The sequence below is a fragment of the Mesorhizobium sp. WSM4807 genome (assembly GCF_055811615.1).
In genome coordinates this window covers 53,684-109,286 of record NZ_JBVVQY010000009.1, presented here as the reverse complement: position 1 = coordinate 109,286, position 55,603 = coordinate 53,684, and the positions used below count along the sequence as shown (strand labels likewise).

General features: G+C 63.6%; 54 protein-coding genes and 1 pseudogene (2 of these 55 cut by a window edge). 36 read left to right on the top strand and 19 right to left on the bottom strand.

Features of this window, described 5'->3' with window-relative positions; all coding sequences use genetic code 11:
• From AC0L3N_RS14335 to AC0L3N_RS14320, 4 genes are all read left to right on the top strand, one after another.
• Positions 1-738: the 3' portion of an urease accessory protein UreD gene (locus AC0L3N_RS14335; RefSeq protein WP_473548305.1), read on the top strand. The gene continues 105 nt to the left of window position 1, outside the view; 738 of the gene's 843 nt are visible here — the last part of the coding sequence; the start codon falls outside the window, past its left edge; the stop codon is at positions 736-738.
• 43 nt (positions 739-781) lie between these two features.
• Positions 782-1,084, top strand: coding sequence for an urease subunit gamma (locus tag AC0L3N_RS14330; protein ID WP_473548189.1), 303 nt, complete (start codon positions 782-784; stop codon positions 1,082-1,084).
• Positions 1,085-1,094: 10 nt separating this feature from the next.
• Complete coding sequence (locus AC0L3N_RS14325) at positions 1,095-1,352, top strand: DUF1272 domain-containing protein (RefSeq protein ID WP_473548188.1); 258 nt, start codon at positions 1,095-1,097, stop codon at positions 1,350-1,352.
• Between the two features lie 120 nt (positions 1,353-1,472).
• A complete protein-coding gene (locus AC0L3N_RS14320) occupies positions 1,473-1,778 on the top strand; it encodes an urease subunit beta (RefSeq protein WP_473548187.1) in 306 nt (101 codons plus the stop codon).
• A gap of 26 nt (positions 1,779-1,804) precedes the next feature.
• Here AC0L3N_RS14320 and AC0L3N_RS14315 read toward each other — a convergent pair whose 3' ends face one another.
• On the bottom strand, positions 1,805-2,299 hold the full coding sequence (locus tag AC0L3N_RS14315) for a hypothetical protein (protein WP_473548186.1): 495 nt from the start codon (positions 2,297-2,299) through the stop codon (positions 1,805-1,807).
• Between the two features lie 126 nt (positions 2,300-2,425).
• Positions 2,426-2,809, bottom strand: coding sequence for a hypothetical protein (locus AC0L3N_RS14310; protein ID WP_473548184.1), 384 nt, complete (start codon positions 2,807-2,809; stop codon positions 2,426-2,428).
• A 178-nt stretch (positions 2,810-2,987) separates the two neighbouring features.
• On the opposite strand from AC0L3N_RS14310, the gene ureC reads away from it, so the two are divergent.
• From ureC to AC0L3N_RS14280, 6 genes are all read left to right on the top strand, one after another.
• The gene (ureC, locus tag AC0L3N_RS14305) at positions 2,988-4,700 is read left to right on the top strand and encodes an urease subunit alpha (RefSeq protein ID WP_473548183.1); all 1,713 of its coding nucleotides are present in this window, start codon (positions 2,988-2,990) and stop codon (positions 4,698-4,700) included.
• A gap of 532 nt (positions 4,701-5,232) precedes the next feature.
• The gene (ureE, locus tag AC0L3N_RS14300) at positions 5,233-5,808 is read left to right on the top strand and encodes an urease accessory protein UreE (protein ID WP_473548182.1); all 576 of its coding nucleotides are present in this window, start codon (positions 5,233-5,235) and stop codon (positions 5,806-5,808) included.
• A complete protein-coding gene (locus tag AC0L3N_RS14295; protein ID WP_473548181.1) occupies positions 5,801-6,472 on the top strand; it encodes an urease accessory protein UreF in 672 nt (223 codons plus the stop codon). Before ureE ends, AC0L3N_RS14295 begins: the two co-directional genes overlap by 8 nt.
• Positions 6,469-6,909 (top strand): DUF3995 domain-containing protein, encoded by a 441-nt coding sequence (locus AC0L3N_RS14290; protein WP_473548180.1) that lies wholly within the window; start codon positions 6,469-6,471, stop codon positions 6,907-6,909. The genes AC0L3N_RS14295 and AC0L3N_RS14290 overlap by 4 nt, the downstream gene beginning before the upstream one ends.
• A complete protein-coding gene (ureG, locus tag AC0L3N_RS14285; RefSeq protein WP_473548178.1) occupies positions 6,906-7,547 on the top strand; it encodes an urease accessory protein UreG in 642 nt (213 codons plus the stop codon). Before AC0L3N_RS14290 ends, ureG begins: the two co-directional genes overlap by 4 nt.
• An 85-nt stretch (positions 7,548-7,632) precedes the next feature.
• Positions 7,633-8,400: a class II aldolase and adducin N-terminal domain-containing protein gene (locus tag AC0L3N_RS14280; RefSeq protein WP_473548177.1), complete on the top strand. Its 768-nt coding sequence runs from the start codon at positions 7,633-7,635 to the stop codon at positions 8,398-8,400.
• A gap of 283 nt (positions 8,401-8,683) precedes the next feature.
• On the opposite strand, the gene AC0L3N_RS14275 is transcribed toward AC0L3N_RS14280, so the two are convergent.
• Entirely contained in the window at positions 8,684-9,316 is a 633-nt protein-coding gene (locus AC0L3N_RS14275) for an HAD family hydrolase (RefSeq protein ID WP_473548176.1), read from the bottom strand.
• A gap of 249 nt (positions 9,317-9,565) precedes the next feature.
• On the opposite strand from AC0L3N_RS14275, the gene AC0L3N_RS14270 reads away from it, so the two are divergent.
• On the top strand, positions 9,566-10,522 hold the full coding sequence (locus tag AC0L3N_RS14270; protein WP_473548175.1) for a sugar-binding transcriptional regulator: 957 nt from the start codon (positions 9,566-9,568) through the stop codon (positions 10,520-10,522).
• Positions 10,523-10,543: 21 nt separating this feature from the next.
• Here AC0L3N_RS14270 and AC0L3N_RS14265 read toward each other — a convergent pair whose 3' ends face one another.
• A complete protein-coding gene (locus tag AC0L3N_RS14265) occupies positions 10,544-10,729 on the bottom strand; it encodes a hypothetical protein (protein ID WP_473548174.1) in 186 nt (61 codons plus the stop codon).
• A 215-nt stretch (positions 10,730-10,944) separates the two neighbouring features.
• Between AC0L3N_RS14265 and gcvA (AC0L3N_RS14260) the strand changes: the two genes are divergently transcribed.
• The 9 genes from gcvA (AC0L3N_RS14260) to AC0L3N_RS14220 all read left to right on the top strand — a co-directional run bounded on the left by gcvA (AC0L3N_RS14260) (position 10,945) and on the right by AC0L3N_RS14220 (position 21,067).
• Positions 10,945-11,853: a transcriptional regulator GcvA gene (gene gcvA, locus AC0L3N_RS14260; protein WP_473548173.1), complete on the top strand. Its 909-nt coding sequence runs from the start codon at positions 10,945-10,947 to the stop codon at positions 11,851-11,853.
• Between the two features lie 224 nt (positions 11,854-12,077).
• The gene (locus AC0L3N_RS14255) at positions 12,078-13,388 is read left to right on the top strand and encodes an ABC transporter substrate-binding protein (RefSeq protein ID WP_473548172.1); all 1,311 of its coding nucleotides are present in this window, start codon (positions 12,078-12,080) and stop codon (positions 13,386-13,388) included.
• 137 nt (positions 13,389-13,525) lie between these two features.
• Positions 13,526-14,398 (top strand): carbohydrate ABC transporter permease, encoded by an 873-nt coding sequence (locus AC0L3N_RS14250; protein WP_473548171.1) that lies wholly within the window; start codon positions 13,526-13,528, stop codon positions 14,396-14,398.
• 208 nt (positions 14,399-14,606) lie between these two features.
• Positions 14,607-15,431, top strand: a complete 825-nt coding sequence (locus AC0L3N_RS14245) for a carbohydrate ABC transporter permease (RefSeq protein WP_254022207.1) — start codon at positions 14,607-14,609, stop codon at positions 15,429-15,431.
• 48 nt (positions 15,432-15,479) lie between these two features.
• Positions 15,480-16,484 (top strand): ABC transporter ATP-binding protein, encoded by a 1,005-nt coding sequence (locus tag AC0L3N_RS14240; protein WP_473548169.1) that lies wholly within the window; start codon positions 15,480-15,482, stop codon positions 16,482-16,484.
• A complete protein-coding gene (locus AC0L3N_RS14235; RefSeq protein ID WP_473548168.1) occupies positions 16,481-17,251 on the top strand; it encodes an L-iditol 2-dehydrogenase in 771 nt (256 codons plus the stop codon). The genes AC0L3N_RS14240 and AC0L3N_RS14235 overlap by 4 nt, the downstream gene beginning before the upstream one ends.
• 70 nt (positions 17,252-17,321) lie before the next feature.
• Positions 17,322-18,800: a mannitol dehydrogenase family protein gene (locus tag AC0L3N_RS14230; RefSeq protein ID WP_473548167.1), complete on the top strand. Its 1,479-nt coding sequence runs from the start codon at positions 17,322-17,324 to the stop codon at positions 18,798-18,800.
• A complete protein-coding gene (locus tag AC0L3N_RS14225) occupies positions 18,801-19,484 on the top strand; it encodes an HAD-IA family hydrolase (RefSeq protein ID WP_473548166.1) in 684 nt (227 codons plus the stop codon).
• Positions 19,481-21,067 (top strand): FGGY-family carbohydrate kinase, encoded by a 1,587-nt coding sequence (locus AC0L3N_RS14220; protein ID WP_473548164.1) that lies wholly within the window; start codon positions 19,481-19,483, stop codon positions 21,065-21,067. The genes AC0L3N_RS14225 and AC0L3N_RS14220 overlap by 4 nt, the downstream gene beginning before the upstream one ends.
• A gap of 19 nt (positions 21,068-21,086) precedes the next feature.
• Here AC0L3N_RS14220 and AC0L3N_RS14215 read toward each other — a convergent pair whose 3' ends face one another.
• Positions 21,087-21,665: a histidine phosphatase family protein gene (locus AC0L3N_RS14215; protein ID WP_473548163.1), complete on the bottom strand. Its 579-nt coding sequence runs from the start codon at positions 21,663-21,665 to the stop codon at positions 21,087-21,089.
• A gap of 304 nt (positions 21,666-21,969) precedes the next feature.
• On the opposite strand from AC0L3N_RS14215, the gene AC0L3N_RS14210 reads away from it, so the two are divergent.
• Positions 21,970-23,373 (top strand): MATE family efflux transporter, encoded by a 1,404-nt coding sequence (locus tag AC0L3N_RS14210; RefSeq protein ID WP_473548162.1) that lies wholly within the window; start codon positions 21,970-21,972, stop codon positions 23,371-23,373.
• Between the two features lie 34 nt (positions 23,374-23,407).
• Here AC0L3N_RS14210 and AC0L3N_RS14205 read toward each other — a convergent pair whose 3' ends face one another.
• The 5 genes from AC0L3N_RS14205 to speB form a co-directional block, all read right to left on the bottom strand.
• Complete coding sequence (locus AC0L3N_RS14205; RefSeq protein ID WP_473488456.1) at positions 23,408-23,773, bottom strand: hypothetical protein; 366 nt, start codon at positions 23,771-23,773, stop codon at positions 23,408-23,410.
• A gap of 695 nt (positions 23,774-24,468) precedes the next feature.
• Complete coding sequence (locus AC0L3N_RS14200) at positions 24,469-25,116, bottom strand: amino acid ABC transporter permease (protein ID WP_123146134.1); 648 nt, start codon at positions 25,114-25,116, stop codon at positions 24,469-24,471.
• On the bottom strand, positions 25,113-25,781 hold the full coding sequence (locus tag AC0L3N_RS14195; protein ID WP_123146135.1) for an amino acid ABC transporter permease: 669 nt from the start codon (positions 25,779-25,781) through the stop codon (positions 25,113-25,115). The genes AC0L3N_RS14200 and AC0L3N_RS14195 overlap by 4 nt, the downstream gene beginning before the upstream one ends.
• A gap of 21 nt (positions 25,782-25,802) precedes the next feature.
• A complete protein-coding gene (locus tag AC0L3N_RS14190; RefSeq protein ID WP_473548161.1) occupies positions 25,803-26,612 on the bottom strand; it encodes a transporter substrate-binding domain-containing protein in 810 nt (269 codons plus the stop codon).
• A 137-nt stretch (positions 26,613-26,749) separates the two neighbouring features.
• A complete protein-coding gene (gene speB / locus AC0L3N_RS14185; protein WP_473548160.1) occupies positions 26,750-27,811 on the bottom strand; it encodes an agmatinase in 1,062 nt (353 codons plus the stop codon).
• A gap of 234 nt (positions 27,812-28,045) precedes the next feature.
• Between speB and gcvA (AC0L3N_RS14180) the strand changes: the two genes are divergently transcribed.
• From gcvA (AC0L3N_RS14180) to AC0L3N_RS14145, 8 genes are all read left to right on the top strand, one after another.
• Positions 28,046-29,020, top strand: coding sequence for a transcriptional regulator GcvA (gcvA, locus tag AC0L3N_RS14180; RefSeq protein WP_473548159.1), 975 nt, complete (start codon positions 28,046-28,048; stop codon positions 29,018-29,020).
• Positions 29,021-29,158: 138 nt separating this feature from the next.
• A complete protein-coding gene (pncB, locus tag AC0L3N_RS14175) occupies positions 29,159-30,463 on the top strand; it encodes a nicotinate phosphoribosyltransferase (protein WP_473548158.1) in 1,305 nt (434 codons plus the stop codon).
• Between the two features lie 171 nt (positions 30,464-30,634).
• On the top strand, positions 30,635-32,098 hold the full coding sequence (locus AC0L3N_RS14170; protein WP_473548157.1) for a hypothetical protein: 1,464 nt from the start codon (positions 30,635-30,637) through the stop codon (positions 32,096-32,098).
• A 167-nt stretch (positions 32,099-32,265) separates the two neighbouring features.
• Positions 32,266-33,570: an ABC transporter substrate-binding protein gene (locus tag AC0L3N_RS14165; RefSeq protein ID WP_095491193.1), complete on the top strand. Its 1,305-nt coding sequence runs from the start codon at positions 32,266-32,268 to the stop codon at positions 33,568-33,570.
• Positions 33,571-33,604: 34 nt separating this feature from the next.
• Positions 33,605-34,486 (top strand): branched-chain amino acid ABC transporter permease, encoded by an 882-nt coding sequence (locus AC0L3N_RS14160; RefSeq protein ID WP_473548156.1) that lies wholly within the window; start codon positions 33,605-33,607, stop codon positions 34,484-34,486.
• On the top strand, positions 34,483-35,445 hold the full coding sequence (locus AC0L3N_RS14155) for a branched-chain amino acid ABC transporter permease (protein WP_473548155.1): 963 nt from the start codon (positions 34,483-34,485) through the stop codon (positions 35,443-35,445). Before AC0L3N_RS14160 ends, AC0L3N_RS14155 begins: the two co-directional genes overlap by 4 nt.
• Positions 35,442-36,167 (top strand): ABC transporter ATP-binding protein, encoded by a 726-nt coding sequence (locus AC0L3N_RS14150; protein WP_123147324.1) that lies wholly within the window; start codon positions 35,442-35,444, stop codon positions 36,165-36,167. Before AC0L3N_RS14155 ends, AC0L3N_RS14150 begins: the two co-directional genes overlap by 4 nt.
• Positions 36,164-36,883 carry an ABC transporter ATP-binding protein gene (locus AC0L3N_RS14145; protein ID WP_473548154.1) on the top strand — a complete coding sequence of 240 codons (720 nt, stop codon included), beginning with the start codon at positions 36,164-36,166 and terminating at the stop codon, positions 36,881-36,883. Before AC0L3N_RS14150 ends, AC0L3N_RS14145 begins: the two co-directional genes overlap by 4 nt.
• Here AC0L3N_RS14145 and AC0L3N_RS14140 read toward each other — a convergent pair whose 3' ends face one another.
• Positions 36,884-38,278: a sodium:proton antiporter gene (locus tag AC0L3N_RS14140; RefSeq protein WP_473548153.1), complete on the bottom strand. Its 1,395-nt coding sequence runs from the start codon at positions 38,276-38,278 to the stop codon at positions 36,884-36,886.
• Positions 38,279-38,355: 77 nt separating this feature from the next.
• Entirely contained in the window at positions 38,356-38,955 is a 600-nt protein-coding gene (gene pncA, locus AC0L3N_RS14135; protein WP_473548152.1) for a bifunctional nicotinamidase/pyrazinamidase, read from the bottom strand.
• Between the two features lie 332 nt (positions 38,956-39,287).
• Here pncA and AC0L3N_RS14130 point away from each other — a divergent pair, with 332 nt between their 5' ends.
• The 6 genes from AC0L3N_RS14130 (at position 39,288) to AC0L3N_RS14105 (ending at position 46,481) form a co-directional block, all read left to right on the top strand.
• Entirely contained in the window at positions 39,288-40,151 is an 864-nt protein-coding gene (locus tag AC0L3N_RS14130) for an FAD binding domain-containing protein (RefSeq protein WP_473548151.1), read from the top strand.
• Between the two features lie 101 nt (positions 40,152-40,252).
• Positions 40,253-43,027: a molybdopterin-dependent oxidoreductase gene (locus tag AC0L3N_RS14125; protein ID WP_473548150.1), complete on the top strand. Its 2,775-nt coding sequence runs from the start codon at positions 40,253-40,255 to the stop codon at positions 43,025-43,027.
• Positions 43,024-44,565 carry a 6-hydroxynicotinate reductase gene (locus tag AC0L3N_RS14120; protein ID WP_473548149.1) on the top strand — a complete coding sequence of 514 codons (1,542 nt, stop codon included), beginning with the start codon at positions 43,024-43,026 and terminating at the stop codon, positions 44,563-44,565. Before AC0L3N_RS14125 ends, AC0L3N_RS14120 begins: the two co-directional genes overlap by 4 nt.
• Positions 44,565-45,446 (top strand): UPF0280 family protein, encoded by an 882-nt coding sequence (locus AC0L3N_RS14115; RefSeq protein WP_473548147.1) that lies wholly within the window; start codon positions 44,565-44,567, stop codon positions 45,444-45,446. Before AC0L3N_RS14120 ends, AC0L3N_RS14115 begins: the two co-directional genes overlap by 1 nt.
• The gene (locus tag AC0L3N_RS14110) at positions 45,439-46,023 is read left to right on the top strand and encodes an amino acid synthesis family protein (protein WP_192358270.1); all 585 of its coding nucleotides are present in this window, start codon (positions 45,439-45,441) and stop codon (positions 46,021-46,023) included. The genes AC0L3N_RS14115 and AC0L3N_RS14110 overlap by 8 nt, the downstream gene beginning before the upstream one ends.
• Entirely contained in the window at positions 46,020-46,481 is a 462-nt protein-coding gene (locus AC0L3N_RS14105; RefSeq protein WP_473548146.1) for a MarR family winged helix-turn-helix transcriptional regulator, read from the top strand. The genes AC0L3N_RS14110 and AC0L3N_RS14105 overlap by 4 nt, the downstream gene beginning before the upstream one ends.
• Before the next feature lie 92 nt (positions 46,482-46,573).
• Here the strand turns inward: AC0L3N_RS14105 and AC0L3N_RS14100 are convergent, their stop codons facing one another.
• From AC0L3N_RS14100 to AC0L3N_RS14090, 3 genes are read right to left on the bottom strand one after another with little or no spacing between them, the layout of a single operon-like run.
• Positions 46,574-47,542 (bottom strand): substrate-binding domain-containing protein, encoded by a 969-nt coding sequence (locus AC0L3N_RS14100; protein ID WP_473548145.1) that lies wholly within the window; start codon positions 47,540-47,542, stop codon positions 46,574-46,576.
• Positions 47,539-48,867, bottom strand: a complete 1,329-nt coding sequence (locus AC0L3N_RS14095; RefSeq protein WP_473548144.1) for an ABC transporter permease — start codon at positions 48,865-48,867, stop codon at positions 47,539-47,541. Before AC0L3N_RS14095 ends, AC0L3N_RS14100 begins: the two co-directional genes overlap by 4 nt.
• Positions 48,864-50,450 (bottom strand): sugar ABC transporter ATP-binding protein, encoded by a 1,587-nt coding sequence (locus AC0L3N_RS14090; protein ID WP_473548143.1) that lies wholly within the window; start codon positions 50,448-50,450, stop codon positions 48,864-48,866. Before AC0L3N_RS14090 ends, AC0L3N_RS14095 begins: the two co-directional genes overlap by 4 nt.
• 219 nt (positions 50,451-50,669) lie before the next feature.
• Between AC0L3N_RS14090 and AC0L3N_RS14085 the strand changes: the two genes are divergently transcribed.
• Complete coding sequence (locus AC0L3N_RS14085; RefSeq protein ID WP_473488413.1) at positions 50,670-51,689, top strand: LacI family DNA-binding transcriptional regulator; 1,020 nt, start codon at positions 50,670-50,672, stop codon at positions 51,687-51,689.
• A gap of 89 nt (positions 51,690-51,778) precedes the next feature.
• On the opposite strand, the gene AC0L3N_RS14080 is transcribed toward AC0L3N_RS14085, so the two are convergent.
• From AC0L3N_RS14080 to AC0L3N_RS14065, 4 genes and pseudogenes are all read right to left on the bottom strand, one after another.
• Positions 51,779-52,780, bottom strand: coding sequence for an LLM class flavin-dependent oxidoreductase (locus tag AC0L3N_RS14080; RefSeq protein WP_473548142.1), 1,002 nt, complete (start codon positions 52,778-52,780; stop codon positions 51,779-51,781).
• Between the two features lie 6 nt (positions 52,781-52,786).
• Positions 52,787-53,614 (bottom strand): arylamine N-acetyltransferase family protein, encoded by an 828-nt coding sequence (locus AC0L3N_RS14075; protein WP_473548140.1) that lies wholly within the window; start codon positions 53,612-53,614, stop codon positions 52,787-52,789.
• Between the two features lie 38 nt (positions 53,615-53,652).
• Positions 53,653-54,849: an AI-2E family transporter gene (locus tag AC0L3N_RS14070; protein ID WP_473548139.1), complete on the bottom strand. Its 1,197-nt coding sequence runs from the start codon at positions 54,847-54,849 to the stop codon at positions 53,653-53,655.
• Positions 54,850-55,064: 215 nt separating this feature from the next.
• Positions 55,065-55,603 (bottom strand): annotated as a pseudogene (locus AC0L3N_RS14065) (LLM class flavin-dependent oxidoreductase) (it continues 522 nt past the right edge of the window).

Sequence of the window (55,603 nt, the reverse complement as noted above, 5' to 3'; positions counted from 1 at the left end):
CGGCTTTATCAGGATGGTTCCGCCAAGATCCGCATGCCGGCCGTCTCGGCCGATCCGCTCGAAGCCGTCCTGATCAACACCGCCGGCGGGCTGACTGGCGGCGACCGCCTCGGCTGGGAGGTCGATGTCGGCGCCGGCGCCTCCGCCACCATAACCACCCAGGCCTGCGAGAAAATCTACCGCGCCGCGTCCGATCGCGCCGAGGTGCGGGTGAAGCTGACGGTCGGCGCTGGCGGCCGCATCGCCTGGCTGCCGCAGGAAACCATCGTCTTTGATCGATCGGCCTTTGCCCGCAGGCTCGACCTAGAGCTTGCCGCCGATGCCGAGGCACTGGTGCTCGAGGCGACCGTCTTTGGCCGCCTCGCCATGGGCGAACGCGCGGCGCACGGCAATTTCCATGACCGCTGGCGCGTCAGCCAGGACGGAGCGCTCGTTCATGCCGAGGATTTCCGCATCGGGCCCGGCATTGCCGCCATTCTCAGCCGTTCCGCCGTGGCCGACGGCGCCGTCGCCATGGCGACGGTGCTGATGATCTCGCCGCGGGTGGAGGCTTTGCTCGATCCGGCCCGGGAGATTATCGGCGGCCAGGGCGATGCCAGCGTCTGGAGCGTGAAGAAATCTGGCAAGCTTCTTGCGAGGCTGTTTGCCGAGGACGGCTACCAGCTCCGCAAGCGGCTGGTTCCGCTCGTCGAATTGCTCAACGGACGGGCGGGTCTGCCCAAATTATGGTCACTCTGATTCCGATTACGTCATTGCAATTTACGCCATCCTAGGGAAACGCATGAACCTGACGCCAAAGGAAAAGGACAAGCTGCTCATCGCCATGGCGGCGATTGTGGCGCGCAAGCGGCTCGAACGCGGCGTCAAGCTCAATCACCCGGAGGCGATCGCGCTGATCACCGACTTCGTCGTCGAGGGCGCCCGCGACGGCCGCCAGGTCGCCGAGCTGATGGAGGCCGGCGCCCATGTCGTCACCCGCGCGCAGGTGATGGAGGGCATCGCCGAGATGATCCACGACGTCCAGGTCGAGGCGACTTTTCCCGACGGCACCAAGCTGGTGACCGTGCATGAACCGATAAGGTGAGGAGAAGAAAATGCTTGAACTGCGCCCCAACTGCGAATGCTGCGACAAGGACCTGCCGCCTGAGGCGACGGATGCGCTGATCTGCACCTTCGAGTGTACCTTCTGCGCCGATTGCGCGGCAAACGTGCTGGGCGGCGTCTGCCCGAATTGCGGCGGCAATTTTTCAGTGCGCCCGATCCGCCCGGCAGCGATGCTGATCAAACATCCCGCCTCGACAAAGCGCGTCCTCAAGGCCGAAGGCTGCGGCCCGGCCCGCAAGGCCGCGTGACGGCACGATCCTGACAACGGAAGGCATATCGATGGTCCCCGCAACGATCAAACGCACATCGCTCTCGGCGATCCTGCTTCTCGCCGCCGGCCTCGTCTTCGGCGTCTTGTGAGGCTGGCGATGATCCCGGGTGAAATCATCACGGCAGGCGGCGAGATCGAACTCAACAAGGGCCAGCCGACCGTCACCATGAAAGTGGCCAACAGCGGCGACCGGCCGATCCAGGTCGGCAGCCACTACCACTTCTTCGAGACCAATGAGGGGCTGAAATTCAATCGCGACATGGCGCGGGGCATGCGCCTCGACATCGCTGCCGGCACGGCGATGCGCTTCGAGCCCGGCCAGGAGCGCGACGTCACCTTGGTGCCGCTCGGCGGCAAGCGCGAGGTCTACGGGTTCCAGCAGAAGATCATGGGCGCGCTGTGAGATCCAAGGCGTCGAGCAATTTCGGCTCAGCTGGGCGGCTTGGCCGCCGCGTAGATGACGACCTTTCCAGGATCATCGAATTCCACGGCGAGAACGTCTTCGGTCTGCACGCGTCGAGAGTCGATGGCGTTGAACAGCAATGCGTTCGCCTCGATCTCCTCGCGCAGTTCCGCAATGTCGTCCTGATGCTGCTCGACCTTGCTTTCTATCGCCGGCGGCAGACCGCCTTCCGTGCGCGCGGCGTCGGTAAGGAACACGATATCGACTTTGTCGAGCTTGGATGTCTTGCGCACCGTACCGATGTTTTCACGCGTCCGGTCGATCGCCGTGGCGACTTTGCCGGCTTCCACAGCCGTGTTGGTCTCTTCCTGGCCGACCTCCGAGCCGATGATCTTGTTGACCGTATCCGGGCCTTCGAGGCCCTGCGCATTCAGCGCGGCCTGGGGAACGCTCGCCGCGAGAAACGCAGTGGCGGCAATCATATGCAGCCATCTGGTGTCGGGGAAGGTGGTGATCGTCATCGCTCGCTTTCAGAGCCTCTTTCGAGACTCGTTACTAGGCCAAAAAGTCGAAACGTATTCTGCCCTGCGAAGGTTCCCTCCCGGATGCGGCAGGCCGGCCTTGTGCCGGCCCGCCACAGCGCATCGTCAGCTCGCTTTCTTGGTGATCAAGGTCAGCGAGCCATTGGCATCCATGCTGGCGGCAATCACTTGCGCCGAGGTGAGACCTTTGGCTTCGAGCGCGGATTTGACCTGGGGGGTCGCGTCAATCGAGCTGCGCAATTTCTGCAGGCCGTCCTCGCCGCGCTTGGCGATCACTTCGTTGACCTTCGTCTGCGTTTCCTCCGGCAGTTCCTCGATGTCGACGACGTTGACGGTCTGGATCGCCGGCGCAGCCGGCTGAGCGCCAGGCGCCGCGGGAGCGGGCGAAGCCGGCGGCTCGCCGGGTTGCGGCGCAGGCTGTTGCTGGGCGCTGGCAGCGGTCGCGAGCAGGAGGGTGGCGGCGGCTGCGAGAGATATCGTTTTGCGCATGGATCTTCCTTTCCATCGATTGGCAAACGGTCGTTTTGGGGTGACCTTGCCACCTCAAACGTTAAATGGGATCGGAAGGTGTCGCCCAGCGGGTCATTGCGTGACCATAGGATGGCGACAATGTGGAGCCGGGCTTCGCCAAGCCGTGTCTTGGGCCGTATTTCGGGAGCAATTGCTGATGGCTAGAATCACCCGCGCCGCCTATGCGCAGATGTACGGCCCGACCGTCGGCGACAAGGTCAGGCTTGCCGACACCGAGCTGTTCATCGAGGTCGAGAAGGATTTCACCCTTCATGGCGAAGAGGTGAAATTCGGCGGCGGCAAGGTCATCCGCGACGGCATGGGCCAGAGCCAGGTTTCCCGCGCCCAAGGCGCGGTCGACACCGTCATCACCAATGCGCTCGTCGTCGATGCGTCAGACGGCATCTTCAAGGCCGATATCGGCCTCAAGGACGGACGCATCGCCGCGATCGGCAAGGCCGGCAATCCGGACATGCAAAACGGCGTCACCATCATCATCGGCCCCGGCACCGAGATCATCGCCGGCGAGGGCAAGATCCTCACCGCCGGCGGCTTTGACGCGCATATCCATTTCATCTGCCCGCAGCAGATCGAGGAGGCGCTGATGTCAGGCATCACCACCATGCTCGGCGGCGGCACCGGGCCGGCGCATGGCACGCTGGCGACGACCTGCACGCCTGGGCCGTGGCATCTGGCGCGCATGATCCAGTCCTTCGACGCCTTCCCGATGAACATCGGCCTGTCGGGCAAGGGCAACGCGTCCTTGCCGGCCGCGCTTGAAGAGATGGTGCTGGGCGGTGCCTGCTCGCTAAAGTTGCACGAGGACTGGGGCACGACGCCAGCGGCAATCGACTGCTGCCTGTCGGTCGCCGACAACTATGACGTGCAGGTGATGATCCACACCGACACGCTGAACGAATCCGGCTTTGTCGAAAACACGGTGGCGGCGATCAAGGGCCGCACCATCCACGCCTTCCACACCGAAGGCGCCGGCGGCGGCCATGCGCCCGATATCATCAAGGTTTGCGGCCTGCCCAACGTCATCCCGTCCTCGACCAATCCGACCCGGCCCTACACCGTTAACACGCTGGCCGAGCATCTCGACATGCTGATGGTCTGCCATCATCTGTCGCCGTCGATCCCCGAAGACATCGCCTTTGCCGAAAGCCGCATCCGCAAGGAGACCATCGCCGCCGAAGACATTTTGCACGATATTGGCGCCTTCTCGATCATCTCGTCCGACAGCCAGGCGATGGGCCGCGTCGGCGAAGTGGCGATCCGCACCTGGCAGACCGCCGACAAGATGAAGCGCCAGCGCGGTTCGCTGCCGCAGGAGACCGGCGACAACGACAATTTCCGCGTCCGCCGCTACATCGCCAAATACACGATCAACCCGGCCATCGCGCACGGCCTGTCGAACGAGATCGGCTCGGTGGCGGTCGGCAAGCGCGCCGATCTGGTACTGTGGAACCCGGCCTTCTTCGGCGTCAAGCCCGACATGGTGCTGATCGGCGGCATGATCGCCGCCGCCCCGATGGGCGATCCCAACGCCTCGATCCCGACGCCGCAGCCAATGCACTACCGGCCGATGTTCGGCGCCTATGGCAAGGCGATGACAAACTCGTCGGTGACCTTCGTTTCCAGGGCGGCGCTCGATGCCGGCCTGCACGGCAGGCTCGGCGTCGACAAGCAGATGGTCGCCGTCGACAACACCCGCGGCGGCATCGGCAAGCATTCGATGGTGCTCAACGACGCCACCCCGCATGTCGAGGTCGATCCCGAAACCTACGAGGTCCGCGCCGACGGTGAATTGCTCACCTGCGAGCCGGCCACCGTGCTGCCGATGGCGCAGCGGTACTTTTTGTTTTGATTCCTAGCATCGCCTTGGCGGCATCGTTGCCTCAGAGCGTTACGACGGTGCAGAACCTTTGATGGCGGAGGGACAGCGCCCCCCTCTGTCCTGCCGGACATCTCCCCCACTTGGGGGGAGATCGGCTGTCACCACCGCCTTCGCGAACCGCCACTGTCGCAGGAGAGAGCCGTGCGCCAAAGCTGCCAATCTCCCCCCTTGTGGGGGAGATGTCCGGCAGGACAGAGGGGGGCGCGAAGGATCACTACAGATCAGCATTTATCCGGAGCCGCTGCATTCTTCGGCTGATGTCACGGCATGGGATCCCAGGGTCTGCGCCGCGTCGCTTCGCTCCTTGCTCCGCCTGGGACGAAGTGGAGGTGTGTTTTCGGCTAACCTCCAAGGTTTGCGACCGTCGCTTTCGCATCGCATTTGTCGCCGCGTCCTCATCTACCAGATATCGTTTATCCTGCGGCTCTTCGACACGATTGTTTGAGCACCATTGGGGCGGCGGACGCGATAGGCTACGCTTGTTGGGAGAGGCAGTTTTTACATGAAGCTCGACATCCGCACCGATTTCACCAAATTCCCGCGTGCCGTCTCGGTGCTCGCCGCCGGCCAAGCGGGCGCGGTCACGCCATATGACCGTGCCGTGCTGGCCCATGACGAGCGGCATCTGCGCCGCCGCGCCATCGAAACGGCCCGTAGCGACAAGGTGCTGGTCGACCTGCCCGAGCCGGTTGCCTTGAACGATGGCGACCGGCTGGTGCTGGAGGATGGCCGTCATATCGAGATCGTCGCGGCTGAGGAGCCGCTCTACGACATCCGTGCCAGCGGCCCTGTCCATCTGGCCGAGCTTGCCTGGCATATCGGCAACCGCCATCTTGCCGCCGCCATCGAGGCTAACCGCATCCTCATCCTGCGCGATCACGTCATCAAGGCGATGCTTGAAGGGCTGGGTGCAACCGTGAGCGACGTTTCCGAACCGTTCGCACCGATGCGCGGCGCCTATTCAGGGCACAGTCACGGTCATACCCATGCCGAAGCGCATGCACACAGCCACGCTGAAGCGCATTCCGAAACCCAGAGCGAGTCGCACTCGCACAGCCACTCGCACGACCATGACTGATCAGCCTTCCAACATCGCTTTGTTGCGGCTGATGGCGTGGCTGTCGCCTGCCTTCCCGGTCGGCGGTTTTTCCTACAGCCATGGTCTCGAACAAGCCGTGCATGCCGGGCTGGTCGCCGACAGCGAAAGCCTCGCCGCATGGCTGGAGACGCTGGTCGAGATGGGCTCGGGCTGGAACGATGCCGTGCTGTTTGCGGAAAGCTGGCGGCGCGCCCGCCAAGCCAGTGATTTCGCCGAAATCGCTGCACTCGCCGAGGCTTTGGCCGGCTCGCGCGAGCGCCATGCCGAGACCATGCTGCAGGGTGCCGCCTTCCTGAAGGCGGCATCGGCCTGGCCGTGTCAGGTGCTGGACCGTCTGCCGGCCGAGTGCGCCTATTGCGTTGCTGTCGGCGCCGTTTCCGGCGGCAACGCCATTGCCCTGCAGGATGCGCTCTCCGCCTTCCTGCAGGCCTTCTTCTCCAATCTGGTCCAGGCCGCGATCCGGCTCGGCGTCGTCGGCCAGACCGGCGCCACCGCGCTGCTCGCCGGTTTCGAACCGCTGGCGCTCAGCGTCGCCGCCCGTGCTGCCGGCTCGACGCTGGACGATCTCGGCGGCTGCGCCTTCGTCTCGGATGTCATGGCGATGAAGCACGAAACGCAATATTCGCGGCTGTTCCGCTCATGATCGTCCTCGCCTTCGCGCTCTCGTTCGTCCTGCTGCTGATCACCACGCTGCATGTCTATTGGGGCATTGGCGGCATCTGGCCGGGCAGGGACGCTGCCTCCTGCGCCCGCGCGGTGGTCGGCTTTCGCGGCGTCGATGAAATGCCGGCGCCCTTCGCCAGCTTCGCCGTCGCCGCATGCCTCGGCTTGGCGACACTGTGGCCGCTGGCGCTCGAAGGCGTGTTTGCCACGCCCTTTCCCAAGGCCGGGCTTGCCGCGACAGCGCTGCTCATCGCACTGGTCTTCCTGGGGCGCGGCATTGCCGGCTTCACGCCCTGGTGGCGCCGGCTGGCGCCCGAACAGCCTTTCGCGCGGCTCGATGTCAGTTATTATTCGCCGCTCTGCTTGGTTGTAGGGCTCGGCTTTACAGTGCTAGCCATCACGGAGTTCCCTAGATGACACAAGCCAATGGTCCTCTTCGCGTCGGCATCGGCGGCCCCGTCGGCTCCGGCAAGACGACGCTCACTGAAAAGCTCTGCAAGGCGCTGCGCGACGAGTTCTCCATCGCCGTCGTCACCAATGACATCTACACCAGGGAAGACGCCATAATGCTGGCCCGGCTTCAGGCGCTGCCCGAGGATCGCATCATCGGCGTCGAAACCGGCGGCTGCCCGCACACCGCCATCCGCGAGGACGCCTCGATCAATCTGCAGGCGATCGCCGAGATGACCAAGAAATTCCCGGATCTCGATATCGTCTTCATAGAATCGGGCGGCGACAATCTTGCCGCCACCTTTTCCCCCGACCTCGCCGATCTGACGCTCTACGTTATCTCGGTCTGCCAAGGCGAGGAAATCCCGCGCAAGGGTGGGCCGGCGATCACCCGGTCCGATTTCCTGGTCATCAACAAGAGCGATCTCGCCCCTTATGTGAACGTCAATCTCGACGTCATGGAGAGCGACGCCGCCCGCATGCGCGGCAAGCGGCCGTTCGGCTTCACCGATCTGTCGCGCGGCAAGGGTCTGCAGGAGGTGATCGATTTCATCGTCGAGCATGGCGGGCTAAGCGTCGACGCCGCCAGAAGCACTGCGGCGTGAGGCAAAGCGCTCGTCTGCACCAAACGAAACCGGTTGCGCGCATCTGCGGCGCGCGGCATCCTCGCTTCTTTCACGGAGGTTTTCGATGAGCATCGCCCGCCTGCAGAAGGAAATGCTGACCAACCTGCCCTTCTACGAGGAGCGCGTCGATCTGGCTTGCGCCTTCCGCTGGACGGCGCGGCTCAACATGCATGAAGCCGTGGCCAATCATTTCTCGCTGGCCGTCAACGATGACGGCTCGCAATTCCTGATGAATCCCAACCAGGTGCATTTCTCACGCATCAAGGCGAGCGACCTGCTGCTGATCGACGCCAACGATCCCGATACAATCTCCGGCCCGAATGCACCTGACCCGACGGCATGGGGCCTGCATGGCGCAATCCATCGCAATGTGCGTCATGCGCGCTGCGTCATGCATGTGCACTCGATCCACGCCACGGTGCTCGCTTCGCTCGCCGACTCGACGCTGCCGCCGATCGACCAGAACTCGGCGATCTTCTTCAACCGCCACGTCGTCGACAGCCATTATGGCGGGCTCGCCTTCGAGGAAGAGGGCGAACGCTGCTCGCAGCTGCTCACCGATCCGAAGGTCAAGGTGATGGTCATGGGCAACCATGGCGTGCTGGTCATCGGCGATACCGTTGCCGACGCCTTCAACCGCATGTTCTATTTCGAACGCGCCGCCGAGACCTACATCAAGGCGCTGTGGACCGGCCGACCGCTGCGGGTCCTGTCGGACGAAATTGCCGAGAAGGCAGCAACGGAGCAGGAAGATTATCCCGGCCAGGCCGAACGGCACCTGTCCGAATTGAAGGCGATCCTTGACGAGCAGGAGCCGGTCTACCGGGACTGAGAGCCCCTTCTCCCCGTCACTATACGCGGAGAAGGTGCCGGCAGGCGGATGAGGGGCGGCGCAAGCGCCCGAAAGTGTGGGACGAACTCAAAAATCGGCCTGACCGTGATCTCAATATGCTCTGGAAAACCGCCTTCCTTGTCAATCTCGGCGCCGCCCCTCATCGCCCTGCCGGGCACTTCTCCCCGTATAGTGACGGGGAGAAGGACGCTCTCATCGCCGGTTTCGGCAATCATCGGCGTTGCAGGATGCGCTTAGGTTGCGGCCACTCCACTTCCCAAGCTTATAGCCCCAGCTCAGCCCGCAATTCGTCGGCGCTGTTGATGTTTATCGCGCCGGGCGGCCCTTCCATGGGCACTTCCGGCCAGAAGATCGTCTTCATCCCCGCCGCTAGTCCCGCCGTGGCGCCGGTCACGCTGTCGTCGACGGCCACGGCATCGGCCGGATCGACACTGGCCAGCCATGCGGCGCGCAGAAAAGGTTCGGCGTGCGGCTTGCCTTCGCGCACGTCGTTGCGGCTGATCGTCTTCATGCCGGGATAGAAAAGACCGACCATGCGCAGATTGGCGTCGACGACCAGCCGGTCGGAATTGGACACCACCGCTTGCGCCACGCCAAGCGCGCGCAGTTCGTTATAGATCTCGATCGCGCCGGGGCGCGGCTTCAGCGTCTCGGCCATCGGCAGGTAGTGATCGTATTTGCGCACGATCCAGTCATCGAAGGGCAGGTCGAGGCCGAACTCGTCGCGCAGCATTTCGTAGACCGGCCATGCGGCAATGCCGAGCACCCGCTCATGCAGGTTGGTTGGCGCCGCGATGCCGACGCTGTGCAGCGCCGCAATCAGCGCCGCCTCGTGCAATGGCTCGCTGTCGACCAGCGTGCCGTCCATGTCCCAGAAAACCGCTTTCGGCGTCATGCGAGGCTCCTTTGTCCGAATTCCTTAAAGGGTTTGCGTCGGGAGATAAACCGCCGCGCCGACATTGCCGGACTTCATGAATTGCCGGACTTCAAAAACTGCTTGGCTACGATCATCCACTGGGAACACCACAGGCACATCGAGTACCTACCTAAGCAATTGCTCTGGCGGTAGGCAATTGCGCACAAGCGCATTTCGCCGTAAAAGTAAGGCGCTCCGTCTCGATTGTCGGGGCAGGGAGGCAGCACGTTGAATTCCCGGCAGGACAGCGGCAGCAACAGGCTGGACGACGCGGCGCGCGCCGGCTGGCTCTATTATGTCGCCGGCAACACGCAGGACCAGATCGCCTCGACGCTCGGCATCTCACGACAGACAGCACAGCGGCTGGTGTCGCTGGCGGTGTCTGAGGGGCTGATCAAGGTGCGTGTCGACCACCCGATCGCCAATTGCCTCGACCTCGCGGCGCGGCTGAAATCTCGCTTCGCGCTCGATCTGGTCGAGGTGGTGCCGAGCGATCCCGCTTCCTCCTCGGCCATCGGCGTCGCCGTGGCGGCGGCTGCCGAGATCGAGCGGCGGTTGCGGTCGCCGACGCCGATCGTCATGGCGATCGGCACCGGCCGCACGCTGAAGGCGGCAATCGAGCAGCTACCGCCGATGGAATGCCCGCAGCACAAGGTTGTGTCGCTGACCGGCAACATCTCGCCCGACGGTTCGGCCGCCTTCTACAACGTCATCTTCACCATGGCCGATCGGGTCAAGGCGCGGTCCTTCCCAATGCCGCTGCCGGTCATCGCCTCCTCGCCGCAAGAGCGCGAGATGCTGCTCAGCCAGCCGATGATCCAACCGACGCTGGCGCTTGCGGCGGAAGCCGACGTCACCTTCGTCGGCATCGGCGATCTCGGCCCCAAGGCGCCGCTTTATGAGGACGGCTTCATTTCGGACAGCGAATTGAAAGCGCTGCAAAAGGCCGGCGGCGTCGCTGAGATCGTCGGCTGGGTGTTCGATCGCGAAGGCCGGATGATCGAGGGCATCACCAATGACAGGGTGTCGTCGGCATCATTGCCGTCGCGTGAAAAGTCGCTGGTGATCGCGCTCGCCATGGGCGAGCGGAAGCTGCCGGGCATCCTTGCGGCTGTCAACCGGCGGCTGGTCAACGGTCTCATCACCGACGAGCGGACCGCCGCCGCCTTGCTGGCGGCCAGCTGATTAGGGATAAGTCCAGCAAGGCTATTTGTGCCGGCCACAAGGATCGTTGCCATCGAGAAAACCCATGTCGCGCTGCAGATGCGGCGGCAATTCCCTGATGTCGAGATAGGCCCGTTTCCTGGCTCCGTGCCGTGCCAATCCACGCGCCAGACGCAAAAACCAGCCTCGGCCTGGCGTCAGAAATAGCTTTTCCTGTACAATGGTCATGATCGTCAGCCTTTGTTATCTCTGCGCATGACCCCGAAAATCGATATCGATTTTCGGAAAGGATCATGCGCAAAATCAAAAGTGCTACAGCGTCCTTTGCGCGTCCAAAAGGACGCGCGGCGCTGTAGACGAGAGAGTGATCGTCGACCTCAAATATCGGCCGGATCGGCCCCTGCTGCCAATCAAACGTCGATCACGGCCCATAAGGAGGGCTTATGCCTGAACTCAAGCCACGGCAGGTCTCCCAGCTCCCTCCGCTGCAGGCGATCCGGGTGTTCGAGGCGGTGGCGCGGCACCTTTCCTTCACCAAGGCCGCCGGCGAGCTCGGCATGACGCAGGCGGCGGCGAGCTATCAGATCAAGCTGCTGGAGGAGCGCGTCGGGGCGCCTCTGTTCCTGCGCCGGCCAAGGCAGATCGTGCTGACCGAGGCGGGGCAGCGCATGGCGCCTGCGGTCAGCGAGGCGTTCGCCCTGTTGGGTGGAGCCTATGCTGCGGCGCGCAGCGGCGCCGACGGCGTGCTCTGTGTCTCGACGCTGCTGACCTTTGCTTCGAACTGGCTGGCGCAGCATCTCGGCTCGTTCCAGGTCGCGCATCCATCGCTTGCGGTGCGCCTCGATACATCGAACCGCCTCGTCGATTTCGCCCGCGAGGATATCGATATCGCCATCCGCTCGGGCGGCGGAAACTGGCCGGGCGTCGAGGTGCACAAGCTTTTCAATGCGGACTTCACGCCGATGCTGAGCCCGAAACTCGCGGCGACCATCGGCGGGGTGAAGGAACCTGCCGATCTGTTGCGCCTGCCGATCCTCGACCCCGGCGACATCTGGTGGCGGGACTGGTTTATCGCCGCCGGCCTGCCGGTCGAGGAACTGGCCAAGCGCCCCGGCTCCAGCATGGGGGCGCAAGCTTATGAGGCGAATGCCGCCATCGCCGGGCAGGGCGTGGCAATCGTGACGGCCGCTTTCTTCAAGGCCGAGCTTGCTGATGGCCGCCTGATTCAGCCTTTCGATCTGGTCGGCGACGACGGCCACGCCTATTGGCTGGTCTATCCCCCGGCGCGGCGCAACGTGCCGAAGATCCGCGCTTTTCGCGAATGGATCCTGGCCGAGATTGCCGGCCTATAGGTCGGCAATTTATCCAGATCAAGCGGGCGCTGAAATCCGACATTTCGCACGCCGAGGCCCATCCTGGCCGGCTGGAAATAATCGCCATAATCCTCCGGAACCGGATCCCGCACGAGGCTGCGTGCTGCGCTGCAGCAACGAATCCGGCTTGACATAAATCACGCGAGGTGAGTAATTGCTCACAGCCAAAGCAAATGCTCAGCTTGGTCTATGGGAGGAATTTGATGAAACTTCGCACGCTCACCCTGGGTCTGTTGTCGGCCAGCACCCTCGCGTTCGCCGCGCATGCCGAATCCATCACCATCGCCACCGTCAACAATGGCGATATGGTCCGCATGCAGACGCTGACCGACGACTTCACCGCCAAGAACCCCGATATCCAGCTCCAGTGGGTCACGCTCGAGGAGAACGTGCTGCGCGAGCGCGTCACCACCGACATCGCCACCAAGGGCGGCCAGTATGACGTGATGACCATCGGCACCTACGAAGTTCCGATCTGGGCCAAGCAGAGCTGGCTGCTGCCGCTCGACAAGCTCGGCGACGACTATGACGTCAAGGACATCATCCCGGCCATCGCCGGTGGCCTCTCGGTCGATGGCAAGCTCTATGCGGCACCGTTCTATGGCGAAAGCTCCTTCATCATGTACCGCAAGGACCTGATGGAGAAGGCCGGGCTGACCATGCCCGACGCGCCGACCTGGGACTTCGTCAAGCAGGCCGCCGAGAAGATGACCGATCGCGCCAATGGCGTGAACGGCGTCTGCCTGCGCGGCAAGGCCGGCTGGGGCGAGAACATGGCCTTCCTGACCGCCATGTCGAACTCCTTCGGCGCACGCTGGTTCGATGAGAACTGGAAGCCGCAGTTCGACCAGCCCGAGTGGAAGAACACGCTGCAGTTCTATGTCGACCTGATGAAGGCCAATGGCCCGGAGGGCGCATCTTCCAACGGCTTCAACGAAAACCTGGCGCTGTTCCAGCAGGGCAAGTGCGGCATGTGGATCGACGCCACCGTCGCTGCCTCCTTCGTCTCAGACCCGAAGAATTCCACGGTCGCCGACAAGGTCGGCTATGCGCTGGCGCCCGACAATGGCCTGGGCAAGCGCGGCAACTGGCTGTGGGCGTGGTCGCTGGCCATTCCCGCCGGCACGCAGAAGGCTGACGCCGCTCAGAAGTTCGTATCCTGGGCAACCAGCAAGGCCTATCTCGAGCTCGTCGCATCGAAGGAAGGCTGGGCCAATGTTCCGCCCGGAACGCGCTCCTCGCTCTACGCCAACCCCGAATACCAGAAGGCGGCGCCGTTCGCCAAGATGACGCTGGACTCGATCAACGCCGCCGATCCGACGCACCCGACCGTCAAGCCGGTGCCCTATGTCGGCGTTCAGTTCGTCGCCATTCCCGAGTTCCAGGGCCTTGGCACCACCGTCGGCCAGCTGTTCTCGGCGGCACTCGCCGGCCAGACGAGCGTCGACGACGCTCTGAAGCAGGCCCAGGACGCCGCCACCGCAACGATGACCGAGGGCGGTTATATCCAGTAGGCTCCTCCCGGTGCCGAATGCCGGTTGCCCATCATGGCCGGCAGGGCCGCCCGAATCCCAGTTCGGGCGGCCACCGTCAAACTCTGAAAAATTTGGCAAACTCTGAAAACTTGGCTGACCTTTGAAGGGTGACCGTCATGGCTACTCAGCAGACCCGTTCGCTTGCCCGCTTCATGATGGCGCCATCCGTGGTGCTGCTGTTCGTCTGGATGATCGTTCCGCTGGCATTCACGCTGTGGTTCTCCTTCCAGCAGTACAACCCGCTCAACCCGATCCGCGACGGGTTCGTCGGCTTCTCGAACTACGCGCTTTTCTATTCCAATCCGGCATTCCTGCAGTCGATCCTCAACACGCTAATCCTGGTTGGCAGCGTGCTTTTGATCACCTTGATCGGCGGCGTCCTGCTGGCGCTGCTGATCGATCAGCCGATGTGGGGACAGGGCATCGTCCGCATCCTCGTCATCTCGCCGTTCTTCGTCATGCCGCCGGTCGCCGCGCTGGTGTGGAAGAACATGATCATGCATCCGCAATACGGCGTCTTTGCCGACATTGCGCGCTTCTTCGGCGGGCAGCCGATCGACTGGTTTGGTCAATACCCGATGCTGGCGATCATCATCATCGTCGCCTGGCAATGGCTGCCGTTTGCGACGCTGATCCTGTTGACCTCCCTGCAGTCGCTCGACGGCGAGCAGAAGGAAGCCGCCGAGATGGATGGGGCCGGCTTCATCAGCCGCTTCATCTATCTGACGCTGCCGCATATGTCGCGCGCCATCACCGTCGTCCTCCTGATCCAGACGATCTTCCTTCTGTCGGTGTATGCCGAGATCCTCGTCACCACCAATGGCGGCCCGGGTTACGCCTCCACCAACCTGCCCTTCCTCGTCTACCAGAAGGCGCTGCTGGAGTTCAAAATCGGCCAGGCATCCGCCGGCGGTATCATTGCCGTCATTTTAGCCAACATCGTCGCCTTCTTCGCCATGCGCGCGGTCGGCAGGAACCTGGACAAATAAGGGAGGATACGATGGCACGTGCGCTGAACCACCCCCACTCCGTCCCGCTGCGCGGGACACCTCTCCCCCTGCCCGGGGGAGAGGAAACGCCTGCATCGAAGCCGCACCCTTCCTCTACCCCGTCGATCGGGGGAGAGGTGGTTTGCGCAGCAAACCGGAGTGGGGGTCGACCCTGCCGCCAACATGGCCGATACGGGAGGACCTGACCATGGCACGTGCAGTCAGCACCCAGCACAAGACGATCGCGACCGCGGCCGCCTGGATCGTCGCCCTGCTGATCTTTTTCCCGATCCTCTATACGATCATCACCTCGTTCAAGTCGGAGCAGGAGGCCATCCAGGGCTTCAACCTGTTTCCGTCGGGAACCACGGAAAGCTATACCGCGGTCGAGGCGCAGAGCGGCTACTTCAAGTTCTTCCTCAACTCGGTGTTCCTGTCGGTCGGCTCGACCATCCTGGCTTTGCTCGTCGCCATACCGGCGGCGTGGTCGATGGCGTTCTCGCCGGGCAAGTGGACCAAGGACATCCTGATGTGGATGCTTTCCACCAAGATGATGCCGGCGGTTGCCGTGCTGTTCCCGATCTACCTGATCTTCCGCGATACCGGATTGCTCGACAGCCGCATCGGCCTGATGGTCATGCTGATGCTGATCAACCTGCCGATCGTGGTGTGGATGCTCTACACCTATTTTCGCGAGATACCCGGCGAGATCCTGGAAGCGGCGCGCATGGATGGCGCATCGCTGTGGAACGAGATCGTCTACGTGCTGACGCCGATGGCGGTGCCGGGCATCGCCTCGACGATGCTGCTCAACATCATCCTGGCATGGAACGAGGCGTTCTGGACGATCCGGCTGACCACCACCGAGGCCGCGCCGCTCACCGCCTTCATCAGTTCCTTCTCAAGCCCGCAAGGGTTGTTCTGGGCCAAGCTTTCGGCGGCCTCGACACTGGCGATCGCACCGATCCTGATCATGGGCTGGTTCAGCCAGAAGCAGCTGGTGCGCGGCCTGACCTTTGGCGCCGTGAAGTAACGGACGCTGCCTGAAGCAACCGACAAAGATACCCCCGGGGAGGAAACCATGGGAAACATCACGCTCAAGCACGTCTCCAAATCGTTCGGGTCGACGGTCATCATTCCGGGTATCGACCTGGTCATCGAGAACGGTGAGTTCGTCGTCTTCGTCGGCCCGTCGGGCTGCGGCAAGTCCACGCTGCTGCGGCTGATCGCCGGGCTGGAGGACACCTCCGCCGGCACCATCAATATCGACGGCCGCGACGTCACCGGCGAGGCGCCGGCCAAGCGCAAGCTGGCCATGGTGTTCCAGTCCTATGCGCTCTACCCGCACATGACGGTGGCCAAGAACATCGCCTTCCCGCTGAAAATGGCGGGCGAGGACCAGGCGACCATCGACAGGAAGGTGAAGGATGCGGCGCGCATCCTGAACCTCACCAACTATCTCGATCGCCGCCCCGGCCAGCTCTCCGGCGGTCAGCGCCAGCGCGTCGCCATCGGCCGCGCCATCGTGCGCCAGCCATCGGCTTTCCTGTTCGACGAACCCCTGTCCAATCTCGACGCAGCACTGCGCGGCACCATGCGGCTGGAGATCAGCGAACTGCATCATCAGCTCAAGACGACGATGATCTACGTCACCCACGACCAGGTCGAGGCGATGACCATGGCCGACAAGATCGTCGTGCTCAATGCCGGCAACATCGAACAGGTCGGCTCGCCGATGGAGCTCTACAAGACGCCGAAGAACCTGTTCGTCGCCGGCTTCATCGGTTCGCCCAAGATGAACCTGATCGAAGGCGCGCCGGCGGCCAAACATGGCGCCAAGACGGTCGGCATCCGTCCCGAGCATATGAACATCTCGAAAGCTTCAGGCGAATGGAAAGCCACGGTCGGGGTCGCCGAGCATCTCGGCTCCGACACGTTCCTGCACGTTCAGGCCGACGGTGTCGGTCCGCTGACGGTGCGCGCCGACGGCGAGCTGGCCGCCCATCACGGCGACACGATCTATCTGACGCCGGACAAGACCAAGCTGCACCGCTTCGGCGCCGACGGAAGGGCGATGATGCAATGAGGCTCAAGGGAAAATCGGCGCTAATCACCGGATCGGCGCGCGGCATCGGCCGGGCCTTCGCCGAAGCCTATGTCCGCGAGGGCGCCATGGTCGCCATCGGCGACATCAATTTCGAAGCTGCGGAAAAGACCGCTTCGGAGATCGGCGGCAATGCTTACGCCGTGAAACTGGACGTCACCGACCTTGCTTCGATCGAGGCGGCGGTGAAAGCGGTCGAGACAAGGGCCGGCGGACTGGACATCCTGGTCAACAACGCCGCCCTGTTCGACCTGGCGCCGATCGTCGAGATCAGCAAGGCGAGCTACGACAGGCTGTTTTCCGTCAATGTCGCCGGCTCGCTGTTCATGCTGCAGGCAGCCGCCCGCTCGATGATCGCGGCTGGCCGAGGCGGCAAGATCATCAATATGGCGAGCCAGGCCGGGCGCCGCGGCGAGGCGTTGGTTGCCGTCTACTGCGCCAGCAAGGCAGCCGTCATCTCGTTCACCCAGTCGGCCGGGCTCGACCTGATCAAGCACCGCATCAACGTCAACGCCATCGCGCCGGGTGTCGTCGACGGCGAGCACTGGGACCATGTCGATGCCCTGTTCGCCAAATACGAAAACCGGCCGAAGGGCGAAAAGAAGAGGCTGGTCGGCGAGGCCGTGCCCTATGGCCGCATGGGCACGGCGCAAGACCTCACCGGCATGGCGGTGTTCCTGGCCAGCGACGACGCCGAATACATCGTCGCCCAGACCTACAATGTCGATGGCGGCCAGTGGATGAGTTGAGGGGGCGAAGGCGCTCTTCTCCCCGTCTCCTCCACGGGGGGAAGAGCCGTCCCGCTAAAGGGTAAAGCAGATGACCGTGAAACTCTCTTCTCCCATCCTCGCCAAGCTTCCGCCTGAGGTCGCCGGCCCGAAGTATGATCGCGCGGCGCTCAAGGCCGGCATCGTCCATTTCGGCGTCGGCAACTTCCATCGCTCGCATCAGGCCGTTTACCTCGACGATCTGTTCAATGCGGGCGTCGGCCACGACTGGGCAATTGTCGGCGCCGGCGTCTTCGAGGGCGAAAAGGTCGGCCGCGGCAAGTTGCAGGAACAGGACTGGCTGACCACCGTGGTCGAGCAGGATTCTGGCCACATGAGCGCCCGCGTCACCGGGGTCATGATCGATTTCCTGATGCCGGGTGATGCAAAGGCAATCATTGAACGCCTTGCCGATCCGGCGATCAAAATCGTTTCGCTGACCATCACCGAGGGCGGCTACTTCATCGATCCGGCGTCGGGCGCGTTCAACCCGACCCATCCCGACATCGTCGCCGATGCACAGCCGGGAGCAACGCCGAAGACGGTCTTCGGCATCATTCTTGCCGGGCTGATGCGCCGCCGCGACGACGGCATCGTGCCGTTCACAATCATGTCCTGCGACAACATCCCCCACAACGGCCATGTCACCTCCGACGGCGTCATCGGTCTTGCGCGGCTGATCGACGAGAAACTGGCGACCTGGGTGAGCGAGAACATCGCCTTTCCCAACGGCATGGTCGACCGCATCACGCCGGCCACCACCGACCGCGAGCGCGGCATTCTGTCGAGCGAGTTCGGCCTCGACGACAATTGGCCGGTGTTTTGCGAGCCGTTCAGGCAATGGGTGCTGGAGGACCATTTCACCGACGGCCGCCCGCCGCTGGAAAAGGTCGGCGTGCAGTTCGTCAGCGATGTCGCGCCCTATGAGCTGATGAAGATCCGCATTCTCAATGGCGGCCATGCGACCATCGCCTATCCGGCCGGGCTGATGGACATCCATTTCGTCCACGAGGCCATGCAGGAGCCGCTGGTGCGCGGTTTTCTCGACAGGCTGGAGCACGACGAGATCATCCCGACCGTGCCGCCGGTGCCGGACACCGTGCTGGAGGATTATTACCAGCTCATCGAGCACCGCTTTTCCAATCCGAAGATTGGCGACACCATCCGCAGGCTTTGCCTCGACGGCTCCAACCGGCAGCCGAAATTCATCATCCCGACCATCGCCGACCGGCTGAAGGCCGGCAAGGGCGTCGCCGGCCTGGCGCTTGAATCGGCACTTTGGTGCCGCTACTGCTTCGGCACGACCGATAGCGGCGCCGTCATCGAACCCAACGATCCGAGCTGGGACCGGCTGCAGACCACAGCCAGGGCGGCAAAGGATGCGCCTGCCGCCTGGCTGGCCATGGAAGACATCTATGGCGATGTTGGCCGCTCGGCGGCGTTCGTCGAGGCCTTTGCCAATGCGCTCAAGGCGCTCTGGGCCGATGGCGCGCGTACGACGCTGACGCGCTACCTCGCCGGCAATCTCTGAATGGCGCCTGAACTGGTCATTTTCGACTGCGACGGCGTACTGGTTGATAGCGAGGGGCTGTCCGTTTCGGCGCTGCTTAGCATGATCACGCTCGCCGGCGGCAGTGTCAGCGAGGATGCCGCCTATGAGCATTTCCTCGGCAAGAGCATGAAAAGCGTTCGCGAAATCCTCGACCGCGACTTCGGACTTGATATCACCGACCAGCATCTGAGCGAGATGCGCGTCGGGCTGATGCGCAAATTTCGCGAGGAGCTGAGGCCTATCCCCGGCATCGGGCAGGTCCTGCCGAGGCTCGCCATGCCATGCTGCGTCGCCTCCTCCGGCACGCTGGATCGCATCCGCTATGCGCTCGACGTCACCGGGCTGCTCGGGCTGCTCGAGCCGCATCTGTTCAGCGCCGCCATGGTGGCGCGGGGCAAGCCGGCGCCGGACCTTTTTCTCCACGCAGCCGCCAACATGGGAGCGATCCCGCAAAATTGTCTCGTCGTCGAGGACAGCCCTGCCGGCGTCGCGGCGGCACGGGCGGCGGGCATGCGCGTCCTTGCCTTCACCGGCGGTTCGCATGCCGGCAACCCGGTACTGAAAGCGCGGCTTGCGTCGAGTGAACCGGACTTTATATTCGCTGACATGCTGCAACTGCCCGATCTGATTGCAGGCCTGGGAGCGAGAGTAAGAACACCTTGACGAACAGTTTCGTTTGCGCGGTCGATGTCGGCACCGGGAGCGCCCGTGCAGGCATTCTCGACACCGGAGGCACCTTGCTCGGCCGCGCCGAGCACCCGATCGTCATGAACCGGCCGAAGGCCGACCACGCCGAACACGATTCGCAGGATATCTGGTCGGCGGTCTGCATTGCGGTGCGGGCTGCCCGCGAAAAGGCCGGCGTGGCAGCGCAGGACATTGTCGGCATCTCCTTCGATGCCACCTGCTCGCTGGTGGTGCGGGGCAAGGATGGTGGCCAGCTCAGCGTGTCGGTGTCAGGCGAAAGGCGCTGGGACACCATCGTCTGGCTCGATCACCGCGCCATTGCCGAGGCCGATGAATGCACCGAAAGCGGCCATCCCGTGCTCGACTATATTGGCGGCGTCATGTCGCCGGAAATGGAGACGCCGAAGCTGATGTGGCTGAAGCGCAACCTGCCCGGAACATGGAACGAAGCCGGCTATCTATTCGACCTCACCGACTTTCTCAGTTGGAAGGCGACCGGTTCGCTCGCCCGCTCGCAATGTACGCTGACCGCCAAATGGACCTATCTGGCGCATGAAGAGACCGGCTGGCGGCACAACTTCTTCCAAGCCGTCGGGCTCGGCGATCTTTTCGAGCATGGCAATCTGCCTGACAAGGCCAGCCCGGTCGGCGCCGACATCGGCCGGCTGGGCGCGGAAGCTGCGGCTGAGCTTGGCCTGACCGAAAAATGCCGGGTCGGCGCCGGCGTCATCGACGCCTATGCCGGCGCGCTCGGCGTGCTCGGCGGTTTTGCCGGCGACGAAACCAACATCGGCCGGCATCTGGCACTGATCGCCGGCACCTCGAGTTGCGTCATGGCGATGTCGCCCGACCCGCAACCCTTTGCCGGCGTCTGGGGCCCGTATTATGGCGCTGCGCTTCCCCGGCTTTGGCTGTCGGAAGGCGGCCAATCGGCCACCGGCGCGCTGCTCGACCATATCATCCGCTGGCACGGCGCCGGCGGTGAGCCGGACGCAGCCATGCACGCCAGGATCGCCCGGCGCGTTGCCGAGTTGCGCGCCGTCGAGGGCGAGAACCTTGCGGCAAGGCTGCATGTGCTGCCGGATTTCCACGGCAACCGCTCGCCGCTCGCCGACCCGCATGCCGTCGGCGTCATCAGCGGACTGACGCTGGAGTCCTCCTTCGACAGCCTGTGCAAGCTCTATTGGCGCACCGCCGTGAGCATCGCGCTCGGCGTGCGCCATGTGCTGGAAGCGCTGAACGAGAACGGCTATCTGATCGACACGCTGCATGTCACCGGCGGTCACACCAAGAACCCGCTGCTTATGGAGCTTTATGCCGACGCCACCGGCTGCACGGTGGTCGAGCCGCTGGCCGATGAGGCGGTGCTGCTCGGCACCGGCATGATCGCCGCCACCGCCGCCGGGCTTTTTCCCGATTTGAACGCCGCTTGCGTCGCCATGCAGCAAGGCGGCAAGACGCGAGAGCCCAATTCGGCGGCCGCCGGCCGGTTCGACCGCGACTACCGCGTGTTTTTGGAGATGCATCGGCAGAGGCAGGCGCTGGACGAAATCAGATAGGCCCGAATGGCTTGTACTGCTATCTCTGATTCCACCGCCGGATAATTGGTTCGCCAAGGTCGTGCTCATAACCCAGCACGCTTGTGCTGGCGGTATCCAGGACGAAAAGGGCGCCATCTTGCGGCGGCAGGCCGAGCCAGCGCGCGGCCAGCACCCGCAGGAAGTGCGAGCTTGAAAACACCAGGACATTGCCGTGGACGTCACGCAACTCGCTGACGATCAGATCCGCCCTCGCGCCGACATCCTCTGCCGTCTCGCCGTCAGGGCAGCCGTCGCGAAACAGACGCCAGCCGGGGCGCTCGATGAGGATCTGCTTTGTGGTCAGTCCCTCGTAAGCGCCGTAATCCCATTCCGCCAGATCGGCCTTTTTCACGCCGGCCGAACGGAAGCCGGCCAGCGTACAAGTCTTGAAGGCGCGCTGAGACGGGCTCGACCAGACAGCCTGGAACGAAAGGCCCTGTAACCGCTCAGCGACCCGCCCGGCGGCCTCCTCACCGGCAGGCGTCAGCGATATGTCGGTCAGGCCGGTATGCTTCCCGGAGGCACTCCATTCCGTCTCGCCATGCCGAACCAGATAGATTTCGGGAAACGCGCTCATCCGCATGCCTTTCGATGGAATCCGATATGATGCCCGCTCCTCAGATCGGCCAACGACGCAACCATAGCGGCTTGCACTCTCTCCAAACAGACGGGCCAAACAGGCGGGCCAGACAGGCGGAGTTGAGACCGTACGCCCTTGCTGGCTCAACGCTTCCCTTGAGCCAGCCCCTTGCCATAGCTGCCCCTTTCGTAGACAAGCCGTGCGGTTAATGCGGAATCCGGGCCGATCACGGCCATTTTCCGCGCTGAGACGCGGCTTCCGGCCTTTTTTGCCGACGCGCCGCAATCGGATAGGCGACAAAATGTCTGCGATCGAAGCCAGCGCTCGCGCGCCGGAAAACCTTTGGCGTCAGGAAATCAGGGCGACGCTGGCGCTCGCCTGGCCGATGGTGCTCACCAATCTCGGCCAGACCGCGATGACCGCCACCGACGTCATGATGATGGGGCGGCTGGGTCCGGACACACTGGCCAGTGGCGCGCTCGGCGCCAACCTCTATTTCATGCCGCTGATCTTCGGGCTCGGCCTGATGCTGGCGACCTCGCCGATGATCGCTACGGAACTCGGCCGCCGTCGCCATTCCGTGCGCGATCTGCGCCGCACCGTGCGGCAGGGCCTGTGGCTGGCGATCCTCATCTCAATCCCGATCTGGATATTTCTCTGGTACGGCGAGGCCGTATTGCTGGCCATGGGTCAGGAACCGGCGCTGGCCCATCAGGCCGGCATCTACCTGCGCTGGCTCGAATGGGCGGTGCTGCCCTTCTACGGCTATATCGTCCTGCGCTCGTTCATCTCGGCGCTGGAGCGGCCGGGTTGGGCGCTGGTCATCGTCTTCGTTGCCGTCGCCTGCAATGTCCTCTTCAACTGGGTGTTCATGTTCGGCAATCTCGGCGCCCCTTCGATGGGCATCGCCGGCTCGGGCCTCGCCACTACGCTGTCCAGCACGCTGATGTTCGCCGGCATGGCGGCTGTGGTGATGCTTGAGCCGAAGTTTCGCCGTTATCAGCTGTTCGGGCGCTTTTGGCGGGCCGACTGGCCGCGCTTCAAGGGCTTGCTGCGGCTCGGTCTGCCGATCGCCGGCCTCCTCGCTTTCGAGGTGACGATCTTCAACGCGGCAGCCCTTCTCATGGGCCTGATCGACGCGGCCTCGCTCGCCGCGCATGCCATCGCCATCCAGATCGCCTCGATCAGCTTCATGGTACCGCTCGGCCTCAACCAGGCGGCGACGGTGCGCGTCGGGCTCGCCCATGGCGCCGGCAATCCGGAAGGTGTTTCCCGTGCCGGCTGGACCGCCTTTGTCATCGGCGTCTCGTTCATGGCGCTGATGGGGCTGGTGATGATCCTGTGGCCGCAGCTGCTGATCAGCGCCTTCATCGATCTCGGTGACCCGGCCAATGCCAGGGTGATCGGGCTTGCCGTATCGTTCCTGGCCTTTGCCGCGCTGTTCCAGATTTTCGACGGCGCCCAGGCGGTGGCGGCCGGCATGCTGCGCGGCCTGCACGACACCAAGTTGCCGATGATCTATGCCGCGATCGGCTATTGGGGCATCGGCCTGCCGCTCGGCGTGCTGCTCGCCTTCTATTCCGGGCTCGACGGCGTCGGCATCTGGATCGGCCTGTCGTTGGGGCTGGCGGTGGTGGCGGCGCTGCTTCTGGGGCGCTGGCTGCGGCGGGATCGTATCGCGCCGCCGCTCTCCTTTGGGCATTGATGAAAGCGGCTTCGTCACGAGGAGGGCGGGACGTCTATGGATATTTCGTCTGATTTGCACTCGCGGCCTGTGGGCTTAAGTCGCTTTGCAACTCCTTTGGCAGTGGAAGGCTTGAGCACCGCAAGTGCACCGCGCGAGCGAACAATTTTCGTTGCTTCTGCTGGTGCTCCTTGATGGCTGCTGCGAGCCCCAATCCGTACGGGCCAAGAAAGACGCCGGTTCCCCAGCCCGGCTGCTTTTTTTCGCGAGCGTCGTAGTCCGAAGCCTCCATGCGGGCTTGCTGGCATTCCGGCGACGCCCATTTCCGGTCTTGCTTCGAAAGCGACGCTCCATAGTCGACCGGAGAGGTCGCGCATCCAGCCGCTGTCGCGGCCAACGCGACGAATATTACAATTCTCATCCCCAAGCCCTTGATAAAGCATTGTGAGAGTACACAGAACTCTTCTTCCAACAAAGAGATAGCTCCGAAGAGGCAGCCGGAAACACGGTTATCGTCACCTGCGGGCCGGCCTGCAGGCACCATCTCTGACGCTGGTGATTAGCCACTGGCCACCATGCCTTCGTCATCCCAGGGCGGAGCAAGGAGCGAAGCGACGCGGCGCAGACCCTGGGATCCATTCCGTGACATCAGCCGAAGAATGCAGCGGCCCAGGATAAATGGGCAACGGCCCAGGATAAATGCTGATCTGTAGTGATCCTTCGCGCCCCCCTTGTCCTGCCGGACATCTCCCCCACTTGGGGGGAGATCGGCCGTCACCACCGCCTTCGCGAACCGCCACTGTCGCAGGAGCGAGCGGTGCGCCAAAGCTGCTGATCTCCCCCCTTGTGGGGGAGATGCCAAGTTTTTGGTAAAGAGGGCAGGACAGAGGGGGGCGCTGTCCGGCCGGCGTCAAAGGTCCTGCACCGTCGTGCGCTCTGAGGTAACGGAATGGATCCCAGGGTCTACGCAGCGTCGCTTCGCTCCTTGCTTCGCCCTGGGATGACGAAGTGGAGGGGTGCTTCGGCCAATCTCCAAGGTTTGCGATTTGCCGCTGACGGGAATTATCGACGTTCGCTGCCGGTCGCCGACCTGTCAAAATCACTGTGTCGAGGACATCACTTTGCAGTCGCTCGTCGTTCAAGCGAGCGTGCATATTGCGTCAGCGGGAAGCACATGACGAAGAAGATCAAGGCGACCAGCCCGTAGACGGTGAAGGGTTCGAAGGTCGCGTTGTTGATCGCGTTCGATGTCCTGACCAGTTCCTCGAAACCGATGATCGAGGTCAGCGCGGTCGACTTGATCAGCTGCACCAGGAAACCGACGGTCGGGGCGCGGGTGATCGAAAACGCCTGCGGCAGGATGATCAGCCTCAGTTCCTGCAGATAGTGAAGGCCGAGACTGGCGCCGGCGTCCCACTGGCCGCGCGGCAGCGCATCGACGCCGCCGCGCCAGATTTCGGCGAGATAGGCACTGGCGAAGAAGGTCAGGCCAAGTGCTGCGGCGGTCCAAGGTTCTATGCGCAAGCCCAGCATCGGCAGGCCAAAGAACATCAGGAAGAGCTGCATGAGAAGCGGCGTTCCCTGGAAAAGCGCGATGTACCCCGACGCAAGGCGCCGTGCCCATTTATTCTTGGCGATCCTGAAGAACAGCACGACCATGCCGACCACACCGCCGCCGACGAAGGCCGCCAGCGACAGAAGCACCGTCCAGCGCGCGGCGAGCAGAAGGTTGCGGACGATATCCCAGAAGGTGAATTCGATCATGACACGCCGGCCCCCAGCGCGCGGCGCCCACCGTTGACCAGCAGCCGGCGCAGCCCCACGGAAAGAACGAGATAGACCATCGTCACCACGAAATAGGTCTCGAAAGCGCGGAAGGTCCGTGCCTGCAGCATGTCGGCCTCGTAGGTCAGTTCGCGCACCGCGATCTGCGACACGACGGCGGACTCCAGCATCATGATGATGATCTGGCTGGTCAGCGCCGGATAGATCACCTTGAGCGCTTGCGGCAGCACGATCTTGACGAAGACCTGACGCAGCCTGAGCCCAAGCGCAAGGGCTGCTTCCGTCTGCCCGCGCGGCACGGCGTCGAGCCCGGCGCCGACGATCTCGATCGTGTAGGCCGCCATGTTGAGCGTCATTGCCAGCATGGCGGCCAGCAGCGGATCGAGCCTCACGCCGATGCTGGGCAACCCGAAGAAGATGAAGAACAGCTGCACAAGGAACGGCGTGTTCCTGATAATTTCGACATAGACGCCGATTGCCCGCTTGAGCAGCAAGGGGCCGTTTCGCCGCCCTGCTGCGCCGAGGATGCTGAGGAACGTTCCCGCGAGCGTGGTCACGGCGATCAAAAGGATCGTCATGGCCGCCCCGCGCGCGATCGCACCTGTCGCATCGGCAAGCCAGCCGAAGTCGAGGCTGTAGCCCATGATAGGTCCTTACCCCGGAGATCAATCCTTGAGGTTGTCGGGATTGAGCGGTGTTTTGAGCCAGGCTTTCGAGCTTTCGTCCAGCTTGCCGTCGGCCAGCATCTTGGCGACCGCGTCGTTGACGGCTTGCTTCAGGCGGTCCTCGTTCTTGTTGAGGCCGATATGTGAGGGCGAGGTGAGAAGCTGGAACTTCTGTTCTGGCTTCAGTGCCTCCTGGCGGGCGAGCACCTGGGCGCCGACATCGTTGCCGACGACCATCAGCTGGGTCTGACCCGAGATGAAGGCCTGGATGACGGAATTATAGTTGTCGAAACGGCGGATGTCGGCCGAGGCGGGTGCTGCCTCGGTCAGTGACGTATCTTCCAGCGTGCCGCGGTTGACGGCGATCGACTTGTCGGCGAGATCGTCCTTGCCTTCGACCTTGAGCGCGGCCGGGCCGATGACGGCGATATAATAGGGCGCGTAGGCGGCGGCGAAATCGATCACCTGCTCACGCTCCTTGGAATAGCCGACGCTCATCAGGATATCGACGCGCTTGTCGGTAAGATACGGAATGCGGTTCTGGCCGGTCACGCTGACCAAATTGAGCTTGACCTTGAGCTGGTCGGCGATGAACTGCGCCACGTCGATGTCATAGCCCTTGATGCTCATATCGGCACTGGCCGAGGAGAAGGGCGGAAAGTCGGAGAAAATGCCGACATTGATGGCGCCGGCCTTGGTGATGTCGTCGACCGCGTCGGCATTGGCGGCCTGGGTGGCAAGACCAAGGCCGGTCGCCCCGAGCAGCAGCACGGCTGCGATGGATGATTTGACCTTCATGTGAAATGTCATTGTCGTTCCCCTGCTGGAAGCTTGTTCGTTTTGAATGCGGCCGCCGGCTCCAGTGCGGCGGTCGCCTTGGAAGTTCATGTTGGACCATGATCTGTTCCGAAAACCGGTTCCACTTTTCGGGATCATGGTCTGGTGCGTCAGGCTCTCTTGCCTGAGATCGCCGGGCTGAAAACCATCAGGCTGAGGATCTCGAACAGCACCTGCGCGCCGGCATGGGCGGTGTTGGTGGTCGCGTCATATTGCGGCGCCACCTCGACGACGTCGCCGCCGACGATGTTGAGGCCCTTCAGGCCGCGCAGAAGTTCAAGCACCTCCCGCGTCGTCAGCCCGCCGACTTCCGGCGTGCCGGTGCCCGGCGCAAAGGCCGGATCGATGCTGTCGATGTCGAAGGACACATAGGTCGGACCGTCGCCGACGATCTGGCGCGCCTTCTCGATGATGGCTGGCATGCCGAGGCCGGTCACCTCTTCGGCATGCACGACGGTCATGCCGGATTCGTAGGTGAACTCCCACAGATATTCGGCTGAACCGCGGATGCCGATCTGGACGGTGCGCGACGGGTCGAGCACACCGTCCAGCACCGCGTTGCGGAACGGACCGCCATGGTGGAACTTGGTCATGTCGAACAGGCCGCTGGTGTCGCAGTGGGCGTCGATATGGATCATGCCGACCGGCGCTTTCTTGCCGACAGCTTTCAGGATCGGATGGCTGATCGAATGATCGCCGCCGACCGAAAGCGGAATGACGCCGGCGTCGACGATCTGGTTGGTGCGGCGCTCGATGTCGTCATGGCTGGTCTCCAGCCGGTAGCGGCTCTGGAACGGCACGTCGCCGATGTCGGCCACCTTCAGCTCATGCGTCGGCGCGCATTCCAGCACGTGATTGTAGGGGCCGATGCGCTCGATGGCGCGCAGCGCCCTTGGCCCGAAGCGGGCGCCCGGCCGGTTGGTGACGCCAAGGTCCATCGGCACGCCGATCATCGCCACCTGCAGATCGCCGAAGTCAGGATTGTCGGCGGCAATTTGCCGGTAAGGCGCGCTGAGGAAGGTCGGGATGCCGGAATAGGGCGCGAGCCGTGTGCCGCTCTTGGAGAAGATCTTGTCGGCGACCTTTCGGAATTTTGGGTCGAACATTTCACCGCCATGGCTTTCGCCATATTTGCGGCGCAACGCTTCGAGCTTGCCGCGATCATAACCCATGTCGGTCCTCCATGGCTGGTGCGGAGCGGCCATCAATGACGGTCGCCATCCTGCCGGCTGCCTGCGGATTTCACGTCTTGATGCTGTTCGACCCAAAGTGTCTTGCAGCTGCATTGAAAAATCAATTGATATTGTTAGGGTGTTTGCTGTGAGAAAATCTCACATTAATGTTGAGCACGATCTTATCCGAAAACCGGGTTCCACTTCTGGGGATCGTGCTCCTTTGAGGCTCCGATGGCCAAGCGACTGCCTCCCCTGAATCCATTGCGCGCCTTCGAGGCGACGGCGCGCCACGCCTCGCTGACCAAGGCGGCGGCTGAGCTGAACGTCACCCACGGCGCCATCAGCCATCAGATCAAGGCGCTCGAACAGTCGCTTGGCGTCAAGCTGTTCGAGCGCGCCGGCCAGCGGGTGAAGCTGACGCCGCACGGCGCCGAATTGCTGCCGGCGGTGTCGACCGCCTTCGACGGCATTGCCGCCGCCACGCAGCGCATGACGAGGCCGGCGAGCACCGGTGCCTTGTCCGTGTCTTGCGTGCCGGCGCTGCTGTTGCTGTGGATGATCCCGCGGCTCGGCAGCTTCACCTCGCAATATCCTGACATCAGGCTGACGCTGATCCCATCCAATGACGCCAAGGACGTCCGCGCGCCGCATATCGACGTCTGCGTGCACTATGGCGACGGCAGCTGGACCGATTGCTGGATGCGCAAATGGTCGGGTCTCGAACTGTTCCCGGTGGTCAGCCCGACGCTGATCAACAACCGTCCCATCCGCACCGTGCGCGATCTCGCCGATCATGTCTTCCTGCATGGCGACGACGGCCGCGAGTGGCACACCTGGCTGGCCGCCGCCGATGCGTTGGATCTGGAGCGCGGCCGCCGCCATCATCTCGGCGACGCGCGCATGGCGAGTGAGGCGGCGGCTCATGGCCACGGTGTGGCGCTTGGCGATACGGTGACCGCAAGCGGGCTGTTAGCCAGGGGACTGCTTGTCGCACCGTTCAGCCTGTCGGTACCGGCGGTCGACGATTTCTACGTCGTCTGCCGCAACGAGATGAGGTCGGCGCCGATCGTGCAGTTGTTCATCGACTGGCTGTTTGCCGAGAAAGAACAGGCCGACAGCCGCGCCGATGCGCCGGTGGCGGGCCGCATCGGCATCCGCAGGAAGCGTCCGGCGCTGCGCGTGATCGGCGCCAAGACCGCCTCCTGAGACTGCAGCAGCCGAAGCAGCGCACTTGCCGCAGGCTTTTCTTTTTGTCGGGCCAGCCCGCAAAGCGGGAGGCGTTTTCAAAAATTCAATGCTAAGAGGCATTCCGCAGGGAGCGAGCAGTGAAGGCGGCATCGAGACATGACTAAGACCGATATAGCGCGGCGCGTCTACAACCACACCTGGAAGCTCGACCCGATCGTCCGCAGCCTGCTCGACACCGATTTCTACAAGCTGCTGATGCTGCAGATGATCTGGGGCATGTATCCCAAGGTCGACGCGACCTTCTCGCTGATCAACCGCGCCACCCCGGTTCGCCTTGCCGAGGAGATCGACGAAACGGAACTGCGCGAGCAGCTCGACCATGCCCGCACCCTGCGCTTCTCCAAGAAGGAGATGATCTGGCTCGGCGGCAACACCTTCTATGGCCGCAAGCAGATCTTCGAACCGGAATTCCTCGCCTGGCTCGAAAATTTCCAGCTGCCGGAATACGAGCTTTCCCGGCGCGATGGCCAGTACGAGTTGAGCTTCAGCGGTCCGTGGATGTACACGACGCTGTGGGAGATCCCGGCGCTGGCAATTATCAATGAACTTCGATCTCGCGCGGCCATGCGGGCGTTCGGGCCCTTCGCGCTCGATGTGCTCTATGCCCGCGCCAAGGCCAAGATGTGGGCCAAGACCGAGCGGCTGAAAGCGCTGCCTGATATCCGGATTTCCGACTTCGGCACACGCCGCCGCCATTCCTTCCTGTGGCAGCGTTGGTGCGTCGAAGCGCTCAAGGAAGGCATCGGCGAGGCTTTCACCGGCACCTCCAACGTGCTTTTGGCCATGGACAACGACCTCGAGGCGCTCGGCACCAACGCGCATGAACTGCCGATGGTGTTCGCCGCGCTCGCCAATTCGGAAAAGGAGTTGAAGCAGTCGCCCTACAAGGTCCTGCAGGACTGGCAGCGTTATTATGGCGGCAACCTTCTGATCGTGCTGCCCGACACGTTCGGCACCGCGGCGTTCCTGCGTGACGCACCGGACTGGGTCGCCGACTGGACCGGCTTCCGCCCCGACAGCGCGCCGCCGATCGAGGGCGGCGAGAGAATCCTTTCCTGGTGGCGTGAGAGGGGCAAGGACCCGAAGCAGAAGCTGCTCATCTTCTCCGACGGGCTCGAGGTCGAGACCATCGAGGAAACCTACCGTCACTTCCGCGGCAAGGTGCGCATGTCCTTCGGCTGGGGCACCAACCTGACCAATGATTTCGAGGGCTGCGCGCCGACCAAAACCAACGGGCTCGATGCCATCTCGCTGGTCTGCAAGGTCACCGAAGCCAATGGCCGGCCGGCGGTCAAGCTTTCCGACAATCCGGCCAAGGCCACAGGCGACGAGAAAGAGATCGAGCGCTATTTACGCATATTTGGCGAGAAAGACCGCGTGGAGCAGTTGGTCAAGGTGTGAGGGTGAGGGAACTCTTGGGATAGTATGAGTTCCGTCGCGCCCCCCTCTGTCCTGCCGGACATCTCCCCCACAAGGGGGGAGATTGGCCGTCATCTACACCTTCGCCAATCTCCAACGTCGCATGGAAGGCGCCGATCGAACGAACTGCCGATCTCCCCCCAAGTGGGGGAGATGTCCGGCAGGACAGAGGGGGGCGCCGTAGAGCGCTGTCGTCTTTCGCTGGCTCTATTGCTTGCAGCCCTGTGTTTCGCATCGCCCACCCCCGCCTTCGCCCATGCCTCCGATCGCGGCCACGTCCTGCTTCTGCCGACCGGCTACTACGTCGCCGGCGGTGCGCTAGCGGTCGCCGCCAGTTTCCTCGTCCTGGCACTGCTGCCCTCAGACTTTCCTGCCCGCTTCTGGCGGCGGCGTCTGCCGCTGTTCGCGTTCGGCGACGGCGCACGGGCAACCGTCAGCCTGATATCATTTGCCGGCTTTGCAATTCTTGTTGCGGCCGGCCTGTTCGGCAGCCGCGATCCGCTCTCCAACCCGCTGCCCCTGACCGTCTGGACGCTGCTCTGGGTTGGGCTGGTCTTGCTGCAGGGGCTGTTCGGCAACCTCTGGTCATGGCTGAACCCCTGGTACGGGCCTTGGCGTGTCGTTTCGATCCTGTTCGGCAAGCGCGAGACATGGCGCCCGCCCCCGTGGCTCGGCTGCTGGCCGGCCGTCGCGCTGTTCTTCGCCTTCGCCTGGTTCGAGCTGATCGACCCAGCGCCCGACGATCCGGCGCGGCTCGCCTGGGCCGCCGGCCTCTATTGGCTGCTGAGTTTTGCCGCAATGCTGATGTTCGGCTACCGCGACTGGAGCCGGCGCGGTGAGTTCCTGACCGTCTTTTTCGCCATGGTTGCGCGATTCGCCCTCCTTGAGCGCAATGAAGTCGAGCGCAATGAAGACGAGCGCAATGAAGGCGGGCGACTCAGTCTGTGCTGGCCGGGCGCCAAGCTCAGCGATGCCGCGCCGCTGTCGCTCAGCGGCATTGCTTTCCTGCTGCTTGCGCTGTCGTCGGTCTCCTTCGACGGCCTGTCCAAAACCTTCTTCTGGTTCGGCCTGTTCGGCATCAATCCGCTGGAATTTCCAGGCCGCATGGCGACGATCGGCATCGGCACCTTCGGGCTCGTGCTGACGTTCGTACTGCTTGCGGCCGCGTTCATCCTTGCAATTGTCCTCGGCCAGCGTCTTGCCGGCAGCCCGCATTCCCTCGGTCAGGCTGCAGGGCTGCTGGTCTGGTCGATCGTGCCGATCGCGCTCGCCTATCATGTTGCGCACTATCTGACGGCGCTGCTCGTCGACGGCCAATACGCCATGGCTGCGCTTTCCGACCCGTTTGCGCTGGGCTGGAACCTGTTCGGCACCGCCGACATGCGGATCGAAGCCGGCGCGGCCGCCGGCGCCGGCTCGGCATGGTGGCTGTGGAATTTTCAGGCCGGCGTCATCATCATAGGCCACATGCTCGCCGTGCTCGTCGCGCATGGCCTCGCCTGGCGATTGCATCCGGTTCCCGCCCGCGCCGCGCTCAGCCAGTTTCCGCTCACCGTGCTGATGATCGCCTATACGGTCTTCGGCCTGTGGCTGCTTGCCACGCCGGCTGCCGGATGAGACAAAAGCCCACTTCGACCGCGTCGATTGAGCCCTCGGGAAAGCCCGCTTGCCACATCAGGGCTTTGATGATTTAGTTTGTACACATGCAATTTCGGCGCTCTTACCAAGAGTGGCCCGTCTCGCTACAGCCATTGGTCAAAACTAAAAAAACAAGGGGAACTGCCGTGACTGACAAGAATGGGTTTTTCGATCTCTCCAAGACCGGTCTCACCCGCCGCACGGCGCTCAAGGGGTTGGCCGCGGGCGCCGGCCTCGCCGTCGCGCCCGGGTTCGTGCGCTACAGCCAGGCACAGAGCTCGGCGCCGATAAAGATCGGCTTCCAGTGCCACCGCACCGGCATCGGCGCCGCCTATGGCCGCTGGTACGAGAGGACTACCGCCGCCGCGGTCAAGGCGATCAATGAAGCCGGCGGCATCAACGGCCGGCCGGTCGAGGTGATCATCGAGGATGATGGCACCGATCCCGGCCGAGGCGCCGAAGTGGTCGGCAAATTCGCCACCCAGCACAAGACCGACATCGTCTACGGCACGCTGTTTTCGCATGTCGTCATCGGCTCGGCGCCCGCCGCCGGCGAGGCCAAGATGCCCTATTTTGTCGTTAGCGAAGGCCACCACGTCGCCTCGACCAAGCTCAACCGCTACGTCTTCCAGCCCGGCATCACCGACGTGAAGAGCCAGATCCAGGCGATGGCGCCGTGGATCGCGGCGAATGCCGGCAAGAAGGTGACGCAGATATTCCCCGATTTCGCCTTCGGCTACGACCATCGCGACTACCTGCCGCCGGCGCTGAAGGCGCAGGGCGCCGAGGTCATCGCCCAGATCGCCATCCCGCCGACGGAATCGTCCTTCACCAAATACTTTCCGCAGATCCCGGCCGAAACCGAGGTGATCTACCACGTCATGGTCGGCCCGGCGGTGCTCACCTTCGTCAAGGAACTCGGCGAGTTCTACGGCTCCAACCGGCCGCAGCTGTTCGGCTTCATCGATTCGCTCGAAGCCACCGACATCAACAGCCCCGGCCTTGAATTCCTCGACGGCAGCCATTTCTGGGAGGGCTCGCCGCGCTATGCGCAGCCTGATGATTCCGCCGCGCAGAAGGCCTATCGCGCCGCCGTCGGCATCGATGACAATGGCGCTGCCGTCGGCGATCCGAAGGACGTCTCCACCGCCGCGCACATGTTCGGCTGCTGGGAAACGCTCTATGTCGTCAAGAAGGCGATGGAGGATGCCGGCTACAAGGGTCCGGAAGACCGCGCCAAGCTGGTCGAGGCGACCGAGGCCTTGACCGAGTTCGCCGAAGGCCCCGAGCATCCGCAGGGGCCGAAGACCTTCAACGGCAAGATCCACCAGTGTTTTGGCATCCAGAACATCTCCAAGGTCGAAGGCGGCCGGCTGAACGTCGTCCACAAGACCAAGATCGAGGACGGCCTCTACGAGCCGGAAGGGGATTACACGACCCAGCCGCTGTGAGCTTGGTTCTGTAAGCACAGCCGGTGCTTAACCGATGCACTTCGGACCGCATCTTCTCCTTGCTGCCCTCGAAGGCCTCGTCACCTCCGCGGTGCTGGCGCTGACGGCGCTTGGCCTGTCGCTGGTGTTCGGCGTCATGCGTGTCGTCAATGTCGCCCATGGCGAGCTCTTCATGCTCGGTGCGGTGCTTGCCTGGGCGATCTCCGCGGCGATATCGGGCCATCCGGCGCTCGGTTTTCTGGCGGCGCTGGTGCTGGCGCCGTTGATCGTCGGCCTGATCGCGCTGGTCGCCGAACGGCTGGTGTTGCGCCGGCTGAATTACAATCCGGAAGCCACCATCGTCGCAACCATCGGCATGCTCTACATCATCCAGCAACTGGCGCTGACCTTCTACGGTCCGGAGGCACGGCCGGTTGAGGCGCCCTTCAGCTACCGCATCCTTTTGCCGTGGTTCGGCTACTCCGGCTACAAGCTGTCGATCATCGCCGCGTCCGCGCTTCTGCTTGTCGCGACGTGGTTCGTGCTGACCCGTACGAAAATCGGCCTTGTCATGCGCGCCACGCAATATGACAGCGAGACGGCGCAGGCCTTCGGCATTCCGGTCGACCGCGTCTATGCCGGTGTCTTCGCGCTCGGCGCCATGCTGGCGGCGGTGGCCGCGGTGCTGATCGTGCCGATCAGCCAGGCGCATTATCTGATGGGGCAGGACCCGCTGCTGCTGTCCTTCATCGTCGTCATAATCGGCGGGCTCGGCTCGCTGCGCGGCACTGTCGTCGCCGCCGTGCTCATCGGCCTGTCGGACGGCATCATCTCGGTGTTCTTCTCGCCGACGCTGGCCAAGATCATCGCCACGCTGCTGGTTGCGATGGTGCTGGTGTTCCGGCCGCAAGGTCTGTTCGGGACGGCATCGCGATGAAGGAGGCTTCACCGGCAAAAGCCTATGCGTTGCATCTGGGCGTCATCGCCCTGCTGTTCGCCCTAAGCTTCGTCCTGCCGGAATACCATCACGGCTTGCTCGCCCGCATCATGGTGCTGGCGGTCTTCGCCATGGGCTACAACATGCTGTTTGGCTATGTCGGGCTGCTTAGCCTCGGCCACGCCATGTTCTTTTCGGCCGGGCTCTATGGCGCAGGCCTTGCCGTCATCCATCTCGGCTGGAGCGTGCCGGCCGCCTTCGCCGCCGGCCTTGCCTGCGGCGTGCTTCTCGCGCTGGTGATCGGCGTGCTGGCGCTGCGCACTTCCGGCGTCGCCTTCATGATCGTCACCATGATGTTCGCGCAGGTGTTCTACCTTATAATCCTCTATTTCGCGGCCTGGACCGGCGGCGATCAGGGCCTGGTCGTGCCGCAGTCGGCGCGTGTGCTTGTCCTGAGCAGCACGTCGCTCGGCCTCACCAATCCGACCGTGCGCTACATGAGCGCCCTCGTCCTGTTCTCGATCGTGCTGCTGGTGACGCTCGTCGTCGTCCGCTCCAGGTATGGCCGTGTGCTTGTCGCCATCCGCGAAAACGAGGAGCGGACCAAAATGCTCGGCTACGACACGTTTTCCAACAAGCTTGCCGCGGTCCTCGTCTCCGGCACAATCTGCGCGGCTTCGGGCGCCGCCTACGCGCTGCTGTTCGGTTATGTCGGCTCGACTTTCGCCTCGGTGCAATATTCCATCCTGCCGCTGCTCTGGGTGCTGCTCGGTGGTGCTGCCACCACGCTCGGTCCGTTGATCGGCACGCTGTTCATGTACTATGTCGTCGACGTCACCAGCGGCTACACCTCGGCCTATCTGCTGATCGTCGGCATCGCCCTCATCCTGCTGGTCCTGTTCTTCCCCAGGGGCATTCTCGGAACCATCCGCCAGCGCTGGCTCGGATGGCTGCCATGATGCCGCTGCTGACGACCAAGGGCCTGTCCCGCAATTTCGGCGGCCTGCGCGCCGTCGACGGCGTCGACTTCGCCCTCATGCCGGGCGAGATTCGCGCCGTCATCGGCCCCAATGGCGCCGGCAAGACCACCTTCGTCAGTCTGGTCAGCGGCCGCATCCAGCCGTCGTCGGGCATGATCGTCTTCGACGGCGCCGACATCACCAACCTGCCGGCCTACGCCAGGGTTCGCCTCGGCATCGCCTACACCTTCCAGATCACCAGCGTCTTTGCCAATCTCACCGCCTACGACAACGTCGCGCTGCCGGTGCAGCGCACGCTGACCGATGGCCGCTCGAAAGGTGCCGTGCATGTCGGCGTCATGGCGGCGCTGGAGCGCACCGGCCTTGCCGACCGCGCCCACATGCCGGCCGGGCAATTGTCCTATGGCCATCAGCGCCTGCTCGAAGTGGCGATGGGGCTGGCGCTAAAACCGCGCCTGCTGATCCTCGATGAGCCGACGCAGGGGCTGGCCGACAGCGAGATCGACAATTTCATCGGGCTGGTGCGCGAGATCGCCAAAAGCGCAACCGTGCTGCTGATCGAACACAACATGCCGGTGGTCATGCAGCTTGCCGACCGCATCACCGTCTTCAACGCCGGCAAGATCTTGGCCGAAGGCACGCCCGAGCAGGTCCGCGCCAATGCCGAGGTGCAGGACGCCTACCTGGGGACGACCCCATGACGCAACCACGGGCTGAAGCTCTGACCATCTCCGGGCTCGACTGCTTCTATGGCGAGGTCCAGGTGCTCTACGGCCTCGACCTCGTGCTGAACAAGGGCGAGGTGCTTTGCCTGTTCGGCCGCAACGGCGCCGGGAAGACGACGACGCTGAAGGCGATCATGGGCCTCGTTCCCTCACGCGCCGGCTCGATCAGGCTCGACGGCAAGGAGTTGACCGGCCTGCCGGCGCATGACGTGCCGAAGGCCGGCGTCGCCTATGTGCCGCAGGGCCGGCGGCTGTTCGCCGAGATGACGGTGGCGGAAAACATCGAGATCGGCCTGATGGCCCGCGGTAAGGGCACGGCGACGCGCGAAAACGTGCTCGACCTCTTCCCGCTGCTGCGCCAGCGGCTCCGGCAGCGTTCCGGCACGCTGTCCGGCGGTGAGCAGCAGATGCTGGCCATGGCGCGGGCACTGTGCCTCGAACCGCAGGTGCTTCTGCTCGACGAGCCGACCGAAGGGTTGATGCCGTCGATGATCGCAAAAATCCGCGAGACGGTGTCGAAGCTGCGCGATCTTGGCGTCTCGACGATCCTGGTCGAGCAGAGGGTCGATGCCGTGCTGTCCGTCGCCGACCGGGTCTCGTTCATCGAGAACGGCCGCAACCGCGAGACCGTCGATGTCGAGGACCTCCGCGCCGATCCGTCGGCGGTCCGCCGCTATGTCGGCGTCGGTTGATCAGCCAAAGAACAGAAAACCCGCGATCAGGAATGTCGGGATCAGCACCGCGCCCGACCACGCCATGTAGCCGAAGAAGCCCGGCATCTTCACGCCGCGATGTCTGGCAATGGCATAGACCATGAAGTTCGGTGCATTGCCGATATAGGTGTTGGCGCCCATGAACACTGCGCCGGCCGAGATCGCCGCGAGCGTCGAGGCGAAGGTGGTCATCAGATGCTGCGCATCACCGCCGGCGAGCTCGAAGAACACCAGATAGGTCGGCGCATTGTCGAGGAAGGATGACAGCGCCCCGGCCAGCCAGAAATAGGCAAGGTCGTTGGGCTCGCCCGTGGGCGAGCTGACAACCGAGACCAGCGGCGCCAGCGCGCCGCCGGGGCCGGCCCTGAGAATGGCGATGACCGGCACGATGCAGATGAAGATGCCGGCGAACAGTTTCGCCACCTCGGCAATCGGCTCCCAGTGGAAGTTGTTCGCCTGCCTGTGGCTCTTGCGCGAGACGCCGAGCGAAAGGAAGGCAAGCGCCAGGATGATGGCGTCGCGCACGAGGTTCTGCAATTCAAGGCTCACGCCCTGGACGGAGAAAGCCACGCCCGGTTTCCACGTCGCGGAAAGCAGGATCGCGCCGATCACCCCGGCCAGCAGCGGGACGTTTTGCAGGCCTCGGATGCGCACCTTCGTGTCCGGTGTCGGATCCTTGATCTTCGGCGCACCAGCCTCGCGGTGATGCAGGATGATGTCCATGGCCAGGAAGACGGCCAGCACCGTGCTGCCGACGAACAGTGTCTCCTGATAGAGGTTGGTGGTGGTCCAGAAGAAATCGACGCCGCGCAGGAAGCCGACGAACAGCGGCGGATCGCCGAGCGGCGTCAGCGAGCCGCCGATGTTGGACACCACGAAAATGAAGAAGATGACGACATGGGCATTGAACGGCCGGTTGTCGTTGGCGCGCAGGATCGGCCGGATCAGGATCATCGAGGCGCCGGTCGTGCCGATGACCGAGGCGAGCATCGCCCCGATCAGCAGCAGTCCGGCATTCACCAGCGGCGTGCCGTGGATGTTACCGGCGACGAGGATGCCGCCCGAAATGGTGAACAGCGCAAACAGGAGAATGATGAACGACATGTATTCGGTGAGCAGCGCATGCAGTACCGCCTCTGTGGCCGAAGACATGCCGAACGCCAGCGCCAGCGGCACGACCGCAAGGGCCGCCCAGAAGAAGGTGATCTTGCCGTAGTGATGCTCCCAGACATGGTGGAAGAGCAATGGCCCGGTGGCGATCGACAGAAGCAGGCCGGCAAAGGGCAGCGCCCACCACAGCGACATTGTTTCGCCCGGCAGTTCGTGGGCCTCGGCTGCAAGCGCTATTCCCGGAGACAAGGTTGCGACTGCCATCACAGCGCCCGCCGTCAAAGCCGCCGCAAACCCCATAGTGCCCCCTCTGGAAGTGTGTCGAATGCGATTGGTGATGTTCAAGCCAGCGTCACGCCGGCATCACGCATTCGGTTCAGCATCGTCTCGACGGAGCCATTGAGGTCGATGCCGCGGCAGGCGTCGAGCCGCACTGTTGTGTGAAAGCCGCGCTTGACCGCATCGAGCGCCGAGAAGGCGACGCAATAATCGGTCGCCAGGCCGACCAGGGTCAGCGTGTCGATGCCGCGCTCCTGGAGATAACCGGCAAGGCCGGTCGGCGTCGCATGGTCGTTTTCGAAGAAAGCCGAATAACTGTCGATCTCCGGGCGGAAGCCCTTGCGGATCACCAGTTCGGCCTTGGTCCAGGCAAGGCCCGAATGGAAATCCGAACCCAGGCTGCCCTGGATGCAGTGGTCCGGCCACAGCGTCTGCTGGCCGTAAGGCATGTCAATCGTTTCGAACGGCTGCTTGCCGGGATGACTGGAGGCAAAGCTCAAATGGCCGGCGGGATGCCAGTCCTGCGTCAGCACGACATGTTCGCTCCGCCGGATCAGGTCGTTGACCAGTGGCGCGATCTCGTCGCCGCCGGCCACCGCCAGCGCGCCGCCCGGGCAGAAATCGTTCTGCAGGTCGATGATAACAAGCGCTTCGTCGGCCATGGAGCCTCCTCTTGTTTGTCCCGGAGGCATGACCCGAACCGGAAGTCGGCCGAAACGTCGAATCCGGTGTCCGAACCCAGGTTCCACCGAAAAAATGCCGCTGACGCGACCGGATGCAGAAACTTGACCAGATGGCCGGCTGCGTCAACCTCCAATGGCATAACAAATGCGTGCCGCCGTGCCGATGCGGATAGCGGCTCGAAACTCTGGCTTTGACAATTTCTGCCAGCTTGATATCATTTGCATACGAATGAATTTGACCGGCTCGGACGCCGGAAGGCTCCGTCGGGGAGCCCCTCTCGAGGAGGCCCATTTTTCTGGGAAGGCAAAGCGTGATCCGTTACGCGAAACCCACCACCATAGACGAGGCGCTCGCTTTGCTTGGCGAGGCTCCGTGGCGCATCCTTGCCGGCGGCACCGATTTCTATCCGACGCAAGGAGCCACGCCTTTCCGCGAAAATGTCCTCGACATCAATGGTCTCGCAATGCTGCGCGGTATCGCCGAAACCGAGGACCATTGGGTCATCGGCGCGCGCACGACCTGGACCGATCTTGTCCGTCATCCGCTTCCGGCGGCTTTCGATGCGCTGAAGCAGGCGGCGCGGGAAGTCGGCTCCGTGCAGATCCAGAATGTTGCCTCCATCGCCGGCAATCTCTGCAATGCCTCTCCGGCCGCCGATGGCGTGCCGGCGCTGCTCGTTCTCGAAGCCGAGGTCGAACTGTGCTCGGTGGCGAAGGTCCGCCATCTGCCGCTGGAAAGATTCATCCTGGGAAACCGCCGCACGGAACTGCAGCCGGGCGAAATGGTCACCGCCATCCGCGTGCCGAAAAACGCGGCCGCCGGCACGTCGGCTTTCGTGAAACTCGGCGCGCGTCGCTATCTCGTCATTTCCATCGCCATGGCGGCCGCCCGCTTGATCATTGAGGATGGCATCGTCGGCAACGCTGCTATCGCCGTCGGCTCCTGTTCGGTTGTCGCCAAGCGTCTTTCGGGCGTCGAAGCAGCCTTGCGCGGCCTCCCGGTCAGCCACGCCCTCGCCACTGCGATCCAGTCTGCACCGATGGACGAGTTGTCGCCGATCGGCGATGTGCGCGGCAGCGCCGAATACCGGCTGGACGCCGCGCGCGAGATTGTCGCCCGCGCCGTTCTCGGTGCCGCGGGTCACGCGTCGAATGACAAGGCGGTGGCGGCATGAGCAAAGCTCAGCCTGGCATGACCAACGCTCAGCCTGGCATGACCAAAGCTCGGCCTGGTATGAGCAAAGCTCAGCCTGGCATGACCAACGCTCAGCCTGGCATGAGCAAAACTCAGCCTGGTATGAGCATGGAGCGCGTCGACATCGCCTTCGAGGTCAACGGCGTCGCCGTTTCTGTCTGCGTGCCGCCGGTTCGCCGTCTCTCTTCGGTGCTGCGCGACGAATTGCGCCTGACCGGCACCAAGATCGGCTGCGACGCCGGCGACTGCGGCGCCTGCACGGTGCTCGTCGACGGCGAACCCGTCTGCGCCTGTCTCATGTCAGCGGCTTCTGCGGCTGGTACCATGGTGACGACGGTCGAGGGTTTCGCCAACGGCAGATTGTCGGCGCTGCAAGCCTCGTTCCTCGACCATGGCGCGGCGCAGTGCGGTATCTGCACACCCGGCCTGCTGGTCGCGGCAACCGCACTTCTGGACCGCAAACCCAATCCAACCGAGGCTGAAACCCAGGATGCGCTGGGCGGCGTCCTCTGCCGCTGCACCGGCTACCGGAAGATCGTTGCGGCCGTGATGGATGCGTCGCGCCATGCCGATGGCCTCGACCATCGCATGCCGCAGTCCGGCCACGCCGTCGGTTCGTCCCCGATCAGGCTCGACGGCCTGCCGAAAGTCACCGGCGGCGAAAAATTCGGCGGTGATTCCTTCCCGGCCGATGCACTGACGGTGCTGGTGGTCCGCTCGCCGCATCATCACGCCCGCTTCGCCTTCGGCGATCTCGACGCCTGGATAAAAGCCCATCCCGGCATCGTCGGCGTCTTTACCGCTGCCGACTTACCAGGAAAGAACAGCTTCGGCGTCATTGCGCCTTTCGCCGATCAGCCGGCGCTGGCCGAAGGTTTTTCGCGCTTTCGCGGCGAGGCGGTGGCACTGGTTGCCGGCGAGCGCGAGACCATCCTCGATCTCGACCTTTCGGATTTTCCTGTTCGATGGACCGAACTGACGCATGTCCTGCAGCCTTGCGAGGCGCAGGCCGGCGGCGTGCAGCTGATCCACGAGAACCGGCCGGCAAACCTGCTCACCACCGGCTTTGTCGAGCGCGGTGACCCGGAGGCCGCCCTTGCCGGCGCGGCTTTCACGGTTTCGGGCGCCATCGACACGTCCTATGTCGAGCACGCCTATATCGAGCCGGAAGCCGGCTATGCCTGTATGGACGGCGACACGCTCGTGGTCGTCGCCTGCACGCAGGCGCCCTACATGGACCGCGACGACGTGGCCAAGGTGCTTGGCCTTGCCGTCGACAAGGTGCGTATCGTGCCGACCGCCACCGGCGGCGGCTTCGGCTCCAAGCTCGATGTCTCGTTGCAGCCGTTGATCGGTCTGGTCGCGATGAAGACCCGGCGGCCGGCGGCACTCGCTTATACCCGTCATGAATCGATGGTCTCGACCACCAAGCGTCATCCCGCCGAAATGAAGGCGACGATCGGCGCCGATGCCGATGGTCGCGTCACCGGCATGGTCTTCGCAGGCGATTTCAACACCGGCGCCTATGCGAGTTGGGGACCGACCGTCGCCAACCGCGTGCCGGTGCATGCCTCCGGTCCCTATGCGACGCCGAATTATCGGGCCGAGGGCCGCGCCATTCACACAAATGGGCCGATCTCCGGCGCCTTCCGCGGATTCGGCGTGCCGCAGGCGACGATCATGCAGGAGACGCTCTACGACAAACTGGCCGAAAAGCTTGGGCTGGATCGGCTCGATTTTCGTTTGAAAAACTGCCTTCGTAACGGCTCCGAAACGGTTACTGGCCAGAGGTTGGAATCGGGCGTCGGCATTGCCGAGTGCCTTGGAGCGCTGCGGCCGCATTGGATGCGCGCCCTTGTCGATGCCGAGCTGTTCAATGCCGGCAGCAGCACAAAAAAACGCGGCGTCGGTGTCGCCTCTTGCTGGTATGGCTGCGGCAACACCTCGCTGCCCAATCCGTCGACCATCAGGGTCGGCATCTCCGCCTCCGGCGATGTCGTCCTGCATCAGGGTGCGGTCGATATCGGACAAGGCTCGAACACGGTCATTGCCCAGATCTGCGCCGACGCGGTCGGCCTGCCGCTGGAAAAATTCCGGCTGAAAAGCGCCGACACGGCGATCACGCCGGACGCCGGCAAGACGTCCGCCTCGCGCCAGACCTTCGTGACCGGCAAGGCCGCCGAAAAGGCCGGCCGCGCCTTGCGCGAGACTATGCTGCGCTTCGCCAATGTGTCGGAAAAAGCGGCGATCGCTCTCGATGGCACAAGCCTGGTCATCCGCGAGGGCGAAGCGACACGGCATATCGATTTGTCCACGCTGAAGACCGATGCCGACGGCTTGGTCTTTCGCGCCGAGGAAAGCTATGACCCGCCGACCCTGCCGCTCGACGCCAAGGGCCAGGGCAAGCCCTATGCCGTTTATGGCTACGGCGCGCAGATCGCCGAACTGCAGGTTGACCTCAAGCTCGGCACGGTGGAGCTGATCAAGATCACCGCAGCGCATGATGTCGGCAAGGCGATCAATCCGCTGCTCGCCGAAGGCCAGATCGAGGGCGGCATCGCGCAAGGCATCGGCATGGCGCTGATGGAGGAGTACATCCCCGGCCGCACCGAGAATTTGCACGATTACCTGATCCCGACGATAGGCGACGTGCCGCCGATCGAGACCATCCTGATCGAAGTTCCGGATCCGGAAGGACCCTTTGGCGCCAAGGGCTTGGGCGAGCATGTGCTGATCCCGACGGCTCCGGCGATCCTCAATGCCATCCGCCATGCCACCGGCGTCCTGGTCACCAAAATTCCCGCGACGCCGAGCCGCATCCGCGCCGCGATACGCGACAAGGAGGCACGCCGATGAGCGAGCTTGCCGAACGCTTCGAGACGCATGATCCCGGCGAGAAGCAGGTGGCGGAAAAAATCCGCTGCGATGCCTGCCCGGTCATGTGCTACATATCAGATGGCCGCACCGGCGCCTGTGATCGCTACGGCAACGTCGGCGGCAGGATCGTGCGGATGGATCCGCTGACCATCCTCGACCATGCGACCGAGGCCGGCGGCGCGGTCGTGCCGTTTGTCGCCGAGGGCGAAGAATGGGACGGCGAACTGGTCAACACCGGCCGCCGCTTCGTCACCGCGATCGGCGCCGGCACCACCTATCCCGACTACAAGCCGGCGCCTTTCATCGTCAGCCAGGAGGTCGAAGGCGTCGATCTCGTCACCGTTGTCACCGAGGGCATATTCTCCTACTGCGGCGTCAAGGTGAAGATCGATACCGACCGTCATATCGGCCCCGAAACGGCGGCGGTCCGTTCGGCGGGCGAGGCGATCGGCCATGTCACGACAGGCGAATATGGTTCGCAGATGCTGTCGCTGGGCGGCGTGCATCATCTGACCGGCGGCTCCAAGGCCGAAGGTCGCGCCACCTGCGATGCGCTGCTTAATCTGTGCAACCGCAAGCCGGTCGAACTCACCATCGACGGGGGCGCTGTGGTCATCGTCGAAGCCGGCAAGCCGCCGGTCATCGACGGCAAGCTCGAACATCGGATGCGCGTCGGCTGCGGCTCTGCCACCATCGGCATGTTCGCCACCCAGTGGCGCGGCCTGGTCGACGAGGTGGTGGTGGTCGACGACCACATCACCGGCGTCGTCTCCGAGCATCAGGCGGGCAAGGTGCTCGGCTGGCAGGACACGGGGATAAAAATCATCGGCCGCCGTTCGACGCCGGGCCGCTATTTCAAGGTGTCAGAGCCCGGCCTCGGCTGGGGCGGCACCAGCATTTCCGACCCGCTGTCGATCCTTGGCGAATGGAACGCGAAGAAAGGCGCGCGTCCCGGCCTGTCGCTGCTGATGGTCTCGACCACCGGCGAGCAGTTCGCCTATTACGAGCTCGACGACGCGTTGAAGCCGGTGCAGAAACCATTCCCCGAGCGGCTGCAGAAATCCGTCGGCCTGATCGAGGAGAATTGCGAGCCGGCGCTATGCACCGTGCTGTTCGTCGGCGGTGCCGGCGGCTCGCTGCGCGCCGGCGTCACCGAGAACCCGGTCAATCTGACCCGCTCGGTGCAGGGCCTGACGACTTATGTAACGGTCGGCGGCGCGCCGGTCTATGTCTGGCCGGGCGGCGGCATCACGCTGATGGTCGATGTCACCCGCGTGCCGGAAGGCGCCTTCGGCTATGTGCCGACGCCGGCGCTGGTGGCGCCGATCGAGTTTACCCTGCGCCGCGACGATTATATCAGGCTCGGCGGCTACGAAGCCGAGATCCGCAGTGTTGACGACATTCTGGCCAAAGGCGGCGAGTATCTCAACCCGCGCCGCGGCACGGCTGCGCCGGCCCGCAATCCGTGGCCGCCGCTGGCGCAGTTGCGGCGTGCAGCGGGCAACGGGGCCGGGTGATGAACGGGCCGCAGGTAAATTGGCTTGAGGACGGCAGGCGGCTGCATCTCAATCATGGCCCGATCGACCTGATCATCGAGGCATTTGGCGATGCGGACGAATGCCGCGCCGCCTATGGCCAGGCGGTGGCGCGGTTTCAAACAATCCTGCAGGAGCTCGTCGATGAACTGCCGGAACTGCGCCGCCCGGCCTCGTCGCGACCACGTGCTTTCGCTGGCCCGACGGCGCGACGCATGGAAGCGGCGGTTGTTCCGCTGGCGAAACAATTCATCACACCGATGGCTGCGGTCGCCGGTTCGGTAGCCGACGAAATGCTTGGCGCGCTGCTGGCCGGGCGCCGGCTCGATCGCGCCTACGTCAACAATGGCGGCGACAGCGCGATCCATCTCGGCAACGGCCGGTCCATGACCGTCGCCATTGCCGGGACGGGCCATGGACTGGCAGACCGGATCACGATCCGTGCCGAAGACGGGATCCGCGGCATCGCGACAAGCGGCTGGCGCGGCCGTTCCTTTTCGCTCGGTATCGCCGACGCTGTTACCGTACTGGCGCGGACCGGTGCTGAAGCCGATGCCGCCGCGACCCTGATCGCCAACGCCGTCGACCTGCCCGGTCATCGCGCCATCGAGCGCATGCCGGCGCGCGATCTGGCGCCCGACAGCGACCTTGGCGATCGATTGGTCACCCAAGCCGTCGGCGCGCTTTCATCAGGCGAAATAGCCGCCGCGCTCGACAGTGGGATCGCTGTCGCCGAAGGCTTTCGGCGACGTGGCCTGATTGCCGCTTCAGCCTTGTTCCTTGCCGGTCAGGCACGGATCGTCGGTCCCATGGCGCTCGTTGCGCCCAACGAGAAATCAAGGAAGGAAATTGCCCATGCCTGAGTTTGCGATCCGCAAGATTGCGGTGCTGACGGAGGAGATATTTCATGAGGGCGGGCCGGTGGCGAAGGTGCCGCGCCGCCGCGCCGCCGCCATGGCGGTGGTGAAGAACCCATTCGCCGGCCGTTACGTGGAAGACCTCCAGAGCGCCATGGACGATCTGAAGCCGCTCGGGCTGCTGCTCTCCGACAAGCTCATTGCCGCATTGGGTGGCGACGTGAAACAGATCGACGGCTACGGCAAGGGCGCCATCGTCGGTATCGCCGGCGAGCTGGAGCATGGCGCGCTGTGGCATGTGCCTGGCGGCTATGCCATGCGCGAGCGGCTCGGCGACGCCAAGGCGATCGTGCCATCGGCAAAGAAGGTCGGCGCCTTCGGTTCGCGGCTCGACGTGCCGCTCGGCCATATCAACGCCGCCTATGTGCGCAGTCATTTCGATGCCATGGAGGTCGGCATCAGCGACGGGCCTCGTCCCGACGAGATCCTGTTCTGCCTCGCCATGACCTGCGGCCCGCGCGTGCACGACCGCATGGGCGGCCTCGCGGCAAAAGACATCAAGGCGTGGGACGGACTTCGGTGAGCGCCGAAGACATCAAGCTCAAGCTGGTCGAGGCAGAGGAGCCTGACGAAAACGATTACTGCCTGCAGGAGCAGGTCGGCTTCATCCTGCGCAAGGCGCACCAGCGCCATGTCTCGATCTTCGCCGCGCACATTGCCGACCTGACACCGCCGCAATTCGCCGCCCTGGCCAAATTGCACGATGTCGGCGAGACCTCGCAGAACCAGCTTGGCAGCCTGATCGCCATGGACGCGGCGACGGTAAAAGGTGTCATCGACCGGCTCAAGGCGCGCGGCCTGGTCGAGCTTTCCAAGCATGAGGTCGACAAAAGGCGCCTGCTGGTCAATCTGACCGCTGAAGGCCGCAATGCCGTCGAGCGGCTGATTCCGATCGCCCGCGAGATCACCGAGGAAACGCTGGCGCCGCTTTCGGCCAAGGAGGCCGCGATTTTCATGAGGCTTTTGGCCAAGCTGGCGTGAGCGCGGCCTTGGTCAGCGCTGCCCCTCACCTGCCTGCCGGCATCCTCTCCCCGTAGAACGGGGAGAGGGGCGCCGTCATCGACGACTTCGTCTCAGAGCCCGTGCTCCTTCAGGATCTGGGCGGCATTTTCCTTGGTGATCTTCTGTGTCGGCAGCGTGATGGTCTTTTCGACCTTCTCGCCGTTCAGAAACTTGATCGCCTGCCGCAGCCCTTCGGCACCCGGTGTCACATAGGTGAACGTCGCCGTCAGCTCACCATTGGCAACAAGCTGCACGCCTTCATTGGGCAGGCCGTCGATGCCGATGAACTTGATGTCCTTCTCGCGGCCGACATCCTTGGCGGCAAGATAGGCGCCGTAGGCCATCGGATCGTTGTGACCATAGACGAGGTCGATCTTCTCGTTGTTGCGCAGTGCCGTGGCCATGATGTTGTAGGCCTGGTCCTGCTTCCAGTCGCCCGACTGCTGGTCGAGCAAATATTTTATGCCCGGCTCCTTGTCAGTGAATTCATGGAAGCCGTCATGGCGGTCATGTGCCGGCTGGGTGCCCATGCCGCCCCAGATCTCGACGACGTTGCCGGAGGCCTTGCCCTTGCCGCCGAGCAACTCGACCGCATATTCACCGGCAGCCCGGCCGATCAGCTTGTTGTCGCCGCCGACGAACTGCGTGTAGTCCTTGGTCTCGACATTGCGGTCGAGCACGAAGACCGGGATCTTGGTGTCGATCGCCTGCTGCACGACGCCGGTCAACCCAGCGGATTCCTTCGGTGACACCAGCAGCGCGTCGACTTCCTGGCGGATCAGGTTTTCGACATCGGCGACCTGCTTTTCCGTCTTGTCCTCGCCGTCGGTGACGATCAGCTCGACTTCCGGATGCTTGGCGGCCTCAGCCAGGATGTCCTTGTTGAACTGGGCGCGCCAGGGCTCGATGGTCGTCACCTGCGAGAAGCCGATCTTCCACTTCTTGTCCTGCGCGTAGGCGTTGCCGCTGGCCAAAATCGCGGTCGTGGTCAGCAGTGCCGCGGTGACAGCGGCGAGCTTCAACAATTCACGTCGTTTCATTTCTTGTTTCCTCCAAGATTTAGAGACGGGGTCTCTTTTGACGGCCGCTTTGCTGCGGTCGTTTCCTTGTGCGCCTGCCCGCCCCAGAGAGGCGCAAATACCAGGCGCAGATAGAAGAGAAGATCAACGGCATTGCGCTCCTGGACGAGCACGGTGCCGATGATGATCATCCCCTTCAGTACGAGCTGAAGGTTCGAATTGATGTTGTGCAATTGCAGGATGTTCGAGAGCAGTCCGAAGATCAGCACGCCGCAGAATGTGCCGATGAGGCTGCCGCGTCCGCCTATCAGGCTGGTGCCGCCGATGACCACCGCGGCGATGGCATCGAGCTCCAGCCCGGCGCCGGCATCCGGCTTGCCTTGCCTGTATTGCGCGACATAGAGCACCGCCGCCACGCCGGCCAGCAGCCCGGACACGGCGTAGGTGGCGATCTTGACGCGGCCGGCGGCGATGCCGGACAGCCGTGCCGCCTCTTCGTTGCCGCCGATTGCATAGACGTAGCGGCCGAACGGGGTGAAGCGCAGCACCGCGCCGTAGATCAGGATCGCTCCGAGGAAGAACAGGCCCGGCATCGGAATCACGCCGAAGACCAGCGAGCGCAGCATTTCGAAATCGGCGGTGGCGTTCGACCCGGTGTAGACCGGCAGCACCGCATTGTTCTGGCCGGCGGTCAGCCGTGCGATGCCGAGCGCCGTCACCATCATCGCCAGCGTGACGATGAAAGGCTGCAGCCGCCCGGCAACGATGATGACGCCGTTGAGTGCGCCGAACAGCAGGCCGACGCAAGGCGCCACCAGCAACACGCCGACCACGCCGAATTTTGAGCCTACCTGCGGCAGCAGGTACCACAGCACGAGACTGCAGAGGATCACCCCGACGATGCCGGGCGTGACCAGCCCACGAACGCTTTCCAGCCTGATGGCGTGGGTGGCCTGCGGGCCGGCGCGGGATTTTTCGATGTTCAGGAAGATGAAGCGGGTGACCAGAATGCCGAGGCAAAGGGCGACTACGGCAACTGTCGGCACCCCCAGCACCACCGCCGGCGTGACGCCCGGAACCGTCAGCAGCATGGCGCAGACCACGGTGCAGATCGCCATCAGCGAGCCGACGGAAAGATCGATGCCGCCGGTGATGATCACCGCCGTCATGCCGGTGGCGATCAGGCCGGTGGTCGACACCTGGCGCAGCACATCCAGCAGATTGCCGTAGGACAGGAAGATGTTGTTGCCCTTGGAGCTGATCGGCGAGCCCAGCACGCCGATCAGGAAGATGGCGATCAGGCCCCAATAGAGCTTCGTCCGGGACAGGATGTTCAAGATGCTCATGCGGCAGGCCTCGTCATGGTCCGGCGCGGCGCCGCGAGCCGCATAATGGCCTCCTCGCTGGCTTGCGCGCGCGAGAGGATCCCCGTCTGGCGACCATCGGCCATGACCAGGATGCGATCGGAAAGATGCAGCAGCTCCGGCAATTCCGAGCTGATGACGGCAATGGCGAGGCCGTCTCGCGCCAGCTTGAAGATGAGATCGTAGATCTCGCGCTTGGCGCCGACATCGATGCCGCGTGTCGGCTCGTCCAGCAACAGCACCCGCGGCCGCGTCGCCAGCCATTTGCCGATGACGACCTTCTGCTGGTTGCCGCCGGACAGCGTCCCGGCCGGCTGCTCGATGGTCCCGCAGCGAATGCCGAGCGCCTTGACCGCGTGCCGCGCCAGGCCTTGCTCGGCGGCCCGCGAGCGAAGCCCGAACCGCGCCAGCGCGCCGACCAGCGGCAGCGCGACATTGTCGGTAATCGAGGCCTGAAGATGCAGGCCTTGCGTCTTGCGGTCCTCGGTCACCAGGGCGATGCCAAGCCGGCGGGCGTCGCGCGGCGAACGGATTTCCACCGGCTCGCCGTCGAGCCGGATTTCGCCGCCGGCACGGCCGCCGCTGGAGCCGAAGATGGTCTCCAGGATTTCGGTGCGTCCCGAGCCCAGCAGCCCGCCTATCCCCAGAATTTCCCCGGCGGCAAGATCGAAGCCGACGCCGTCGAGCGCGGTGCGCCAGCCGTGGCGGTCTGGTTTCGACAGCGATAGGCCGCTTACGGAGAGGACGACCTTGCCGCTGGGGCCACGCTCTTCCTGGGAAGAGGCAAGCAGGTTTCGCCCGACCATCGCCGAAATGATGGTGTTTTCGTCGAGCTTTGCCATCGCCTCGGTCAGCACGTGGCGTCCATCGCGAAACACGGTGACCCGGCCGGCCAGATGCATGACCTCGTCGATGCGGTGCGAGATGTAGACGATCGCCACCCCGTTGTCGGCGAGCTGGCGGATGATCCGAAACAGCCTTTGGCATTCGGCCGGCGAAAGTGCGGAAGTCGGCTCGTCCATGATCAGGATGCGCGCCGACATCGACAGTGCCTTGGCGATTTCGACCAGCTGCTGCTCGCCGACGCGCAAGCTGCCGACCCGCGCTTCCGGATTGAGCTCGATACCGAGCCTATGCAGCAGGGCGCCGGCGGCATTGCTGCTTGCCTTGCGGTCGACGATAAGTCCGGCGATCAGCTTCTCGCGCCCCAGGAAGATATTATCCGCAACGCTGAGCTCGGGGACGAGATTGAGCTCCTGGTGGATAATGGCGATGCCGGCATGCTCGGCGTCGCGGACCCCGGCGAAACGGACCGGATGGGCATCGACGTTCACCGTTCCGTCGTAATCCGTATAGATGCCGGAGAGGATTTTCATCAGCGTCGACTTGCCGGCGCCGTTTTCCCCCATCAGCGCATGAACCTCGCCGCGCCGCAGGTCGAAGCCGACATCGACAAGTGCGGCGATGCCGCCGAAGGTCTTGGAGATGTGCTCGGCACTCAGAACGACGGCCGGGCCGGCGGCAGCCGCAACATCTCCGGACGTGCTGGAATTGCCAGGCTCCATGACAAGAACGGCCTCCCTTCCGTCGTCGTCGAATGTCCCAAACGCTAATCTAAACGTTTCGATCATGTCAAGCCGGTATCTGATGAGGCGGGATTGATGCATTTCAATTCTTGCGCAAATCTGCGAGATTCCGTAGGTATTGCAGCCAGAGGGCGGTGAAACGTTTCGAAAATGATGGCGTCAGGGCGAAAAAAGCAGCGAAAGTCCACGGCCCCGACCATGTTGCACGTGGCTGAAGTGGCGCGTGTTTCGGTCGCCACCGTCTCGGCGCTGATCAACGGCACCGCGACCGTCAGTCCCGAGCTCAGCCAGCGCATCGAACAGGCGATCCGCGACATCGGCTATAAGCGCAACGCGATCGCCCGCAGCCTGAAGATGGGCACGACCCGCACCATCGGGCTTACCGTTCCCCACATCACCAATCCGTTCTTCACCGACGTCGTTTCGGTCATCCAGCAGGCATTCGATCGCGCCGGCTATGCGGTTATGCTGTGCTGCACGGACGAGGATCTGAACACGCAGGATGACCAGATCAGGCTGCTGCTCGACCGGATGGTCGACGGGCTGATCGTCGCGCGCGTTGGCGACGGCGCGATCCTGAAGAGAATTGTCGACGACGCCAACGTGCCGGTGGTGCTGCTCGACCGCGTTTGCGAAGGCGTCGATACCGACACCGTCGTTCTCGACAACCAGCGCGCGGTGTTCGACGCCATCAGCTATCTGATCGATCTCGGCCACCGGCGGATCGGCTACATCTCCGGCTCGTTCGACATCTCGCCCATGCATGAACGCATGACAGGGTATCGCGAGGCACTCCAGGCCGCTGGTCTGCCGGTTGAGAATGAGCTCGTCCGTTTCGGCAATTTCCATGAAGTCGACGGCTACAACGCGACGATGCAGCTGCTTTCGCTGCACGACCGCCCGAGCGCGATCTTCTCGGCCAACAACCCGATGGTGATCGGCACCATGAAGGCGATCCGCGATATCGGGCTGTCCTGCCCCGAGGATATTTCGGTCGCCTGCTTCGACGATTTTCCATGGTCGGACGTGTTCCAGCCGCAACTGACCACGGTCGCACAACCGGTCAAGGCGATCGGCGAGCAGGCGGCCAATCTGCTGCTCGACCGGCTCGCCGGAAACAGGGACGCGCCGCCGCGCAAGCTGGCGCTCAAGGGACGCCTTATGATCCGCAATTCATGCCGGCCACTGGGGGCGATCGCACAAAGCGTCAGCGCCTGATGCATGTCGCCCAAAAGCATGCCCTCGGGCTTGAACCGAGGGTGCGCAGCGGTTTTGGGATAACAACATGCATCAAATAAGAAAGACCATCATGCAGCTTCCGACAGCGATTTGTGGATGTCGGCCAGGATCTCGAACGACCGCACCCGCGCTGCGTGGTCGAAAATCTGCGCGGTAACCATCAGCTCGTCGGCGCCGGTGCGCTGCACGAACGCCTCGATGCCTTGCCCGACCGTTTCCGCGGCGCCGACGACGGCGCAGGACAGCGCCTGGCCAAGCATGGTTTTGGCCATCGGGTCGAGGTCGCGCTCGTACCCTTCGACCGGCGGCGGCAGTCGGCCGGGCCGGCCGGTGCGCAGATTGACGAAGGCCTGCTGCAGCGAAGTGAACAACAGCCGCGCCTCGGCGTCGGAGGGCGCCGCGAACACGTTGAGACCGAGCATGACATAGGGCTTGTCGAGCTGTTTCGACGGCTGGAAGCGCGAGCGATAGATCTCCAGTGCGTGGTCGAGTTCGGCCGGTGCGAAATGCGAGGCGAAGGCGTAGGGCAGGCCGAGCATGGCTGCGAGCTGCGCGCCATAGAGGCTCGAGCCCAGAATCCAGATCGGCACCTGCTCGCCCTCGCCGGGCACGGCTCGGATACGCTGACCGTCTTCGGCCGGCTGGAAATAGCCCATCAGCTCGACGACATCCTGCGGAAAACTGTCGGCGCCGGCCTCGAGGTTGCGGCGCAGCGCGCGCGCCGTGCCCATGTCAGTGCCCGGCGCCCGGCCGAGGCCGAGGTCGATGCGGCCGGGATGCAACGCCGCCAGCGTGCCGAACTGCTCGGCGATGACCAGCGGCGAATGGTTGGGCAGCATGATTCCGCCGGCGCCGACGCGTATCGTCCTGGTACCGCCGGCGACATGGGCAATGACGACGGAGGTGGCGGCGCTGGCGATGCCCGGCATATTGTGATGCTCGGCCAGCCAGTAGCGCTTGTAGCCCAGCCGCTCGGCATGGCGGGCAAGATCGAGCGAATTGGCGAGTGATTGCGAAGCGTTGCTGCCTTCGACGATCGGCGACAGGTCGAGAACGGAAAGAGCGGTCATGGCGTCTTAGGCCTCCAGGATTTTCTTCTGTCGCGCCATGGCCTCGAAGGCTGCACGGTCGGGAATGGCGATTTCGAGCGGGCCTTCCAGCACGTGGGCGAGTTCGGCGGCTGTCGCTATCTCGATCTGCTCGGTACGGCCGCCGAGATGATGCGTCGATAGCCGGTTGTTGCGGAGCGCATAACGGCGGCCCGGCAAGGCTCGTGCCGCGATTACGGAGGAAAGGAAGTGCGAGGTTGGGTGGGTCGACAGGAAATGGTTGCTGACCGAATAGTCGACCTCATAGTTCTGCTGCATGTCGAAGCGGTAAATTGTCCGCCAATCGCCGCCGACATTGGCCTGCAGCCGAAAATGATCGCCTGTCGCAACCATGCGGAATGTCTCATGTGGGGTCTTTTGCTCGAGACCCGGTCGAAGCAGGAGCGGCGCTGTCAGCGTCAGTCCGCCGAAGCCGACATCGGCAATGTAGGTTCGGCCGTCGAGTTCGACGCGCAGCAACATATGGCTCCGTGCGGTTATGGCATCATCGGGCTGGCCCCAAAGAACGCGTGCGGCAAGGCCGCTGACGACGAAGCCAAGCGCCTTCAGCACATGCATGAAAATGAGATTGTGCTCGAAGCAATAGCCGCCGCGACCCCGAGCGACGATCTTTTCCTGCAGCGAGGCGAGATCGAGACGAACCGGATGGCCTAGAAACGGATCGAGATTTTCGAACGAGATTGCCTGCGGGTGTAAGAGATGGAGCGACTTCAGCGTTTCCAGCGAAGTGTCCCTCAAGCCGGTGTATCCGATGCGGGCGAAATAGGCGTCGATGTCGAAGGAGATATCGGTCATGGAGGGGAGCCCGGCTTTGACCGGCTCGATATAGGCATTCAATCCGGGCGCCGCAAACGCCGCGCGCCGGTTTGCGCTGCAGCGCTGTCCATCTCCTCGATAAGTTCTTCTTCAACCACCGCCGTATGCTGCGCCGCCAGGAAATTGCCGACATGGCTGAGGCCGTCGAAATGATCGCAGAACACCTTGATGACGACCAGCAGCGGCACCGCCATCAGCGCGCCGACGAAACCCCACAGCCAGGACCAGAAGGCAATGGCAATGAGGATCGCCACGGCGTTGATCTCTAGGCGCCGGCCAACCACCGTCGGCGTCACGAATTGGCCTTCGACGGTATCGCACAACAGCACGAAGGCCGGCGCCAGCAGCGCGTAGGAGATGCTGTCGAAGCTGATAAGCGCGATGATCGTGACAAGCGTGATTGTAATCAGCGCCCCGATATAGGGCAGGAAATTGAGCAGAGCCGCTGCCGCGCCCCAGACCTGCGGGTTGGGCATGCCGAGTGCCCAGAGGCTGAGTCCGATGACCACGCCCAGGCATGTATTGATGACGGCGACGGTAAGCAGGTAGTGCGAGATTTCACGTTCGACATCATAGACGACGCGCAGTGCCCGCTTCTTTTCGCTGAGACTGGGGAAGGATTCGACGATCTTCTCATAGAACATCGTGCCGGAGGCGAGCAGGAACAGCGACAGGACGAAGACGATGATGAGGCTGGTGCCCGCCGACAGCAAATTGCTGGCGGCTTGTGGGAGAAGGCCGGATTGCGCCATGGCTACCCTCTGGACGCCCGGCCCTTGGGAGGTCTGCGTCAGTCCCTCTATCTGCCGCGAAATCTCCATGATCCTTTCGAAAGGACGCCGCAGTTGCGCGAGACGTTCGGTCAGCTGCTGGCCAATTACCGAGGTGTTATTGATGAGGTCGATGACCGGGCCGCTGAGCAGATAGCCGGCCACGGCAAGGATGCTGACCGACAGCACCACCAGCAGTGTCGCCGATATCACATCGGGCATGCCGTGCTTGCGCAGGAAGCGGACGATCGGCGTCAGCGTCAGCGCCAGCAGGAAGGCCAGGATGACCGGCATGAAGAAGGCACGGGCGAAGGAGAGCGCGTAGATCGCCATAAGGATGAAGATGCCGACGAGCAGCGAACGCATCAGGTGCATGTCCGCACGCGCCTCGACGCGCGGATCCGGGCTCTCTGCGGCGCCCGAAGCGGCGGGTTCGGCTTTCATTCTGGCCCTCGGCGGCACACTGCGATTGGTGTACGCTGTTGGTGGAAACGCCTTTGCGGCTTCAAAGTTCCGTTAGAGCGACGTGCGTCCACTTGGACGCACAGAGTACGCTCTAACACCTACGCATCGTGCTTTCCGAAAATCGATTCCGATTTCCGGGCCGATGCGTTAGCCGGCGTTGACGACGGCCTTAGCCCTACGATCTTGCCGGCGAATCAGGCGACCGGCGCGGCCACGGCAGGGATGGCCTTCGCCGTTTCCTTGCGCACGATCGGCGCCACCTTGGTGCCGTAGAGTTCGATCGCCTTCATGATTTTGGCGTGCGCCATGGTGCCGATTGCCATTTGCAGCAGGAAGCGGTCGTTGCCGAATACCCTGTGCTGGGCAACGATCTTTTCGGCCACCTGTTCTGGATTGCCGACGAACAGCGCACCGTTCGGGCCGCGCGACTGGTCGAAATGTGCTCTCGACGTCGGACCCCATCCGCGCTCGCGGCCGATGCGGTTCATCACCTCGGCCTGCGGCCCATAAAAATCGTCAGCCGCCTGGTCGGTGGTCTCGGCGATGAAGCCGTGGACGTTGAGGCTGGTGGCGAGATCAGCCGGATCGTTGCCGGCCCGTTTGGCCGCTTCCCTGTAAATATCGAACAGCGGCGCGAACCGCGCCGGCTCGCCGCCGATGATGGCCAGCGCCAGCGGCAGGCCGAGCGCGCCGGCCCGCGCGGCGGATTGCGGGGTGCCGCCAATCGCGATCC

Bases quoted from the DNA above. Each gene is read 5' to 3' on its own strand.
- AC0L3N_RS14295 (WP_473548181.1), top strand. From the start codon at position 5,801: ATGACTGATCAGCCTTCCAACATCGCTTTGTTGCGGCTGATGGCGTGG.
- AC0L3N_RS14250 (WP_473548171.1), top strand. From the start codon at position 13,526: ATGGCTACTCAGCAGACCCGTTCGCTTGCCCGCTTCATGATGGCGCCA.
- AC0L3N_RS14200 (WP_123146134.1), bottom strand. From the start codon at position 25,116: ATGATCGAATTCACCTTCTGGGATATCGTCCGCAACCTTCTGCTCGCC.
- pncB (WP_473548158.1), top strand. From the start codon at position 29,159: ATGACTAAGACCGATATAGCGCGGCGCGTCTACAACCACACCTGGAAG.
- AC0L3N_RS14225 (WP_473548166.1), top strand. From the start codon at position 18,801: ATGGCGCCTGAACTGGTCATTTTCGACTGCGACGGCGTACTGGTTGAT.
- AC0L3N_RS14190 (WP_473548161.1), bottom strand. From the start codon at position 26,612: ATGACATTTCACATGAAGGTCAAATCATCCATCGCAGCCGTGCTGCTG.
- AC0L3N_RS14325 (WP_473548188.1), top strand. From the start codon at position 1,095: ATGCTTGAACTGCGCCCCAACTGCGAATGCTGCGACAAGGACCTGCCG.
- AC0L3N_RS14210 (WP_473548162.1), top strand. From the start codon at position 21,970: ATGTCTGCGATCGAAGCCAGCGCTCGCGCGCCGGAAAACCTTTGGCGT.
- speB (WP_473548160.1), bottom strand. From the start codon at position 27,811: ATGGGTTATGATCGCGGCAAGCTCGAAGCGTTGCGCCGCAAATATGGC.
- AC0L3N_RS14115 (WP_473548147.1), top strand. From the start codon at position 44,565: ATGAACGGGCCGCAGGTAAATTGGCTTGAGGACGGCAGGCGGCTGCAT.
- AC0L3N_RS14315 (WP_473548186.1), bottom strand. From the start codon at position 2,299: ATGACGATCACCACCTTCCCCGACACCAGATGGCTGCATATGATTGCC.
- AC0L3N_RS14100 (WP_473548145.1), bottom strand. From the start codon at position 47,542: ATGAAACGACGTGAATTGTTGAAGCTCGCCGCTGTCACCGCGGCACTG.
- AC0L3N_RS14265 (WP_473548174.1), bottom strand. From the start codon at position 10,729: ATGACCATTGTACAGGAAAAGCTATTTCTGACGCCAGGCCGAGGCTGG.
- AC0L3N_RS14205 (WP_473488456.1), bottom strand. From the start codon at position 23,773: ATGAGAATTGTAATATTCGTCGCGTTGGCCGCGACAGCGGCTGGATGC.
- AC0L3N_RS14310 (WP_473548184.1), bottom strand. From the start codon at position 2,809: ATGCGCAAAACGATATCTCTCGCAGCCGCCGCCACCCTCCTGCTCGCG.
- AC0L3N_RS14215 (WP_473548163.1), bottom strand. From the start codon at position 21,665: ATGAGCGCGTTTCCCGAAATCTATCTGGTTCGGCATGGCGAGACGGAA.
- gcvA (WP_473548173.1), top strand. From the start codon at position 10,945: ATGCCTGAACTCAAGCCACGGCAGGTCTCCCAGCTCCCTCCGCTGCAG.
- AC0L3N_RS14075 (WP_473548140.1), bottom strand. From the start codon at position 53,614: ATGACCGATATCTCCTTCGACATCGACGCCTATTTCGCCCGCATCGGA.
- AC0L3N_RS14110 (WP_192358270.1), top strand. From the start codon at position 45,439: ATGCCTGAGTTTGCGATCCGCAAGATTGCGGTGCTGACGGAGGAGATA.
- AC0L3N_RS14145 (WP_473548154.1), top strand. From the start codon at position 36,164: ATGACGCAACCACGGGCTGAAGCTCTGACCATCTCCGGGCTCGACTGC.
- AC0L3N_RS14290 (WP_473548180.1), top strand. From the start codon at position 6,469: ATGATCGTCCTCGCCTTCGCGCTCTCGTTCGTCCTGCTGCTGATCACC.
- AC0L3N_RS14275 (WP_473548176.1), bottom strand. From the start codon at position 9,316: ATGACGCCGAAAGCGGTTTTCTGGGACATGGACGGCACGCTGGTCGAC.
- AC0L3N_RS14095 (WP_473548144.1), bottom strand. From the start codon at position 48,867: ATGAGCATCTTGAACATCCTGTCCCGGACGAAGCTCTATTGGGGCCTG.
- AC0L3N_RS14090 (WP_473548143.1), bottom strand. From the start codon at position 50,450: ATGGAGCCTGGCAATTCCAGCACGTCCGGAGATGTTGCGGCTGCCGCC.
- AC0L3N_RS14120 (WP_473548149.1), top strand. From the start codon at position 43,024: ATGAGCGAGCTTGCCGAACGCTTCGAGACGCATGATCCCGGCGAGAAG.
- AC0L3N_RS14320 (WP_473548187.1), top strand. From the start codon at position 1,473: ATGATCCCGGGTGAAATCATCACGGCAGGCGGCGAGATCGAACTCAAC.
- AC0L3N_RS14160 (WP_473548156.1), top strand. From the start codon at position 33,605: ATGCACTTCGGACCGCATCTTCTCCTTGCTGCCCTCGAAGGCCTCGTC.
- AC0L3N_RS14150 (WP_123147324.1), top strand. From the start codon at position 35,442: ATGATGCCGCTGCTGACGACCAAGGGCCTGTCCCGCAATTTCGGCGGC.
- AC0L3N_RS14255 (WP_473548172.1), top strand. From the start codon at position 12,078: ATGAAACTTCGCACGCTCACCCTGGGTCTGTTGTCGGCCAGCACCCTC.
- AC0L3N_RS14170 (WP_473548157.1), top strand. From the start codon at position 30,635: ATGTCCGGCAGGACAGAGGGGGGCGCCGTAGAGCGCTGTCGTCTTTCG.
- AC0L3N_RS14070 (WP_473548139.1), bottom strand. From the start codon at position 54,849: ATGAAAGCCGAACCCGCCGCTTCGGGCGCCGCAGAGAGCCCGGATCCG.
- AC0L3N_RS14235 (WP_473548168.1), top strand. From the start codon at position 16,481: ATGAGGCTCAAGGGAAAATCGGCGCTAATCACCGGATCGGCGCGCGGC.
- AC0L3N_RS14280 (WP_473548177.1), top strand. From the start codon at position 7,633: ATGAGCATCGCCCGCCTGCAGAAGGAAATGCTGACCAACCTGCCCTTC.
- AC0L3N_RS14080 (WP_473548142.1), bottom strand. From the start codon at position 52,780: ATGACCGCTCTTTCCGTTCTCGACCTGTCGCCGATCGTCGAAGGCAGC.
- AC0L3N_RS14140 (WP_473548153.1), bottom strand. From the start codon at position 38,278: ATGGCAGTCGCAACCTTGTCTCCGGGAATAGCGCTTGCAGCCGAGGCC.
- AC0L3N_RS14155 (WP_473548155.1), top strand. From the start codon at position 34,483: ATGAAGGAGGCTTCACCGGCAAAAGCCTATGCGTTGCATCTGGGCGTC.
- ureC (WP_473548183.1), top strand. From the start codon at position 2,988: ATGGCTAGAATCACCCGCGCCGCCTATGCGCAGATGTACGGCCCGACC.
- AC0L3N_RS14230 (WP_473548167.1), top strand. From the start codon at position 17,322: ATGACCGTGAAACTCTCTTCTCCCATCCTCGCCAAGCTTCCGCCTGAG.
- gcvA (WP_473548159.1), top strand. From the start codon at position 28,046: ATGGCCAAGCGACTGCCTCCCCTGAATCCATTGCGCGCCTTCGAGGCG.
- ureE (WP_473548182.1), top strand. From the start codon at position 5,233: ATGAAGCTCGACATCCGCACCGATTTCACCAAATTCCCGCGTGCCGTC.
- AC0L3N_RS14085 (WP_473488413.1), top strand. From the start codon at position 50,670: ATGTTGCACGTGGCTGAAGTGGCGCGTGTTTCGGTCGCCACCGTCTCG.
- AC0L3N_RS14240 (WP_473548169.1), top strand. From the start codon at position 15,480: ATGGGAAACATCACGCTCAAGCACGTCTCCAAATCGTTCGGGTCGACG.
- AC0L3N_RS14330 (WP_473548189.1), top strand. From the start codon at position 782: ATGAACCTGACGCCAAAGGAAAAGGACAAGCTGCTCATCGCCATGGCG.
- pncA (WP_473548152.1), bottom strand. From the start codon at position 38,955: ATGGCCGACGAAGCGCTTGTTATCATCGACCTGCAGAACGATTTCTGC.
- AC0L3N_RS14245 (WP_254022207.1), top strand. From the start codon at position 14,607: ATGGCACGTGCAGTCAGCACCCAGCACAAGACGATCGCGACCGCGGCC.
- ureG (WP_473548178.1), top strand. From the start codon at position 6,906: ATGACACAAGCCAATGGTCCTCTTCGCGTCGGCATCGGCGGCCCCGTC.
- AC0L3N_RS14125 (WP_473548150.1), top strand. From the start codon at position 40,253: ATGAGCAAAACTCAGCCTGGTATGAGCATGGAGCGCGTCGACATCGCC.
- AC0L3N_RS14195 (WP_123146135.1), bottom strand. From the start codon at position 25,781: ATGGGCTACAGCCTCGACTTCGGCTGGCTTGCCGATGCGACAGGTGCG.